General features: G+C 37.3%; 54 protein-coding genes, 3 rRNA genes, 1 other RNA gene, 1 pseudogene and 1 riboswitch (2 of these 60 running past the window's edge). Of the genes and pseudogenes, 46 read left to right on the top strand and 13 right to left on the bottom strand.

The window, feature by feature from the left end; all coding sequences use genetic code 11:
• The 6 genes from CJ229_RS06025 to CJ229_RS06000 form a co-directional block, all read left to right on the top strand.
• Nucleotides 1–156: the 3' end of a 5-oxoprolinase subunit C family protein gene (locus CJ229_RS06025; protein ID WP_257993669.1), read on the top strand. 837 nt of this gene lie to the left of the window's left edge; 156 of the gene's 993 nt are visible here — the last part of the coding sequence; its start codon lies beyond the left edge, outside the window; its stop codon occupies nucleotides 154–156.
• Nucleotides 156–599 carry an acetyl-CoA carboxylase biotin carboxyl carrier protein gene (locus CJ229_RS06020; protein ID WP_102167038.1) on the top strand — a complete coding sequence of 148 codons (444 nt, stop codon included), beginning with the start codon at nucleotides 156–158 and terminating at the stop codon, nucleotides 597–599. Before CJ229_RS06025 ends, CJ229_RS06020 begins: the two co-directional genes overlap by 1 nt.
• Before the next feature lies 1 nt (nucleotide 600).
• Nucleotides 601–1953: an acetyl-CoA carboxylase biotin carboxylase subunit gene (locus tag CJ229_RS06015; RefSeq protein ID WP_102167037.1), complete on the top strand. Its 1353-nt coding sequence runs from the start codon at nucleotides 601–603 to the stop codon at nucleotides 1951–1953.
• A 5-nt stretch (nucleotides 1954–1958) separates the two neighbouring features.
• Nucleotides 1959–2717 (top strand): LamB/YcsF family protein, encoded by a 759-nt coding sequence (locus CJ229_RS06010; RefSeq protein ID WP_102167036.1) that lies wholly within the window; start codon nucleotides 1959–1961, stop codon nucleotides 2715–2717.
• Between the two features lie 21 nt (nucleotides 2718–2738).
• Nucleotides 2739–3953: an NRAMP family divalent metal transporter gene (locus tag CJ229_RS06005; RefSeq protein WP_102167035.1), complete on the top strand. Its 1215-nt coding sequence runs from the start codon at nucleotides 2739–2741 to the stop codon at nucleotides 3951–3953.
• Between the two features lie 424 nt (nucleotides 3954–4377).
• Nucleotides 4378–5670: an MFS transporter gene (locus CJ229_RS06000; RefSeq protein WP_327084871.1), complete on the top strand. Its 1293-nt coding sequence runs from the start codon at nucleotides 4378–4380 to the stop codon at nucleotides 5668–5670.
• 161 nt (nucleotides 5671–5831) lie between these two features.
• Here the strand turns inward: CJ229_RS06000 and CJ229_RS05995 are convergent, their stop codons facing one another.
• The gene (locus CJ229_RS05995) at nucleotides 5832–6404 is read right to left on the bottom strand and encodes a thymidine kinase (protein ID WP_102167034.1); all 573 of its coding nucleotides are present in this window, start codon (nucleotides 6402–6404) and stop codon (nucleotides 5832–5834) included.
• A gap of 119 nt (nucleotides 6405–6523) precedes the next feature.
• Here CJ229_RS05995 and CJ229_RS05990 point away from each other — a divergent pair, with 119 nt between their 5' ends.
• On the top strand, nucleotides 6524–7573 hold the full coding sequence (locus CJ229_RS05990; RefSeq protein ID WP_102167033.1) for a nitric oxide synthase oxygenase: 1050 nt from the start codon (nucleotides 6524–6526) through the stop codon (nucleotides 7571–7573).
• Between the two features lie 68 nt (nucleotides 7574–7641).
• Here CJ229_RS05990 and CJ229_RS05985 read toward each other — a convergent pair whose 3' ends face one another.
• From CJ229_RS05985 to CJ229_RS05970, 4 genes are all read right to left on the bottom strand, one after another.
• Nucleotides 7642–9993, bottom strand: coding sequence for a hypothetical protein (locus CJ229_RS05985; RefSeq protein ID WP_102167032.1), 2352 nt, complete (start codon nucleotides 9991–9993; stop codon nucleotides 7642–7644).
• Nucleotides 9994–10130: 137 nt separating this feature from the next.
• Entirely contained in the window at nucleotides 10131–11627 is a 1497-nt protein-coding gene (locus tag CJ229_RS05980) for a peptide MFS transporter (RefSeq protein WP_070457211.1), read from the bottom strand.
• Nucleotides 11628–11744: 117 nt separating this feature from the next.
• Nucleotides 11745–12686, bottom strand: a complete 942-nt coding sequence (locus CJ229_RS05975; RefSeq protein WP_102167031.1) for an ornithine cyclodeaminase family protein — start codon at nucleotides 12684–12686, stop codon at nucleotides 11745–11747.
• Nucleotides 12687–12822: 136 nt separating this feature from the next.
• The gene (locus tag CJ229_RS05970; RefSeq protein ID WP_419181883.1) at nucleotides 12823–14298 is read right to left on the bottom strand and encodes a DASS family sodium-coupled anion symporter; all 1476 of its coding nucleotides are present in this window, start codon (nucleotides 14296–14298) and stop codon (nucleotides 12823–12825) included.
• Nucleotides 14299–14592: 294 nt separating this feature from the next.
• Between CJ229_RS05970 and CJ229_RS05965 the strand changes: the two genes are divergently transcribed.
• Nucleotides 14593–15057, top strand: a complete 465-nt coding sequence (locus CJ229_RS05965) for a hypothetical protein (RefSeq protein ID WP_070457214.1) — start codon at nucleotides 14593–14595, stop codon at nucleotides 15055–15057.
• 15 nt (nucleotides 15058–15072) lie between these two features.
• Here the strand turns inward: CJ229_RS05965 and CJ229_RS05960 are convergent, their stop codons facing one another.
• Nucleotides 15073–15633 carry a hypothetical protein gene (locus tag CJ229_RS05960; protein WP_102167029.1) on the bottom strand — a complete coding sequence of 187 codons (561 nt, stop codon included), beginning with the start codon at nucleotides 15631–15633 and terminating at the stop codon, nucleotides 15073–15075.
• A 130-nt stretch (nucleotides 15634–15763) separates the two neighbouring features.
• Here CJ229_RS05960 and CJ229_RS05955 point away from each other — a divergent pair, with 130 nt between their 5' ends.
• The 10 genes from CJ229_RS05955 to CJ229_RS05910 all read left to right on the top strand — a co-directional run bounded on the left by CJ229_RS05955 (nucleotide 15764) and on the right by CJ229_RS05910 (nucleotide 25031).
• Nucleotides 15764–17170 (top strand): YfcC family protein, encoded by a 1407-nt coding sequence (locus CJ229_RS05955; protein WP_210391805.1) that lies wholly within the window; start codon nucleotides 15764–15766, stop codon nucleotides 17168–17170.
• A 67-nt stretch (nucleotides 17171–17237) separates the two neighbouring features.
• Nucleotides 17238–17798: a DUF1307 domain-containing protein gene (locus CJ229_RS05950; protein WP_068130964.1), complete on the top strand. Its 561-nt coding sequence runs from the start codon at nucleotides 17238–17240 to the stop codon at nucleotides 17796–17798.
• A 72-nt stretch (nucleotides 17799–17870) separates the two neighbouring features.
• On the top strand, nucleotides 17871–18302 hold the full coding sequence (locus CJ229_RS05945; protein WP_068130961.1) for a MarR family winged helix-turn-helix transcriptional regulator: 432 nt from the start codon (nucleotides 17871–17873) through the stop codon (nucleotides 18300–18302).
• A gap of 57 nt (nucleotides 18303–18359) precedes the next feature.
• The gene (locus tag CJ229_RS05940; RefSeq protein WP_102167028.1) at nucleotides 18360–19316 is read left to right on the top strand and encodes a ring-cleaving dioxygenase; all 957 of its coding nucleotides are present in this window, start codon (nucleotides 18360–18362) and stop codon (nucleotides 19314–19316) included.
• Between the two features lie 9 nt (nucleotides 19317–19325).
• Nucleotides 19326–19925, top strand: a complete 600-nt coding sequence (locus tag CJ229_RS05935; protein ID WP_102167027.1) for an alpha/beta hydrolase — start codon at nucleotides 19326–19328, stop codon at nucleotides 19923–19925.
• 24 nt (nucleotides 19926–19949) lie between these two features.
• A complete protein-coding gene (locus tag CJ229_RS05930; RefSeq protein WP_102167026.1) occupies nucleotides 19950–20465 on the top strand; it encodes a YceI family protein in 516 nt (171 codons plus the stop codon).
• 73 nt (nucleotides 20466–20538) lie between these two features.
• Nucleotides 20539–20641, top strand: a riboswitch (SAM riboswitch).
• 73 nt (nucleotides 20642–20714) lie between these two features.
• Nucleotides 20715–21749: a methionine ABC transporter ATP-binding protein gene (locus CJ229_RS05925; protein ID WP_102167025.1), complete on the top strand. Its 1035-nt coding sequence runs from the start codon at nucleotides 20715–20717 to the stop codon at nucleotides 21747–21749.
• A complete protein-coding gene (locus CJ229_RS05920) occupies nucleotides 21733–22383 on the top strand; it encodes a methionine ABC transporter permease (protein WP_068130950.1) in 651 nt (216 codons plus the stop codon). Before CJ229_RS05925 ends, CJ229_RS05920 begins: the two co-directional genes overlap by 17 nt.
• 23 nt (nucleotides 22384–22406) lie before the next feature.
• A complete protein-coding gene (locus CJ229_RS05915; protein ID WP_102167024.1) occupies nucleotides 22407–23219 on the top strand; it encodes a MetQ/NlpA family ABC transporter substrate-binding protein in 813 nt (270 codons plus the stop codon).
• A gap of 531 nt (nucleotides 23220–23750) precedes the next feature.
• Nucleotides 23751–25031, top strand: coding sequence for an MFS transporter (locus CJ229_RS05910; RefSeq protein ID WP_102167023.1), 1281 nt, complete (start codon nucleotides 23751–23753; stop codon nucleotides 25029–25031).
• A gap of 136 nt (nucleotides 25032–25167) precedes the next feature.
• Here the strand turns inward: CJ229_RS05910 and CJ229_RS05905 are convergent, their stop codons facing one another.
• Both CJ229_RS05905 and CJ229_RS05900 read right to left on the bottom strand, forming a co-directional pair.
• Nucleotides 25168–26541 (bottom strand): sodium/glutamate symporter, encoded by a 1374-nt coding sequence (locus CJ229_RS05905; RefSeq protein ID WP_102167022.1) that lies wholly within the window; start codon nucleotides 26539–26541, stop codon nucleotides 25168–25170.
• A gap of 89 nt (nucleotides 26542–26630) precedes the next feature.
• Complete coding sequence (locus tag CJ229_RS05900; RefSeq protein WP_084778916.1) at nucleotides 26631–27398, bottom strand: 2OG-Fe dioxygenase family protein; 768 nt, start codon at nucleotides 27396–27398, stop codon at nucleotides 26631–26633.
• A 158-nt stretch (nucleotides 27399–27556) separates the two neighbouring features.
• On the opposite strand from CJ229_RS05900, the gene CJ229_RS05895 reads away from it, so the two are divergent.
• From CJ229_RS05895 to CJ229_RS05780, 24 genes are all read left to right on the top strand, one after another.
• A complete protein-coding gene (locus tag CJ229_RS05895) occupies nucleotides 27557–28288 on the top strand; it encodes a carboxypeptidase-like regulatory domain-containing protein (RefSeq protein ID WP_102167021.1) in 732 nt (243 codons plus the stop codon).
• Between the two features lie 40 nt (nucleotides 28289–28328).
• Nucleotides 28329–28594, top strand: an RNA gene (gene ffs, locus CJ229_RS05890) — signal recognition particle sRNA large type.
• Nucleotides 28595–28728: 134 nt separating this feature from the next.
• Complete coding sequence (gene dnaX, locus CJ229_RS05885; RefSeq protein WP_102167020.1) at nucleotides 28729–30357, top strand: DNA polymerase III subunit gamma/tau; 1629 nt, start codon at nucleotides 28729–28731, stop codon at nucleotides 30355–30357.
• A gap of 37 nt (nucleotides 30358–30394) precedes the next feature.
• Nucleotides 30395–30718: a YbaB/EbfC family nucleoid-associated protein gene (locus tag CJ229_RS05880; RefSeq protein ID WP_068131140.1), complete on the top strand. Its 324-nt coding sequence runs from the start codon at nucleotides 30395–30397 to the stop codon at nucleotides 30716–30718.
• A gap of 1 nt (nucleotide 30719) precedes the next feature.
• Nucleotides 30720–31316, top strand: a complete 597-nt coding sequence (recR, locus tag CJ229_RS05875; protein ID WP_102167019.1) for a recombination mediator RecR — start codon at nucleotides 30720–30722, stop codon at nucleotides 31314–31316.
• 342 nt (nucleotides 31317–31658) lie between these two features.
• A 16S ribosomal RNA gene (locus tag CJ229_RS05870) occupies nucleotides 31659–33219 on the top strand.
• A 194-nt stretch (nucleotides 33220–33413) separates the two neighbouring features.
• Nucleotides 33414–36284, top strand: a 23S ribosomal RNA gene (locus CJ229_RS05865).
• Between the two features lie 52 nt (nucleotides 36285–36336).
• Nucleotides 36337–36450, top strand: a 5S ribosomal RNA gene (rrf, locus tag CJ229_RS05860).
• Together the 16S, 23S and 5S rRNA genes form the textbook arrangement of a ribosomal RNA operon.
• Before the next feature lie 379 nt (nucleotides 36451–36829).
• Nucleotides 36830–37921 carry a betaine/proline/choline family ABC transporter ATP-binding protein gene (locus tag CJ229_RS05855; RefSeq protein ID WP_102167869.1) on the top strand — a complete coding sequence of 364 codons (1092 nt, stop codon included), beginning with the start codon at nucleotides 36830–36832 and terminating at the stop codon, nucleotides 37919–37921.
• A complete protein-coding gene (locus CJ229_RS05850; RefSeq protein WP_317846529.1) occupies nucleotides 37911–39458 on the top strand; it encodes a glycine betaine ABC transporter substrate-binding protein in 1548 nt (515 codons plus the stop codon). Before CJ229_RS05855 ends, CJ229_RS05850 begins: the two co-directional genes overlap by 11 nt.
• A 10-nt stretch (nucleotides 39459–39468) precedes the next feature.
• A complete protein-coding gene (locus CJ229_RS05845) occupies nucleotides 39469–40671 on the top strand; it encodes an Orn/Lys/Arg family decarboxylase (RefSeq protein ID WP_102167871.1) in 1203 nt (400 codons plus the stop codon).
• A gap of 1 nt (nucleotide 40672) precedes the next feature.
• Entirely contained in the window at nucleotides 40673–41299 is a 627-nt protein-coding gene (gene tmk / locus CJ229_RS05840; RefSeq protein ID WP_068128679.1) for a dTMP kinase, read from the top strand.
• Between the two features lie 2 nt (nucleotides 41300–41301).
• On the top strand, nucleotides 41302–41631 hold the full coding sequence (locus tag CJ229_RS05835) for a cyclic-di-AMP receptor (protein WP_040928162.1): 330 nt from the start codon (nucleotides 41302–41304) through the stop codon (nucleotides 41629–41631).
• 2 nt (nucleotides 41632–41633) lie between these two features.
• The gene (locus CJ229_RS05830; protein ID WP_068128675.1) at nucleotides 41634–42527 is read left to right on the top strand and encodes a hypothetical protein; all 894 of its coding nucleotides are present in this window, start codon (nucleotides 41634–41636) and stop codon (nucleotides 42525–42527) included.
• Between the two features lie 7 nt (nucleotides 42528–42534).
• A complete protein-coding gene (locus tag CJ229_RS05825) occupies nucleotides 42535–43341 on the top strand; it encodes a PSP1 domain-containing protein (protein WP_070623053.1) in 807 nt (268 codons plus the stop codon).
• A 2-nt stretch (nucleotides 43342–43343) separates the two neighbouring features.
• Nucleotides 43344–43664 (top strand): initiation-control protein YabA, encoded by a 321-nt coding sequence (locus tag CJ229_RS05820; protein WP_040928164.1) that lies wholly within the window; start codon nucleotides 43344–43346, stop codon nucleotides 43662–43664.
• A 43-nt stretch (nucleotides 43665–43707) separates the two neighbouring features.
• Entirely contained in the window at nucleotides 43708–44436 is a 729-nt protein-coding gene (locus CJ229_RS05815; RefSeq protein ID WP_070623056.1) for a tRNA1(Val) (adenine(37)-N6)-methyltransferase, read from the top strand.
• Nucleotides 44429–44683 (top strand): GIY-YIG nuclease family protein, encoded by a 255-nt coding sequence (locus tag CJ229_RS05810; RefSeq protein WP_068128670.1) that lies wholly within the window; start codon nucleotides 44429–44431, stop codon nucleotides 44681–44683. Before CJ229_RS05815 ends, CJ229_RS05810 begins: the two co-directional genes overlap by 8 nt.
• Nucleotides 44680–45501, top strand: coding sequence for a 16S rRNA (cytidine(1402)-2'-O)-methyltransferase (gene rsmI, locus CJ229_RS05805; RefSeq protein ID WP_070458289.1), 822 nt, complete (start codon nucleotides 44680–44682; stop codon nucleotides 45499–45501). The genes CJ229_RS05810 and rsmI overlap by 4 nt, the downstream gene beginning before the upstream one ends.
• 24 nt (nucleotides 45502–45525) lie before the next feature.
• Complete coding sequence (gene metG / locus CJ229_RS05800; protein ID WP_317846528.1) at nucleotides 45526–47496, top strand: methionine--tRNA ligase; 1971 nt, start codon at nucleotides 45526–45528, stop codon at nucleotides 47494–47496.
• Nucleotides 47497–47511: 15 nt separating this feature from the next.
• A complete protein-coding gene (locus CJ229_RS05795) occupies nucleotides 47512–48279 on the top strand; it encodes a TatD family hydrolase (RefSeq protein WP_070458283.1) in 768 nt (255 codons plus the stop codon).
• A gap of 45 nt (nucleotides 48280–48324) precedes the next feature.
• Complete coding sequence (rnmV, locus tag CJ229_RS05790) at nucleotides 48325–48873, top strand: ribonuclease M5 (protein WP_257993714.1); 549 nt, start codon at nucleotides 48325–48327, stop codon at nucleotides 48871–48873.
• The gene (gene rsmA, locus CJ229_RS05785) at nucleotides 48873–49760 is read left to right on the top strand and encodes a 16S rRNA (adenine(1518)-N(6)/adenine(1519)-N(6))-dimethyltransferase RsmA (RefSeq protein WP_257993716.1); all 888 of its coding nucleotides are present in this window, start codon (nucleotides 48873–48875) and stop codon (nucleotides 49758–49760) included. Before rnmV ends, rsmA begins: the two co-directional genes overlap by 1 nt.
• Nucleotides 49761–49869: 109 nt before the next feature.
• The gene (locus CJ229_RS05780) at nucleotides 49870–50157 is read left to right on the top strand and encodes a Veg family protein (protein WP_040928170.1); all 288 of its coding nucleotides are present in this window, start codon (nucleotides 49870–49872) and stop codon (nucleotides 50155–50157) included.
• Between the two features lie 42 nt (nucleotides 50158–50199).
• Here CJ229_RS05780 and CJ229_RS05775 read toward each other — a convergent pair whose 3' ends face one another.
• Nucleotides 50200–50382, bottom strand: coding sequence for a hypothetical protein (locus CJ229_RS05775; RefSeq protein WP_102167873.1), 183 nt, complete (start codon nucleotides 50380–50382; stop codon nucleotides 50200–50202).
• Nucleotides 50383–50586: 204 nt separating this feature from the next.
• Between CJ229_RS05775 and rbsK the strand changes: the two genes are divergently transcribed.
• Nucleotides 50587–51486 carry a ribokinase gene (gene rbsK, locus CJ229_RS05770; protein ID WP_308409560.1) on the top strand — a complete coding sequence of 300 codons (900 nt, stop codon included), beginning with the start codon at nucleotides 50587–50589 and terminating at the stop codon, nucleotides 51484–51486.
• A gap of 92 nt (nucleotides 51487–51578) precedes the next feature.
• On the opposite strand, the gene CJ229_RS05765 is transcribed toward rbsK, so the two are convergent.
• The 3 genes from CJ229_RS05765 to CJ229_RS05755 form a co-directional block, all read right to left on the bottom strand.
• A complete protein-coding gene (locus CJ229_RS05765) occupies nucleotides 51579–52349 on the bottom strand; it encodes a putative hydro-lyase (protein ID WP_102167874.1) in 771 nt (256 codons plus the stop codon).
• Between the two features lie 1116 nt (nucleotides 52350–53465).
• Complete coding sequence (locus CJ229_RS05760; RefSeq protein ID WP_070709244.1) at nucleotides 53466–53765, bottom strand: hypothetical protein; 300 nt, start codon at nucleotides 53763–53765, stop codon at nucleotides 53466–53468.
• A gap of 162 nt (nucleotides 53766–53927) precedes the next feature.
• Nucleotides 53928–54140 (bottom strand): hypothetical protein, encoded by a 213-nt coding sequence (locus CJ229_RS05755; protein WP_070709242.1) that lies wholly within the window; start codon nucleotides 54138–54140, stop codon nucleotides 53928–53930.
• Nucleotides 54141–54402: 262 nt separating this feature from the next.
• On the opposite strand from CJ229_RS05755, the gene CJ229_RS05750 reads away from it, so the two are divergent.
• Nucleotides 54403–54939, top strand: a complete 537-nt coding sequence (locus CJ229_RS05750; RefSeq protein ID WP_317846527.1) for a helix-turn-helix domain-containing protein — start codon at nucleotides 54403–54405, stop codon at nucleotides 54937–54939.
• 47 nt (nucleotides 54940–54986) lie between these two features.
• Here the strand turns inward: CJ229_RS05750 and CJ229_RS05745 are convergent, their stop codons facing one another.
• Complete coding sequence (locus CJ229_RS05745) at nucleotides 54987–55301, bottom strand: ArsR/SmtB family transcription factor (protein ID WP_068130419.1); 315 nt, start codon at nucleotides 55299–55301, stop codon at nucleotides 54987–54989.
• A gap of 405 nt (nucleotides 55302–55706) precedes the next feature.
• On the opposite strand from CJ229_RS05745, the pseudogene CJ229_RS05740 reads away from it, so the two are divergent.
• Nucleotides 55707–56521 (top strand): annotated as a pseudogene (locus tag CJ229_RS05740) (ZIP family metal transporter).
• 66 nt (nucleotides 56522–56587) lie between these two features.
• A protein-coding gene (locus CJ229_RS05735) for a heavy metal translocating P-type ATPase (RefSeq protein ID WP_317846526.1) crosses the window boundary here: on the top strand, nucleotides 56588–57671 show its 5' portion. Its footprint extends 842 nt past the window's final position; the window shows 1084 of its 1926 coding nt (coding positions 1–1084); its start codon is at nucleotides 56588–56590; its stop codon lies off the right edge, out of view.

Genomic DNA, 57671 nt, shown 5'->3' with positions numbered 1-57671 from the left:
TTTAAACTCATCACGATAGAAGAAGCGACTGAGCTGTATAAAGAACAGTTACGCGCGATTCATAATAAAGAGTTTATCGGAACGACAAAAGAGTTTAATAACGTAAGACGCCCAGTTTCACAGCGTATTCATACATTAATTGGAGGTAAAGCGTGATGGATATCAATACAGTAAAAGAACTGATTAAACTATTGAACGATGAGAATTTATCGGTTTTAAAAATAGAAAGTGATGATATTAAAGTACACCTTGAACGTGATACGAATGTGTCAAAAGAAAGTAGTCAGAAAGTTGTAACGAACACGCCTGTCGAACGTAAAGAAACAAACACACCAGCAGACCCTTCGAAATATGTAGAAATTACAGCACCTCAGATCGGTACATTCTATACAAAGAAAGATGAGCACAGCAGTGAAAACTTCATAGAGGTTGGCGACCGAATTGAAGTGGGTGACCAAATTGGTTACATTGAAGCGATGAAAATGTTTAACGATTTAAAATCAGACGTCTCTGGAATTGTTAGAGAAATCGTCGTACACAATGGAGAAGATGTAGAGTACGGAGATGTACTCGTCCGAGTAGAACCGGAGGGTAATTAGTATGAGAAAAGTATTAATTGCAAACCGCGGAGAGATTGCGGTACGTATCATTCGTACGTTAAAAGAAATGAACATGACGAGTGTTGCGGTATATTCTACAGCTGACAAAAACTCGCTCCACGTGGCGATTGCGAACGAAGCATATGCAATTGGTGGACCAAAAAGTATCGATAGTTATTTAAACATCGATGCGATTTTAACTGCAGCTGAATTATCTGGAGCCGACGCGATACATCCAGGTTATGGATTTTTATCAGAATCAGCGGAGTTTGCGAGACGCGTCGAAGAAGCGGGACTGATTTTTATTGGACCAACTGCAGATATGATGGAAAAAATGGGTAACAAATCGATGGCGCGTGAAACGATGGCGAGTGTTGGAGTACCTGTAATCCCAGGAAGTGACGGGATCATCGACTCTGCTGACGACGTAAAAGAGATTGCGAAAGTCCATAACTACCCACTCGTCATAAAAGCTGTGTCAGGTGGCGGCGGTAAAGGGATGCGTTTTGCGTATAGTGACAAAGACGTAGACAAACTATATTATGACGCTAAAAACGAAGCGAAAAATGCGTTTAATGATGACAGACTATACGTAGAAAAGTTTATCGAGAAAGCACGACATATCGAAGTTCAAGTCATTGGTGATGGTAAAGGTGATGCGGTTCACTTATATGAGAGGGACTGTTCAATTCAGCGTAACAACCAAAAGCTGTTAGAAGAAGCACCCGCTGCTATTTTATCTGACGAAGAACGTAAATACATTATAGAAACGACACGTGACGCGATGAAACAGTTAAAATATCGCGGTGCTGGAACGGTCGAGTACTTATATGTTGAAGAAGAAAAGAAATTTTACTTTATTGAAATGAATACACGTGTGCAAGTCGAACATACAATTACAGAAGAAGTGACAGGTAAAGACATTATTAAAGCACAAATCATGGTCGCTTATGACGGTGAAATAGGTTTTACTCAAGACGACGTGAGTTTAAATGGTCACGCAATTGAAGCACGTATTAACGCTGAAGATCCGATGCACCAATTTAGACCGTCTCCTGGTAAAATCGAAGAGCTGCACTTCGGGCTTGGGCGTAATGTGCGAATTGACTCACATTTATACACGGGGTATACGATACCTCCGTATTACGACTCGATGGTCGCAAAACTCATCGTAAAAGATGATGACCGTGACTCTGCACTTACAAAACTCAAACTTGTCATCGGAGAAACAGTCATTGAGCCGATTAAAACGAACTTAGACTTTCAATTTTTCTTACTGTCACATCACAAAGTAATTGCGAATGATTATGATATCAAATTTATTTACGAAGAAAATATTATCGATACGGAGTGATAACGATGACACTAACAATTGATTTAAATGCAGACTTAGGCGAAAGTTTCGGGAACTATACAATCGGAAATGATGACAAAATTATTCCTCTTATTTCGTCAGCAAACGTCGCATGTGGTTTTCACGCGAGCGACCCTAAAGTAATGTTAGAAACAGTTAAACTCATTAAAGAATCAGGCGCAGGGCTCGGAGCTCATCCAGGATTCCCAGACAAAGAAGGATTCGGACGTAGGTATATGGACTGTACAGATGAAGAAATTTATAGTATGGTATTGTATCAACTTTCTGCGCTAGACGGTATTGCGAGAACAGTCGGAGTTGAAATGAATCACGTCAAACCACACGGTGCATTATATAACGCAACGTTTACAGATAAAAACCTCGCCCGCGTAATCGCACAAGCAGTCAAAGACTTTAATCCAAATTTAAAGTTAATGGGGCTATCGGAAAACAACCTCGTAAAAGCTGGAGAAGAAATAGGTTTACAAGTGGTACATGAAGTGTTTTTAGATCGTGCGTATGAAAACGACGGTACACTTGTCTCTAGACGTAAAGAGGGTGCGATGATTACAGATAGTAAACTAGCAGTTGAACGCGGGATTAGAATGCTTACTGAAGGTAAAGTAGAAGCAATAGACGGCACAGACATAGACATTAAAGCAGATAGTATTTGTGTACACGGTGATGGTGAAAAAGCACTACAATTTTTAAGAGAAATTAAATCTGCACTTGAAGCAAAAGGAATTGAAATACAAACGATGTAATCAAGATGAAGGAGTGAACTTATGCAAGGTGAAAAACAAAAATTAACAGCGTCACAACGTAGGCTACTATTTGGCGCAGTATTCTTGATGGCTACGTCATCAATTGGTCCAGCATTTTTAACACAGACGACAGTATTTACTGAACAGTTTTTAGCGAGTTTTGGATTTGCGATTTTAATATCAATTATCATTGATATCGGCGCACAATCAAATGTATGGCGTGTGTTATCAGTTAGCGGGAAACGTGGACAAGATGTTGCGAATGAGGTATTTCCTGGTTTAGGATCATTTATCGCAATTTTAATCGTGATCGGAGGATTTGCGTTTAACATCGGTAACGTTGCAGGCGCAGGGCTCGGTTTCAATGCGATATTTGGTTGGGATGTGCGAATTGGTGCAGCAATTACAGGAATATTTGCGATTATCATTTTCCTCATTAAAAATGGAAGAGCCGTAATGGACATCGTCACGCAAGGGCTCGGTATACTAATGATTTTAATCGTGTTATACGTTGCGATTGAATCAAAACCAGATATCGGTGAAGCAGCATTTAGAACGATTGTGCCTGAAGATCCACTATCAATGTTACTTCCAATTGTTACTATTGTAGGTGGGACAGTTGGAGGATATATCACGTTTGCCGGAGCACACCGTTTAATTGAAGCGGGTGTGACAGGTAAAGAGAATTTACATTTCGTATCTAAAGCAGCAAACTATGGGATTATTACAACAGGTGTCATGCGTACGTTACTATTCTTAGCAGTACTTGGTGTACTTGCTCAAGGTGCAGTGCTAGATCCAGATAACCCACCAGCGTCAGTATTCCAATTTGCGCTTGGAGACATCGGAGTAAAAGTATTCGGTGTCGTATTACTCGCTGCAGCACTATCTTCAGTCATCGGTGCGGCATATACGAGTGCGAGTTTCTTACGCGGATTTGGAAAAGTGTTTGATAAGCACAACAACCTCATCATCATAGCTTTCATTTTAGCATCGACGATTGTTTTCGTATTCATCGGTAGACCTGTAACACTACTCATACTTGCAGGTGCATTCAACGGACTCATTCTACCAGTCACACTCGCTGCGATACTACTCGCATCGAGAAAGAAAAGTATCGTTGGAGATTACCAACATCCAACAGCATGGTTAATATTTGGAGTGATAGCAGTTATCGTTACTGCAGTAGCAGGGGTACTATCGTTAGAAGGACTTGCACAACTTTGGAATGGATAAAGTAATAGAAGTTCGCGTATAATCGAACTATATGACAAAACAAATTTATGATTATAGTATGGATTTAAATTTTATATAAAAAGCACCCTGAAGTTGGATCAAAGCCTAACTTCAGGGTTATTTATTATGAGATGATCTTCTATAATAAGTTAAAGGAATAAGGAAGAATCAGGTAATTTTTTTATTTCTTCCAATACTTGATTAGGAGATTTTTCCTCGATATGCCAAGTTCTGTACGTCGTTTTTTTTATAAATTCATTTAACAATATCTCCACTTCTTTTATGCAAATTTGCATATATAAAATTTTGTCAAATTGTTGTATGATTAAGTTAATACGCATATATGAATGAGGTATAAATCCAATCATAGGTGAAATATAAACAAGAGTATTACTATACATACATAAACTTATATTAATAAGTAATGGAACCAGCTAGTATTTGTAAGAGGTGTTATATTATGAGAAATATATTCATTTATTTTGCAAGTGTCTTAGTTCTAACGACAGGTGGTCTCATATATAATTTTGCGATAAGTTATTATATATTAGACGTTACAAAGTCTCCCTTATTATTTTCAATTAATACTGTAATAATGAGTGTTGGAACAATCATCTCACTCCCGATAATGGGTACTTTTATAGATAAGTATAACAGGAAATCTATAATAATATTTTTGGAAGGGCTTTCTTGTTTAAGTCTTATTTTGCTTCTAACATATATTTATATTTATGGTTTTAATATTTATTTTCTATTTTTTATTACAGCGATTAGATCGTTCATCGTGCCGGTTGTTTCTAATGCTTTTGATGCTTCACTCACTCAATTATTTAACGAAGATAAAATTCAAAATATTTTAGGGCAGGTTGGAACGATAAGAACAACAGTGTTTTTATTAGGACCATTAATAGCAGGAGTTATCTATGGCTTTGTTACCTTAGAAACTATGATATTAATATTTTTAATTTTACAATTTATTTCTTTACTTTTAAATTTCTTTTTAGTGTTTGATGAATATGAGACTAATCCGATAAAAGAACATGAAGACAAAGAAAACATTATAAAATATGTGGTGAGAAAGAATAAAGAAGCCTTTAAATATATTGAAAAAAATGATGTCTTATGGCGGATTATTCTTTTAGCAATGATTATTAATAGTGTTGGTGCAGCAAGTTTCAGTGTTTTACCAGATACAATAATGATTAAAGAATTATCATTCAATCCATATTATGTCGGAATAGCTAGTTCCATAATGGGCTTAGGATCCTTATTAGCTACATTAGTTCTTTCGAGGTTGAAACTAAACAATCCGTTAAAAGCAATGAAAATGGCATTTTTAGTACTAGCTATAGTAATGACTACCTTTACATTACCTGTATACGTTAATATGAACAATATTTATAGCTTGGTATATCTATCGCTGATAGGATTGACTATGGCTTTTACATTTCAATTTGTATCCATACCAATGATGAGTTATATGCAAAAGAGTATCGATAACCAATTCAAAGGAAGAGTTTTTTCTCTGTTAAATACTTTAGGAAATGTTTTGTTGCCTATTGGAACTTTAATATTTGGAGCTCTTTATGAAATGAAAATATATTTTTCAGCTAACTTATTTTCTTCAATCATAGTTATTATTGTTGCTTCCTTATTATTAAATAATAGTGTGATTAGGAAGAGCAAAACAATATATAATAACAAAATCCAACTATAGAAGGAGGGATGAAAATAGTACTAAAATTACAAGAGTTAAATCCATTTTCATCCTTAATACCAATCTATTATGGATTTTATTCTGCATGCCAAAACACACCTAAAGTTGGAATTTAGTATTCAACTTTAGGTGTTTAGTTCAAAATCTCTCTTTTACCTTTTCTATACTAAATCCAATCGCTCTTTATAGCACTTACGACATACAGGGACGTATTCTTCGTCACCGATTTGAATCGATTCACCTACATTTGTCGGAATATTATTATGTAATCTCATGTTTAATGTCGCTTTTTTATTGCAGAACTGACAAACCGTTTTTAATTCGTCAATAGCATCAGCGAGTTCCAGTAGTGTACGACTGCCTTCAAACAATTCATTTCTAAAATCTGTTTTTAAACCGAAAGCAATGACAGGAATATCGAGTAAGTCTGGAATATCGCTTAAATTATGAATGTCTTTTTTCGATAAAAATTGAGCTTCATCGATTAAAACTGCAAATACTTTTTCTTTCTCATTCTCTTTGTTAACTTTTTCAAAAATGTCATCCGTTATATACTCTGCTTCCAGTTCTAAGCCGACTCTAGATTTTATTTTTTTATACCCACTTCTTGAATCAATCGGTGTCGTATACGCCAAGCATCTCTTACTTTGAGTCGTATATTGATGATGCGTCGTGATAATTTGATTACTTTTGTTACTTTGCATTGTCCCGTAACGAAAATAAAGTTTCGCCATAATAATCCCAACCTTTATATAATCAGCAACAATTTTATCATGAATTTCAGTTTTATGTATTATAAAAGTCTATTCTCGTGTAACATATTAATAGAATAGATAATGTTAGGAACGATTGTATGGGGCTATTTAAACAAGCAACAGAGTTTATTGAAATGATGTACGACGAGTTAAAATTAGGTGATCCAGCGAATAGGTTAAGCGAGATTAAAAAAGAGATTGATGAGACGAACCATTACACACATACGTCTAAAGAGTTAGAATACGGAGCACGTGTGGCTTGGCGTAACTCTAACCGTTGTATTGGTAGATTGTACTGGAAGAGTCTCGTCGTTAGAGATGAAAGACATATCGATAATGAAGCAGATTTTGTTGAATCGATTGAAACGCATATTAATGATGCGACTAATGGTGGTAAAATTGTACCGATGGTCTCAATCTATAGTAATGACGTTACGCTCTACAATGAACAACTTATACGTTACGCAGGATATGATAATGTCGGAGATCCGAGGTCAAGAGCAGCGACTAAACAAGCAGAAAAGGTCGGTTGGAAGAGTGAACCAGGTGACTTTAATGTGTTGCCTCTTTTATATAAAGTAGGTGATGGAGAGATTCATTATCATGAATACCGTGAAGGCCTTATTAAAGAAGTAGACATCGAACATCATCATTATCCAAAGTTAAAAGATTTAGGTCTTAAATGGTACGCGGTACCGATTATTAGTTGTATGGATTTAGAAATAGGTGGAATTTATTACCATACAACACCGTTTAATGGCTGGTATATGGAAACAGAAATCGCGGTTAGAAATTTTACCGATGATTATCGATATAACAAATTAGAAAGTATCGCTAAAGCACTAGAATTAGACATGTCAAAGACGACGACATATTGGAGAGACCGTGCACTCGTTGAAATTAGTTACGCAGTGTACCATTCGTTTAGAGATAGTAAAGTAACGATGGTCGATCATATTACAGCATCTAAACAATTTAAAACATTTGAACGATTAGAACAAGAAGCGGGACGTACAGTTACAGGAAAATGGAGCTGGCTCGCACCCCCGTTATCACCGTCACTCACGCATAACTATCACTACGGATTTGATAACACAATGAGGTCACCAAATTTCTTATATCGAGAAAACAAATGCCCCATGCATTAAAAATATTTCTTAGGAAATAATGAGACTGTAGATAACTCTTAAGAGGTCTACAGTCTTTTTTGTTATCTTTATTTATTTACTAACGCTCCTGTTGAGGAGAGTCTATATTTTAATTCGACTTTTGAGATAGTTAAGCTATATGTTTTCTCTAAGTATTTAACCATTTTATTTAATGACATTGGATTCTTTGTATAGATATCTTTTAACACGTCACTTTTTGACTGAACGTTAAGATCGTTAGTGTAAATGATTGGTGAACTGAAGCTTTGAGGGTATATGTTTTGTCTCGTTGCTAAAATTCTCTCTAACGTATAATCATTTAAGTAATCGAACAACTCGTGTTTAAATCCATGTTTTTTTAAGAAGGGTAGTGTAAAGTATTTATGTTTCTTCGTAAATTGTTTCACTTCATAGATGAAACTATCCACCATCGGTTTGGAAATTCCAAGATTTATTAAGTAAGTATAGTGGATAAGTTCATTTGGGCTAAGTCTAAAGATAATTAAATCTCTTTCGAGTTTGTATGTCTCAGAGTACCATTGTTGTGCTTTAAAAATTTCACGCGTATCAGTTTCAAATACTTCTTTAGAGACAATCCACGCTTTAATTGCTTCATGTGCATTGTTAAACGTGTCTTTGTAAATAATGGCGCTACCTTTTGTCGTATAGCCAAGATTATGGAATAATTGCTTACTCGGAATGAGTTCTTTATTTGCAATTTCAGATAAATCAGCCATGACCTCAGAGACTAAATAAATCGGTTCAGTGAGACGTTTTTTCGCTTCTTTATAAAACGACTCACATTTAGGAATCGTATTATGGCAACGAATGATTCCGTCAAATATATAGTCGACGTGTTGATTAGAAATATACGTAAACATCGTATCTCTGTGTAACCCGTAGTCATTTTGTAAATGATCGAGGAGTTCATTTAACGAGTGACCGGTGAACTGACATACTTTATCTTCTATAAAATTTTGGTGGCTGCACCCGACTTGAATCGTACTAATTCTAATGATGGAAATGACGTCGTTAAATTTTGATAGACCGACTTTATTCATAAGGCTACCGAGTTCATATCCATTTATAAGACCGATCTTCGATAGCGTTTCTATATGATTATCGTAGACGAATTGTAAGCCGTAGCTCCCTTTTAACGTCGATAATATATCGTTAATGATTTGAATCGTGTCTTGTGTGATGTTCGTATCATAGTATCTAAACTGATGTTTAATACTCTTTACGACAGAATATGAGTTGTCGATAATCGATTCAAACCGACGTATATCTGTTGGTTTAATATTTAGCACTGGATTTGTTGTTAACTCGTTCATATATAATTCGTAAAATGATTCGAGTGCAAACGATTGGTCTTTATATCGATATACTAAATCTTCAAAGAGATTCGTGCTCGATTGTGTCACGACGTTACCTTCACTGTTTATAAACATCTTTTCAAAGTAGAGTAGGCGTGACAATTCCTCTTTTGTTAATATGTGGTCTTTAACGATTGCTTCGACGTCAGTTGAGAAATCATTAGTTTCAAATTTATTATATAAGTACGATATTACGTCATCATCTAATTGAAACACATACTGAAACGTATCACGAGGCATATTGTACGTTGTGATGTATTTACTATAATCGTTCTCTTTTAAGTAATGCGGAATAAAATTCGCATTAATACGAGACACATAAGTCAGTACAGTCGTTCTTGACACGCCAGTACTCTTACCGATTTCACGAACACTGACACCGTCTAGGCGCATTAAATACGTGTCTTTATTTGGAAATTCAAAGGCGAGAACGTCTTTTAAAGACCAACGTTTGACGTAGTATTTATCTTTAACTTTTACAATAATTTCGTCATCTGTTAAAGCTGCTAGAGTCTCATAAACTTTTTCTTTAGCATTCGAATAAAATTTGCTAGATGACTGAACTAATCGCTCGACATCTACGGACTGATCAATATCGTGTTCGACGAGTAATACGTATGAAATCACATCAATATATTTTTCCGAAAAAACGCTTTCAAATTCTTTTATAGCGACTTGAGCTTTCTTATATATGGACCCCGCACCACGTTTTAAGTGGTAGTCATATTGTTCTTTAGAGAGCTGTTTTAATTGCTGAATAGTTTCAAAACCAGCATTTTTTAATGAGCGATGGACAGATGGTGTCATTCCGAAGCCTTTCAGTAAATCGATGTGCATTAAATCATCGACAGAAAGCGTGGCATTCTCTTCATATAACACGCTACAAATTCTTCGGATTTGAATATCTAATTCGCTATAGTTTGATAACACACGTTTATTACTATATACGAAGTCGATCAATCTATACTCATCTTTAACGAGTGGTTTTACTGCGTTGAGTAGCTTTTTGTTATGTACGGATAACACAAATAATGAAATCGACACAAGAACTCCCTCCTTCATTATTTAAATAATTATGATTATTATATCACTTCATTTTAATAATGAAAGCGTTATTTTGTATAAAAGTAAAATAAAAAACTGTAATCTAGTGAGTGAATCACTAAATTACAGTTTTATGTTTATAAGTTACCCATTACTTTACGAATTTTAGGTCCTAAAATAATTAATATAACAGCAACGATAATTGCAAATGAACCTAAGTACATGAAGTACGCTTTCGTATCAATGAGGTCATATAATTTAACCATTTGTGCGTTCAGGCCTTGTGCCATTGCATTGGATAAGAACCAAACAGACATCATTTGTGATTGGAACGCTACAGGTGCAAGTCGTGTAGTAGTTGAAAGTCCGATTGGTGATACGAATAACTCACCAATTGTAACAAGGAAGAAGCTTAACACGAGCCATAATGGATGTATTAACCCTTCTGTACTTAAAGGAACAATCATAATTAAGTACGCTGCTCCGGCAAGTAATACGCCGACTGTAAACTTTGTAACAGTTGACGGGTTACGATCTCCAAGTTTCACCCATAGTCTAGAAATAATCGGTGCAAAAAATACGATGAATAACGGGTTTAATGACTGGAACCAAGCAGCTGGTATATTGAAATCAATTAAACCATTTGTAATATTTGCTACGCTTAATTCTGTTTTAGTATCTGCAAATGCTGCAAGGACTGTCGCTCCTTGTTCTTGAATCATCCAGAATACAACAGATGCTAAAAAGAGCGGAATGTAAGCAAATAAATGCGAGCGCTCCTTCTTGGATACTTTTTTCGATAGGATCATTTTCGTAATTAAAACAGTCGGTAAAATGACACCTAAAAATGTAATGAAGTTAGCGAATGCACCAATTGTTAATGTATTCGTCATTAAAGTAATTGTTATAAATAGCACTATCGCAATGATTGTGACTGCTGCGATAATACCGAATTTTTTCTTTTCTTCAGCTTTTAATGGATCGGATGGTTTTAAACCGAGATCGCCAAGGTTTTTCTTGTTTGTGATTACATAAGTTAATAACCCAAAGAACATTCCGACAGCTGCAAGAGCAAATCCTGCATGGAAGCCGTATTTAACTTGTAATGTTCCAACGAGTAACGGTGAAATTAAACTTCCTAAGTTAATGGACATATAAAATAATGTAAATCCACTGTCGACCCTCGGGTCGTCTTTTTCGTATAACATACCAACATTTGTAGATATATTTGGTTTTAATAATCCGGTACCAATAATGAGTAGAAGTAATGCAATCATTAAAACAGTAAAGTTATTTGGCAGTGCGAGTAAGATGTGACCAAGCATGATGAGTATTCCACCATAAAAAATCGAATGGCGAATACCAAATACTCTATCTGCGAGCCATCCTCCGATAATACCACTCATGTAAATTAAAGCACCGTAAATCGATACGATTTGTAACGCAGTAGACTGTTCAAGTCCGAATCCGCCTTTTGTTACTGAGTAGTATAAGTAGTAGGCTAGAATCGCTTTCATACCATAGTAACTAAAACGTTCCCAAAATTCAGTAAAGAATAATGTAGATAACCCTCTCGGTTGACCAAAGAATCCTTTATCTGGAATTGACTGCTTGCTTGAATTATTGTCAGTCATATAAAATCCCCTTTGATTAAATTATAAAATGAACATAAGCTAGTGTAACACAATTTTAAATATTTCGTAGAAATAAAAACGAGAAGCTTAAATAAAGCTTCTCTTTAAAAGTAAAAATTAAACTAATTTTTTATATGCGCCAATTGCTGCTGACATATCGTAGTATGATGCACCGACTGATTTGAAGATTGTAATGTCTTTTTCATCTCTTTCAAATTCTTGATCTAATGCATCGTTTAAACCAATTGCCTTTTCCCATTTAAAGTCTCCAACTTTAACCGCGTGAATGAACTCTCCTGCTTCTTCAATTACACCGTCGACATCATCGAAGATAACGTGGCGTGCACGTTTAATTGAACCCGGATGAATTTCACGCATCTCAGGCATATATGATCCGAGGCCATTAATGTGCGCACCGTCTTTTACATGTTTGTCATCAAATACTGATTCAGTAGAGTTTGTTGCAGTATTGATAATATCAGAGTAGCGAGTCAGTTCGTTGACGTCTTCACAAATTTTGATATCTGCTTTGACACCAAAGTTTTCAAGACGTGTTTTAAAATCATCACATTTACTTAACGTACGGTTATATAGACGAATCGTTTTAATATCACGTACTTCAAGTACACCGAGTGCTTGCTCAAACGCCATACCGCCAGTTCCAATGACACCTAATTCTTTTGCATCTTTTTTAGCGAGTAAGTCTGTAGCGATACCCGTCATCGCACCGGTACGTAATCGTGTTAAATAACTCGCACTGAGTACTGCGACGTTTTCACCGTGCTCGAGTTCTGTCAGTACAGTAACTGCTTGAGTTGCAGGATAACCGTCTGCTGCATTCTCTGGGTAAATTGAGATAATTTTCACTGCTGAAAATTTCTCTTTGTTATCAACACATGGCATGTAAAGCATGACTTTATCACCTTCAACAGGAATCACTGTACGTTGTTCCATTTTAATAAGACCTTCATTTAAAGTGTTTAATGTGTTGTAAGTATCTTTAATTGCTTCGTCCATTTTATAGACTTGTTCGATTTCTTGATCGTTAAAAGTCTTCACTTAAAACCCTCCGTAAATTAAACTTCTTCTGTAGTAATCTTGCTTTCTTCAACTTGTGGCTTATGTTTAATTTGTAACACACTGACTTAAATTAATAAAGCGTGCTGAACGTTTTGTTCAACACGCTTTTAGTATTTTAGATTAAACCAATCCATTTCCAGTATGTTGCACTGAATAGGAATATTAAGAGTAACCCGATAATTGTTAGTGGGACACCTGCTTTAAAGTATTGTTTAACAGTAAATGTTTCTGTACCGTATGCGAGCATTCCTTGTGGTGAACTGATTGGTAGTAGGAATCCAAAGCTGATTACAAATTGTTGAATTAATACGAAACCAATTGCTTGGTCACCTAAGTCTAATGTCGCTGTAAGTGATATAAATACCGGAATTAACGCCGCTGCTAAACTTGTCGCACTCGCAAATCCTAAGTGGATGAGTACGTTAAAGATTGATACGATGATGATCGTTGCAAGAATCGGCATTGAGTCTAATCCAAGTGATCCGAATGTTTTATCACTTAACCACTGCGCGCCACCTGTGTTTAGTAGTAAACTACCGAGTGAGATACCCGCACCGAACACGATTACTGTACCCCATGGGATATATTTGACAGCGTCTTCCCATTTGATGACGCCAATTTTAGGCATTAACATAATTGCAATCGCAATTAAAGTTAACGATGAAGAATCGATCGGGTGGAGTACTTTTTCAGTTGCCCATCCGAGAAGTAGTAATACTGAGATGATGATTAAACGCCACTCACGTCCAGAAATTTTCCCCATGTCATCGAGCTGTTGTTTAATCATTTCAGAACCACCAGGTACTTCATCGTACTCTGGTTTCATGACTTTCATCATGACAAAGTATAGAACTATAGACATTAAGATCGACCACGGAGCTGCGTATAAGAACCATTCACCCCATGAAATGTCAACGCCCATCGTGTCGCTAATAAAGTTGACTGCAACTAAGTTTTGCGCTGCTGCAGTTTTAATACCGATGTTCCAAATAGATACAGCTTGCACTGCAGTAATGACGAGTAAACCTGCGAGTTTACTATCTTTTGAAATGTTAAACGCTGTAATCATACCGATTAAAATCGGGATAACTGCTCCAGCACGTGCTGTTGCAGATGGAACGAAGAACGCTAAAATAATCGCAACGATAATACTACCGATGACGATACGTGACGTCTTATTACCAACGAGCGATAAGACGACGAGTGCTAAACGTTTGTGTAAATTTGTCGCTTGCATCGCTGCAGCTAAAAATAGTGCTGCTGCTACAAGGACGAGTGCAGATGACGAGTACCCACTAAACGCCAGTGATAATGAGTTTTTCGTACCGACTAAGTCACTACCTGACGCTGCTCCTTTTGTTAAGTAATCCCCTAATTCACCTGCTGGGCTAAACCCGATGAGTAATATAATCAGTGCGAGAATCATTACTGAAGATGTCGGATAAGATACCGCTTCAGTCACCCACATAATGACAGCAAATGCTAAAATCGCAAGCGCCATATGTGCAACGACTGGTAAACCGTCTGGTGTCGGCATAAGTAATATAGCAAATAATACGACGAATGCTACAACCGTCCAGACGATGTTCATAGAACGTTTTTTATTTTGTGTTTGATCGTTTTCACGACTCATCAAACCATCCCTTTCTATACTATTAAATCAAATAATAGTCTCACTCTTATTATAATGGCTATCTATGTGAAAATAAATACAAACTGTGACGATATTGTTATAGTTTTAATCGTCATTACATATATAGACGTTTTTCATCGATATTAATCTAAAAAAGCTAGATTTATAGCACTTTCTAAAAGAAATCGAGTGGACAAATAATCGTTTAAATTGCACAATTAAAGTAATCATATGTGAAACGGAGATAATAACATGAAACGACCTGTATTTATAGGGCTTGCGATATTATTTGTAGCATTTATCGTGGTTGCAGGTTTTAAGATCGCAAACCACCAAAAGTATGCAAATGTGTACGCAGAAATATATTCGATTTCGAAAACGAAGTACGCATCTTCATCGACTGTGTTCGATAAAGAAAAAGACGCGATTGAAACAAAGTATGAAAATGTTAAAGAAATCGATGAAATGCGCGTGAAATATAATTTTTCAGATGTAGACGGTGGATTTGTCGTCGAATTGTTTGATGGGGCTAGTGTGTATACCGTGCGTTATAATGCTTCAGATAAAGTGCTGTACGAATCATTTTCTGGTGATGAAAGTAAAGAAGCGGAGCTAAAGGAAGTATTTAAACGTGAGTTTTTAGAAGACTGGTTTAATACACGTGCGAGTCGATTTAGTATGGATAATTTAGGAGACGTTGAAGTCATAAACGAATAAAAAACGGGTAATGAGTCATTTTCCATGTTTCTCATACCCGCTTCTCGTTAATTTTTTTCGTATATCTCTTTTGTTAAATGGGAAAGTTAAACCGATTAATGTTTCGCTTTCTGTATCGCTATTAAGTGCTTGCTTCATATACGATTTACCGACTAAATATTCCCCGTCTCTATAATAATTTGAATTAAAACCTTCAACTGTATCAAAACTCTTTACGCCATCGAGCAGCTCTTTTCGAAGGCGTTTTTTTCTGTTACTAAGTTCTGAAGTTTTAATATGTCCTTCTTTAGTCGTAAAGATTTTAGTTTTCTCGATCGATATTGGTTGATTATCTTTGTATGTAATTTTGACGATAGATGACGTATTGTGGACGTTATCGATATTTTTATAAATCTCTTCGTTATCGTCTAGAGTTGTTAAACTCTCTTCTATGAGTAGATACGCTTTTGTATCACGATGAGATTTTTTAAAACGATTGTCAAACCAAATGGAAATAAAAACAATAAATACCAAAAGTAATACGATAAATATCCAACCACTAAGCGTAGTAGGCATCGATAGCTGATTGTAAAGCATAAGTCACCTTCTTCTCTGTAGTCGTTAATACTTTACACACATTTACTAAAAAAGAAACATAAAAAATCACTTTACTTTTTGTAATCGCTTACTTATATTTAAAGTATCTTTACTTTAAGGAGGTTGTATTGTGAAGGAGAAAAAAGAAAAGTGGTATAAACGTCTGGAAATGCCAGATGCATTCGTCATTATATTTAGTATCGTACTACTCGCGGCTGTTTTATCTTACTTAATACCAGCTGGGACATTTGTACGTGAAGAGGTTGACGGAGTAACGCGTGTCATTCCAGGAAGTTATACGTATGTAGAATCTAACCCTGCGAATGTATTGGATTTATTTGTTTCGATACAAAAAGGGATGATCGACACAGCGAATATTATATTTTTAATTTTGATAGTCGGTGGAATCGTTAAGATTATTGAATATACTGGTGCGATTGATGCCGGAATAAACGTCCTAATTCAAAAGACAAAGGGCCGTTATATGGTTTTAATTACTCTCGTTGCCTTAACGTTTGGTATTTTAGCATCTATGGGACTCGTAGCGAACGCGGTAATCGCATTTGTACCGATTGGTATTGCGTTAGCTAGAAACTTGAAACTCGACGCGATCATTGGAGTATCGATGATTTACCTCGGCTATTATGCCGGTATGGTTGCAGGTATTTTTGACCCAGTTGTATTAGTGTTCGCACAAACGATAGCAGAACTTCCACTATTTTCTGGTATGACATTACGTGTATTTATATTTATCGGTATGATTTTATCGGTCATTATATTTACAAATCGTTACGCGAAAAAAGTAAAAAATGATCCGTCAAAATCTATATTAGGTAATCGACCATTTAATGACGATGAAGGAATCACAAATATTGAACCTCCGAAATTTACTGTATTACACGGAATTAACTTACTCATTTTCGTCGGATATCTCGGGTTTTTCATCTGGGGAGCATTTACGAGAAGTTGGGGAATTAATGAGTTAGTTGGTGTATTTTTAATGATGGGCTTTACAGTTGGATTTGTGTCGCGCATTTCGCCTAACAAATTCGTTAAAATATTTATTGAAGGTGCGCGTGGTATTACATACGGTGCTTTAGTCGTTGGTCTCGCGCGTGCGGTCGTTATTATATTAGAAAACAGTCAAATTCTTGATACGATTGTAAATGCAACGCTCGTACCGTTACAAGCGATGCCGACATATATTGGCGGACTTATGTTATTTGTGTTTAACTTACTATTTAACTTCCTCGTAACGTCTGGTACTGGGCAAGCGGCCATCGTTATGCCATTAATGGTTCCGATTACGGATGTCATAGGAATTACAAGACAAACAGGTGTATTAGCATTTATACTCGGTGACGGTATTACAAATATCGTGGCACCGACGTCTGGTGTACTTATGGCGGTTCTTGCGGTTGGTGGAGTGAAGTGGACGGACTGGCTGAAATTCGTTTGGCCGATATTACTTTCATGGATTGTAATTGGAACACTTGCGCTTCTATATGCGCTCGTTACAGGATACGGCCCATACTAATATCGGTTGCTTAAGGATAAAAATAACTTTACACTTATGACACAAAACAATTTAAGGTGGTTTTGAAATGAAAAAGTTATTCTCTATATTTTTATCTTTAGCAGTTTTAGTCACACTTGCTGCTTGTAGTAATGATGATAACAGTGAGGAAGTAAAAAGCGCAAAACAACAAGAACCAGTTGAAAATAAAGAAGAGACTAGCGAACCTAAAGAAGAGGAAAGTGAAACTAAAGAAGAGACTGTCACATACGAGAAAGAAGAGCAGGGTATTTTAGTGACGGTTGATTTAATTCATAAAGGTGAGGAACTAATCCGACAAGTTACGACAACAAAAGCAGATTACGAAGCCATTAACGTTTCTAATAAAGATGAGGCAAAGCAAAGATTTGAAGACATCGATGCTTTTGAAGCGTATGAAGGTGAAGAAGGTTTAAATTACGATGTAGAATTTAAAGACGATCATTTCATAGAAACGATCGAGGTCGAGTATTCAAAAATAAGTCCAGAAAAGTTAAATGAATTAGTACGTCCAGCAGAAGATAACAAGACTGGTGAAATACAAAAAATAAGCCTTGATTTAACGATTAAGGAACTCGAACAAGCAGGATTTAAACTTAAGGAAAAATAAATTTGTTGACAAGATTTATATAACATCATACAATTAGTTCGAATTCGAAATAATTATAAGGAGTGACATTTTATGACGAGACAAAGCGATGCTTTAAAAACATTCGTTGCACTTAAACGTACGACAGATAATTTTTTTAAGCGCGTTAAAGCAGATATAAAATGTCACGGCCTGACTGTGAATGAATTTGCGGTACTTGAAGTGTTATATAACAAAGGGCCACAACCCATTCAACAAATAAAAGAAAAAATTCTCATCGCGAGTAGTTCAACGACGTATGTGATCGATAGTTTAGAAAAACGTAATTATGTCGTTCGTACACAAGATCCATCGGATAAGCGTACGTATTATGCGAGTTTGACTGAAAAGGGATATCAGTTGATTGATTCGGTGTTTCCAAGTCATGCTCAAATGATTGAATCATGCTTTCAAGATTTAGATGATGCGTCGTTAACTCAGCTTAGAGAATCATTAAAAACAGTTTCAACTCGAGTATCTAAATGATACCGAGTTTGTTTTTAAGTTATATTTCGAATTCGAAATAATGTAGGAGGTAAAACTATGGAAAACAAACTTCTAGGACTCCACCACGTAACGGCAATGACAAAAGATGCGATAGAAAATTATAAGTTTTTCACTGAAATTTTAGGCATGCGACTCGTGAAAAAGACAGTCAATCAAGATGATATTTATACGTACCATACATTTTTTGCAGATGATGTTGGGAATGCAGGTACGGATATGACATTTTTTGATTTCCCAAATCAAGTTAAAGGTAAAAAAGGCACAAACTCTCTCTATAGAACGTCATTTCGCGTACCAAGTGACGCGGCAATTGAATATTACAAAAAACGTTTTGAAACATTTAATGTCACACACGAAGAAATCACTGAATTTAATGGGCATAAAGTTTTACGCTTTGAAGATGATGATGAGCAATACTATCAACTTATATCTGACGAAGATAACAGAGGTGTTCAAGCAGGAATTCCGTGGGAAAATGGACCTGTGCCAAAAGAATACGCGATATACGGTCTAGGTCCAATGGTAATTAAAGTCAGTTATTATGATGCGTTTATTGACATGTTACAAAATGTGTACGACATGGAAGTTGTATCTAAGAATGACACGTATACTATTTTAACGATGGGTGAAGGCGGTAATGGAGCTGAATTGCACGTGTTCCACGATGAAGAGAGTGAAGACTCTAAACAAGGTTATGGAGAAATTCACCATGTGGCATTTCGCGTAAAAGATGATGAAGCATTGAATAACTGGGTTCAGCGCTATAAAGAACACCGTGTGCCTAACTCAGGAATCATCGATCGATTTTATTTTAAAGCGTTATACGCAAGAATTGGTCATATTCTCTTTGAAATCTCAACAGATGGACCAGGATTTATGACCGATGAACCATACGAAACACTCGGTGAATCATTAGCATTGCCGCCAGCTTTAGAACATAGACGTGAAGATATCGAAACGAGAATTCGTCCGTTTGACACTTCTAGGAAGTAGGTGAATGTTATGCACTATATATTTAACAAAGGCCAAAAAGGTAAACCGATATTCTTACTTCTACACGGAACAGGATCAGACGAAAGAGGATTACTGCCACTCGCAAACATGTTAGATGATTCATATGGCGTGTTATCAGTTAGAGGTAATGTTCAAGAAAATGGCATGAACCGATATTTTAAACGACTTAGTTTCGGTCAGTATGACTTAGAAGATTTAAATTATAGAGGGCAAGAATTGCTCGATTTTCTACAAGAAATATCAAAATCTGAAGGGTTCGACCTAAAGGATCTAATTCCAGTTGGATTTTCAAATGGCGCAAATATCACAATTCACTTACTACTACGTGAGGACGTTAATATTAAGCGCTCGATATTATTCGCACCACTTTATCCATTAGATCTAACTGATAACAGTAAAGATATGTCGAACCTAAAAGTGTTTTTATCAGTCGGGGATAACGATCCAATGGTGACACTAGAAGATAACGAATATGTAGAACAACTTTTTACTTCACGTGGAGCAAAAGTAACAACAGTTCATGTAAATGGACATGAAATTACAACTGATGCAGTTGAGAAAGCAAAAACATGGTTATTAAATCATTAAATTTATAAGGAAGAAGGAATTAAAATGACAACATTTAAATTAGACAAATCACACAGCTCAGTAGAATTTTCTGTAAAACATATGATGGTATCTACAGTGAAAGGTAGATTCACAGAATTTGATGGAGAAATTTCAGGTGATCTTGAAGACTTAAGCACATTACAAGTTAAAGGAATTGCGTATGTAGATTCAATCGAAACTAAAAATGCAGATCGTGACAATCATTTAAGATCCGCAGACTTTTTCGATGTAGAAAAATTCCCTGAAATAGAATTCGTCTCAAAATCAGTGACGGACAATACGATTACAGGTGATTTAAAAATAAAAGATGAAGTTCATGAAGAAACTTTTGAATTTGAACATAACGGCGTGCACAAAAATCCATTTACAGATTCTTACGTGACGGGAGTTATTTTAAGAGGTACGATCAACCGCGAAAAATATGGACTTACTTGGAACCAAGCGTTAGAAGCTGGAGGCGTCATGGTAGGTAAAGACGTCAAATTTGAAATCGGTGCAGAATTCGAAATCGCAGAATAATTTGTATAATTTTCAGAAAACATGTTGACATTCGTTTTTGAATGAATTACAGTTATATCCAACAATTTAATTTATCTTATCCAGAGAGGTGGAGGGACTGGCCCTTTGAAGCCTCGGCAGCGAGCATTTTATATGTGTTGTGCCAATTCCAGTAGCGTTTAGCTAGTAGATAAGAATAGTGCGACCCTATTTTTATCTATATAAAAATAGGGTTTTTTATTTTGTAATTTGCGTTGGAAGGTGAATTTTGTGATTCAAATTGAAAATGTCTCAAAGACATTTAATCGTAAAGGTGTAACAACCGAAGCACTAAAAAACGTTTCACTGGATATTAAAGAAGGTGAAATATACGGTATTGTCGGCTTTAGTGGCGCTGGGAAAAGTACGTTACTCCGTACGATCAACCACTTAACGACGCCGACAAGTGGCGAAGTCATCGTAGATGGTAAACATCTAAGCAAAGCGAATAGTAAAGAAATTCGTGAGATTAAAAAAGATATCGGTATGATATTCCAACATTTTAACTTGCTGAATTCAAAAACAGTATTTAAAAACGTGGCAATGCCGCTAATTTTATCTGGTACACCGAAAGAAGAAGTTGAAAAAAGAGTAAACGAACTCCTTGATTTCGTCGGTTTAAAGGATAAAGCACAGAATTACCCAGATGAGTTGTCAGGTGGTCAAAAACAACGTATCGGAATCGCAAGAGCGCTCGCAACACAACCAAAAATTTTACTCTGTGACGAAGCGACGAGTGCTTTAGACCCTGAAACGACAGCATCGATTTTATCTTTACTTAAGAGAGTAAATGAAGAATATAACATTACGATTTTACTCATCACACACGAAATGAGCGTCGTGAGAGAAATCTGCGACAAAGTTGCGATTATGGAAAACGGTGAAGTGATAGAGTCTGGCAGCGTGTTTGATATATTCTCAAATCCAAGCACGAGAACGGGTGTTAAATTCGTAAACACAGTCATGCATAGCGAAGTTCCGGACTTCGTACTTAGACTATTAAGTGATGAGAAAAAACGTCATATTTACCGACTCAATTTCATCGCAGATAGTGCAGGCAAACCCATACTTAGTCAATTGTCAAAACGCTATGACGTTGAAGCGAGCGTGTTGTTTGGAAACATTACAGAGCTTCAACGTACACCGTTTGGTAATCTAATTGTCGAATTTATCGGTGAAGCGGATGAAATCGAGAAAGTTAAAGCATTTTTAACAGAACAAGAGGTCTTATATAGTGAGGTGACAAGAAATGCTAGTGAGTACTGATCGAATTTTAAGTGCACTCGTTGAAACACTTCAAATGGTGACGATATCGTTTGTCTTTAGTATTTTACTTGGGATTCCACTTGGGGTGCTATTATACGTCACAAGGAATGGTGGAATTTTAGAAGAAAAAATAACATTCACTATACTTAGTTTCGTTATTAACATTTTAAGATCAATACCATTTATCATCTTACTCGTTGCAATTATACCGTTTACGAGACTCATCGTCGGAAGCTCAATTGGAACAGCTGCTGCGATTGTACCGATGGTCGTCTATGCAGGACCATATGTTGCGAGACTCGTAGAATCATCGCTACTAGAAGTAGATGACGGTGTGCTTGAAGCGGCAGATGCGATGGGCGCAACGCCTCTACAAACCATCTTTAGATTCGTTATCCCGGAAGCGTTAGGTTCACTCATCTTAAACTTCACAATCGCTACGATCGGTTTAGTCGGAGCATCAGCGATGGCTGGAACTGTTGGTGGTGGAGGAATTGGAGACTTAGCCATTACTTACGGTTATCAAAGATTTGATGGTATGACGATGTTAGTCACAGTAGTTATCCTCGTCGTTTTAGTTCAAGGATTACAGTCACTTGGAAATGGATTATCAAGAATAGTTAGAAGAAAGTAAAAATTAAAAGGGGAAATTTTATAATGAATAAATTACATGTATTATTTTTAGCACTTATATCTATCGTTGTCCTTAGCGCATGTGGTAATAACGAAAAAGTGAAAATTGGAGTTAGTGGTACAGACACGACAGTTTGGGATTTTGTCGCTGAAAAAGCGAAAAAAGAAGGTATTGATATTGAAATCGTATCGTTTAATGACTACGTTCAACCAAACACTGCACTTGCTGACGGTGATATCGATGCGAACGCATTCCAAACAGTCGCTTACTTCGATGAGTTTATTAAAGAAAGAGATTTAGACTTAGTACCGATCGCAACGACTAACTTAGCACCAATGGGAATTTACTCTAACAAAATCAAAGATTTAAGTGAGTTAAAAGAAGGAGACACAATCGCATTACCAAACGACGTTTCAAACCAAGGTCGTGCGTTAATGCTTTTAGAAGAAGCGGGAGTTATTAAATTAGTCGATAACTATAACGGTTTAGATTCAATCGAAGATGCGATTGTTGAAAACAAGAAAAACATCGTATTTAAAGAAGTTGCGCCAGCTCAAATTCCAAGAACATTAGATGACGTTACAGCTGGAGCGATCAACAACGGAATCGCAAGTGACGCAGGTTTTGATATTCAAAACGATTCTATCTTCTTAGAAGATGACACAGCGACGCCTTACGTTAACATTATCGCAGTCCGTGCTGAAGATAAAGATAACGAAACACTGAATAGAATTGCTGAACTTTTCCAAGAAGATGATACGAAACAACTAATCTTAGATACTTATGGCGGTTCGTTAATTCCGACGTTCATTCCACTTGAAGATATCGGTTGGTAATAGTAAACCCACGTTTTATAATGATGTGTTAACCAATATGTACTATTTGGAATTATGCTGGTTTTAAGGTATGTCTCTTGAAGAATTCAGGAGGCATACTTTTAATTTGAGCTGAATAGTATAGTTTTTATAATAATCGATATATTAATTGCTATTTCTAATTCTTCATATGTTATAAACACCTCATTATAAACAATTTTTAATTTAATTCATCGAAAAATTTTTTCTTTAGTGAGTTGAAATAATAACTATATGAATGATGAACATGCCAATAGGTAAGGTAATAGAAAAACGGACTTTAATATTCCAAAACTTAAAATATTCGCTCAATTAAAGTTGAAACCGCTCTCTATATTGTGTATTATTTAGAACAAGAGAAAGAAAAGAGTGGGTAATTCCATATAAAATTATGGTAATAGTAATGCAGATCTAGGGGTTCAGGTTTAATTGAATTAATGAATAGATTTAATAATAATGATTGTAATTACTATGTATTTATAGACAGTTATTTTGATTAAAGGGAGTGAAATAATGACTAAAGAAGGTTTTTGGAATAAAAACTTAATTTTATATTTACTCAGTCGCGCATTTCTTGCTTTTGGTAGTAACACTTATACATTTGCAGTATCGTTTTACATTATGTATTACACTGGTTCCGCTATATATTCGTCTATTAACTTAATAATTTTTACTCTTATATCACTATTATTCTTACCAGTAGCAGGTGTGATATCAGATTCTAGAAACAAGAAAAGTATAATTATCCTGGGTGAAGCACTTGATCCTCTTATATTAATAGGATTATTAGTCTATACATACTATTTTGGATTTAATTTAGTCGCTTTGTATATTACTACGGCACTACTGACGATTACAGGATCTTTTGTTGGGAATGCTTTTCAGTCAGCGATTACTGCATTATTTAATGTTGATAAAGTTCAAAAAGTATATGGATACTCGTCTATACTAACAGAATCTGCATCACTTTTAGGACCCATTATAGCAGGTGCTTTAATTGGAATTTTTTCATTTGAAATAATGATTATGATTTTTATTGTATTTAATATCATCGCATTAAGTTTTGACTTTAATTTAAAATTTAAACAACAGAATCAGATTGAGGAAAAAAACGAAGAAATTTCGAGTATAAAACAATTCTTCAAAGATGTTTCGGGTGGAATTCAATATATTAAAGAGAGTAGCATCCTTAAAATGATTATAGTCTATTTATTCTTTATAAACTTTGTTACGACAACAATTAGTATATTGCCTGCTAAGATGCTAATCAATATTTTAGAACTTAATTCAACTTTAGTAGGATTTTGTTATGCGGCATTATCATCTGTAGGTACTATTTTAGGTGGCATGATTATTAGTACGGTGAAAGTTTTTGAAAAGCCTTTGTCGATTGCTAAAATATTTAGCATATTATTTGCGATTATTATTGCTCTGTTACCTTTACCAATATATTTAGAGTTAAGTGATATAGGAAATACTATTTTGATTTCATTATTATTTATATTAATTACTTTAACTGTTCAATTTGTTAATACACCTATCATGAGTTACTATCAAACAACTATTGATGATTCTATGAAAGGGAGAGTATTTTCTTTAATTTCTGTCTTCTCTATGATGACAATGCCAATAGGCTTTTTCATATTTGGTTTGCTCTATGACTTGGAGTTATATTTTGTAGTCAATATATTTGCTGGGGTTTTAACATTAATTGTAACTATTTTTTTACTTAAAACTAATATTATTAATGAAGCGAACGATGATTATCAATTAGAGATACAAAAAGAAAAGTAGAAACTTAGCTTAATTTATTAAAAATATAATGTTGGATCTTAGTGTCCAACTTTAGGTGAGTAGTTCATTCCACTTGACGATATTGGTTGGTAATAGAAAAATCCACGTTTATCATTTGATAGACGTGGATGTTTTGTTATTTCATTTGATTTTTTAATACGTTTCGTTCGCTATCTGGTACGTTAAAGACCCATGTGCCTGTAACTTTTGTTGCGATAACACTTCCGATAAGAATTACAAATGGAATTGCTGCTGCAATGAGCCACTGCCCACTAATTAGTAGTGCTGGGAACAGTGACCACACGACAATTTCGGCAATGTTCGTGGCTGGTGTCATCGCTGTATCTTCAATTGTTTCAGAGATGTTGTCAGGATCGACAATTCTGTATAATACAAATCCGATTGCGAATACTCCTGTTAAATAACCGTATACGAAAATTGAGCGTTCGAACCAATCATTTTTACTGTATGCCTTACCGAGTGGCCAAATGATAATGAACACAAGTAACCAACCGACGATAAGTGATAAAATAATCGGTCCAGCATAAGACATAACGACATCTAGTTTAACTGAAGCTATACCGAAAACAACGAGGTAATCTGTTGCGGAACCAGAAATTCTCGTATTCACATCTTTGTCGATGTAATCATATACTGGTGTATTTCTCATTAGTAAGAAGAATATAAGCGCTAAGATGAATCCGAGCGTAAAGTCAGGAATTCCAGCTAATACATGCTCTGCAAGCCATCTGTTAAGTACGATTGTCATCCCTGTTAATGCGATGATAAATGCACCGTGATATGTTAGTGTATCTAACGAAACAGATGAGATTGTTTGCTGACCGAATGGACGTCTGTTTTGGAATGAAATCAGTCCAGTTTTCATATCTCCATCTATGAACTTAAAGTCTTTCATATAAGCTGTCTGACCTTTACGTGCTGCGATGTTGATTAAAAAAATTCCTCCGAATATACCTGTTAAAATACCGAACGTCGCGAATGTGATCGCAATATCTTGTGCATCTTCAAACCCTAAATCTGCAAACGTTGAACCGACAGCTGCCGCTGTTCCGTGTCCACCGTAAAATCCAGAGTGAAGTAACATTCCAAAGCCATCGTTTAGCCCTGGCCAAATTTTCTTTAGAACGAAAATTGTAAATACGAGTGGTACGAAAATTTGTAGTGCCCACACGATAATTTTAAATATTTGATATCCGAGAATACGTTTAAGTTGTGATTCTTCACCGGACCCGCGTTTAAATTCAAAACCGTTAACTCCAACGACTACGAATACTAAAATGATTAAAAGTCCAGCATAACCACCCATTGCCTCAGAAAATGGTATCCAACCAAGCCCGTTTGGACCAAATATTAGCCCTAAAAATCCAGCGAGTACACTCGCAGGTATGAAGAACTTTTGGAATACTTTTAAGTTAGATCTGAGGAACTGTCCAATTAAGACGAGGATAGATGCAAATGCAAAGTCAATTACAAAATCTTGAATCGTCATAGACCTATCTCCTTTATCTGTTTTTAATTATTATATCATGGAAACGTTTTATATGCGTAAAACTTAATATTTATTAAAAAGAAGTATATTTATTCTTCCATTTCAGCGACAACTGTCAGTTGATAATCGATAAGAAGGACCGATCTTAGACCCTCTTCATCCTTCTCACCACGCGTGATTGGACTAACGTAATGGCTGACCATGTGGTCTGCGACCCCATATGATTCTAACGGCTCTGTAATTTCAAATACTTCGTGTAGTTCACCGTCTGTTGTTTCTTCTGGAAGTTTATGACGCACTTCCGGGATTCCGATCGCATTCGTTCCACCTTCAACGTTTCTTCTTTCAATCAGGTGTGCAAATGTAAAAGGCTCACCGTCTTGATGTAACGAGTTTGGTGATGAAACCGCGACGTCGTCTTCATGTTCAACGCGAAGTTTTACAAAATGTACACCGACGTGGATTGGCATGATAAGATCTTCTTCATTCCAAAACGTCTCATTATAATCTGCCATAATGATTTTTTGAAGCAGTGTATTGTTTAAAATATGATCATCAATTGCTGCGAATTCACGGTAATCACCCGGGTGTTCTGGGTTAAATTTACCTTGGAAGTAAGCTGCATATTCTTTACCGTCTTTTTGAATGTTTGGTAGCCATTCGATTTGTTGACTCGTTGGTAATACGAGTGCACGTGAATAACGTCTATAACGGTTTAATCCTTTCGCATAGTCATCTTCAGGTAAGTCGTTACGGAAATAGTCACGAAGAATTTCAAAGTCTTTTTCAATGCCTTCATAATATAGTTCTTTCATATAATCGTAGCGCTTATAGCCTTTCGTTTTAAGTTCGCTCATATATTTCATCCTTTATTGTTTATTCATTATTTATATTATTCAACATTAAAGAGACAATCAAGAGCAGGATAAATGAAATAACCATCGGACAAACGCTTATTCATGTTATAATGTTGTTAATAAACGAATACGAAAAGAAGTGTTGAAGGAGAATTACAATGAAAAAATCGATTGCGATACTTCTAGGTGGGTTACTCATTTCAACACCTGCCTATGCAGATGAAAATGACGGAAACTTAAACAATCAAAATCCGGGAGATTACAATGAAAATAATCACCCGGGAAATTATGATGAGAACAATAATCCAGGAAATAATCCAGGGAATTATGACGGAAACAATAATCCAGGAGACTCGTTTCAAACACCTGGAACTGATGGGAATCAAAATCCGAATGATGGACAAAATCAACAACCACAACAAGAGGTTACTCCGCCAGTAGAGACGCCTGTTCAACAAGGGGCGTCTAGGGAATCGGTTGTCGTCGCTGTCAATCAAGAGAGCTATTCGATTAGCGGACGAGTGACACTAAATGACAAACCTGTTCAGGCGAAAGTTGAAGTGGGTAACAGAGTGATTGAAACGGATCCTAATGGGCGCTATGTCGCTCAAGAACTTCAACCAGGGACGCATACTGTAAAAGTTGTAGAAGTGAATGGAAAAGCGGTAAATGAGTCTGTCGATGTTGAAATTGAAAATAAAAACAAAGTAAATATTGATATCGATATTAAAGATGACAGCGCAGACGAGAGTGAAGTTGTAGAGGAAGAAATTCAAAAGAATGATCCTCAAATTAAAGAGGCTTCAAAGGCACTTATCTTTGCGGTTGTAGGTGTTGTGTTATTAACGCTCGCAGGCTTAGTGGCGCTTTTCCTTCGTAAAAAGAAATAACGGTTGTCAATGATATTATTTTTTGCTAATATTAATTTTACCGTGCTAAGTGGGGAATTAGCGGTGCCCTGTACTTGCAATCCGCTCTAGCAAGACCGAATCCCACTTTCGAGGAATCAGATGTGAGGTCTGCCTCACGTACGTCGATGTTGAGACTTCGGTCCTATGCAATAGAACGTCATGAACCATGTCAGGTCCGGAAGGAAGCAGCATTAAGTGGCCCATTCTATGTGCCGTAGGGCAGCCGAGGTTGAGTCGAATGCGTGAGTAACGCTTGTGTTTGATATTCGACAAAGTGGTGCACGGTTTTTTATTATAAGAAAGCAGAACTGAGGGAATTCCTTGAGTTCTGCTTTTTTGTTGTTCTTAATCAGTAAAAATTCTGAGTCGACGTATGGTATAATTAGAGTAATATTTGTTAAAGAAGTAGGTGCGGAAATTTGGGATATCAAGCACTATATCGTGCGTTTAGACCGCAAAGTTTTGGCGATGTAGTCGGTCAAAAGCACATAACGCAAACGTTAAAAAATGCGATCGAACGTAACAAAGAATCTCATGCGTATCTTTTTAATGGTCCACGTGGGACGGGTAAAACGTCGATTGCTAAAATTTTTGCTAAGGCAGTGAATTGTCCGAACAATCACGGTGGAGAACCGTGTAATGATTGTGCGATTTGTAAAAGTATTACAGAAGGTAGCTCGAACGACGTCATTGAAATCGACGCAGCATCTAATAATGGTGTAGACGAGATTCGTAATATTCGTGAGAAGGTAAAATATGCACCGAACGAAGCGAAATACAAAGTGTATATTATAGATGAAGTTCATATGTTAACGACAGGTGCTTTTAACGCGCTTTTAAAGACGCTCGAAGAGCCACCGAATCATGCGATTTTTATCCTTGCAACGACTGAACCGCATAAAATCCCAGCGACGATTATTTCTAGAACGCAACGTTTTGATTTTAAAGCGATAGAAACTGAAGAGATTATTGAACGGTTAAAGTATGTCTCTGATGCTGAAAATGTAGAGTACGAAGAAGATGCTCTCGCTTATATCGCTCGTTCAGCTGAAGGTGGAATGCGAGATTCGTTATCGATTCTCGACCAAGTGATTGCATATAGTGGTAATAAAGTTACATTAGATGACGCAGTAATGATTACTGGTGGTATTAAATTTGATGAGTTAAATGAATTTATGCAACTCATTTTAAATCTCGAAACTAGAGAAGCGTTTATGAAATATCATCAATTTATAGATGAGGGTAAAGATCCGATTCGTCTTGTCCATGAACTCGTCTATTATTTAAGAGATACGATACTATATGATGATGACAAATACGCACTAAACACAGTGGATGATTCGAAACTTTATCAAATGATTGATATTTTAAATGATGCGATGGTCATGATGCGTTTTAGTGTCAATGTGTCTGTTCATCTTGAAGTGGTCATTGTTAAAATGATCGAAGTTCTGAAGAAAGATAATGGAGTAAACAACCAATCTCATTCATCTAATAATGGAGAAATTGAAGCGTTAAAAAGAAAAGTGAATGCACTTGAAGCGGCACTTCAAAATGGTGCCCCAGTGAGACAGATTCCAGAGAGAAAAATTCCACGAAACAAACCATATTCTTTCGAAAAAATTAAAGAAGTACTCGATAAAGCTAATCATGAAGATACAAATAAAATTAAAAGAGAATGGGCAAATATTATACAGAACGTTGAAGCACAGGGGCAAAACTCACTGCGTGCACTCATTAAAGACTCAGAACCTCTTACTGCCAGTGAAACGAAAGTGCTCATTCAGTTCGAAAATGAGGTGCATTCTGAACTCATAAACAACGATAGTAATAAAACTGAAGAATTAGAGCGACTTATCCATCCTATTATAGGAAAGAAAGTAAAAGTAGTCGGAGTACCAAAGGACGATTGGAAAGACGTTCGACTGAAATATGTTAATAATTTTAAAGAATCTAGAAAAGAAGCTATGAAGGAAGACAAGTCTTCTGACAAAGCAAAAGAACTGTTCGATAGCAGTATCGTTGAAATAAAAGGTCAGTCCGATTAAAATAAGTACAGTAAATATATTATTGGAGGTTTTATAAATGCGTGGCGGAATGGGTAACATGCAAAATATGATGAAACAAATGCAGAAAATGCAAAAGAAAATGGAAGAAGAACAACAAAAGTTAAAAGAAGAAAAAATCGAAGGTAGCGCTGGCGGTGGAATGGTAAAAGTAACAGTGTCAGGTCATAAAGAAATTTTAGATGTAGTGATTGACGAGGAAGTTGTCGATCCAGAAGATATCGAAATGCTACAAGATTTAATTACAGCTGCGACAAACGACGCATTAAATAAAGCGGATGAACTCGTTTCTGAGAAACTTGGTCAACATACTAAAGGACTAAACATCCCAGGACTGATGTAATATGTATTATCCAGAACCAATATCAAAACTTATTGATAGTTTTATGAAATTGCCAGGTATCGGTCCAAAAACAGCACAACGTCTCGCGTTCTATGTTCTAAACATGAAAGAGACAGACGTTGTGGATTTCTCTAAAAGTTTGATGGACGTCAAACGAGAACTTCAATATTGTACAGTATGTGGTCATATTACGGACGAAGATCCATGCTATATATGCTCGGATAAAAACCGTGATCGCTCGATGATATGTGTCGTTCAAGATACAAAAGATGTCATTGCAATGGAGAAAATGCGTGAATATAACGGACTATACCACGTGCTACACGGTGCTATTTCACCGATGGATGGTATTGGTCCAGAGGATATTAATGTTCCGAGTTTAATCGAACGATTAAAAGACGAAAACGTTAAAGAGTTAATACTCGCAACGAATCCAAATATTGAAGGCGAAACGACCGCGATGTACATTACACGTCTTGTTAAACCGATCGGTATAAAAACGACGCGCCTCGCACAAGGGTTATCTATCGGTGGAGATTTAGAATATGCCGATGAAGTCACTCTTTCGAGAGCGATAGAATATAGAACAGAAATCTAAATATAGTTGAGTAGAAATCGTTCTACTCAACTTTTTAAATTATTTTTTAAAAAACACTTGCATTTAAAATATAGACGATGTATAGTACTATCTTGTGAGCAATCACAACAAAGAAATTCAAATCGAAAACAAAAAGTTATAAATTTGAATTTAATAGTTGCGTTTTAAAAACGAACGTGCTATAGTAGATATTGCTCTTTTCAAAAGCGCGACAAATGAACATTGAAAACTGAATGACAATATGTCAACGTTAATTCCGATAAAAGAAGTTACTATATAAAGGTAACGAAACTAGAGCGACTAGTATAAAACGCAATTTAAAAGAGCTAGAAAACTCTAACTATTATGGAGAGTTTGATCCTGGCTCAGGATGAACGCTGGCGGCGTGCCTAATACATGCAAGTCGAGCGCGACTTCTTATACCGAACCTTCGGGTTCACTTTAAGAGTCGAGCGGCGGACGGGTGAGTAACACGTGGGCAACCTGCCCTTAAGACTGGGATAACTACGGGAAACCGTAGCTAATACCGGATAACACTTTTAAACATAAGTTTAGGAGTTAAAAGGTGGATTTATCTATCACTTAAGGATGGGCCTGCGGCGCATTAGCTAGTTGGTGAGGTAACGGCTTACCAAGGCGACGATGCGTAGCCGACCTGAGAGGGTGATCGGCCACACTGGAACTGAGACACGGTCCAGACTCCTACGGGAGGCAGCAGTAGGGAATCTTCCGCAATGGGCGAAAGCCTGACGGAGCAACGCCGCGTGTGCGAAGAAGGTCTTCGGATCGTAAAGCACTGTTGTTAAGGAAGAACGACAGTAAGAGTCACTGCTTACTGTGTGACGGTACTTAACCAGAAAGCCACGGCTAACTACGTGCCAGCAGCCGCGGTAATACGTAGGTGGCAAGCGTTATCCGGAATTATTGGGCGTAAAGCGCGCGTAGGCGGCGAAATAAGTCTGATGTGAAAGCCCTCGGCTCAACCGGGGAAGGTCATTGGAAACTGTATCGCTTGAGTGCAGAAGAGGAGAGTGGAATTCCATGTGTAGCGGTGAAATGCGCAGAGATATGGAGGAACACCAGTGGCGAAGGCGGCTCTCTGGTCTGTAACTGACGCTGATGTGCGAAAGCGTGGGGATCAAACAGGATTAGATACCCTGGTAGTCCACGCCGTAAACGATGAGTGCTAAGTGTTAGGGGGTTTCCGCCCCTTAGTGCTGCAGCAAACGCATTAAGCACTCCGCCTGGGGAGTACGGCCGCAAGGCTGAAACTCAAAGGAATTGACGGGGACCCGCACAAGCGGTGGAGCATGTGGTTTAATTCGAAGCAACGCGAAGAACCTTACCAAATCTTGACATCCTCTGACCGTCATGGAGACATGATTTTCCCTTTGGGACAGAGAGACAGGTGGTGCATGGTTGTCGTCAGCTCGTGTCGTGAGATGTTGGGTTAAGTCCCGCAACGAGCGCAACCCTTAACTTTAGTTGCCATCATTGAGTTGGGCACTTTAGAGTGACTGCCGGTGACAAACCGGAGGAAGGTGGGGATGACGTCAAATCATCATGCCCCTTATGATTTGGGCTACACACGTGCTACAATGGGCAGGAACAAAGGGCAGCGAAACCGTGAGGTCAAGCGAATCCCATAAAACTGTTCTCAGTTCGGATTGGAGTCTGCAACTCGACTCCATGAAGCTGGAATCGCTAGTAATCGTGGATCAGAATGCCACGGTGAATACGTTCCCGGGTCTTGTACACACCGCCCGTCACACCACGAAAGTTGGTAACACCTGAAGCCGGTGGCCTAACCATTAGGAGGGAGCCGTCGAAGGTGGGACTGATGATTGGGGTGAAGTCGTAACAAGGTAGCCGTATCGGAAGGTGCGGCTGGATCACCTCCTTTCTAAGGAAATGGAACGGAAAGATGACATATTGTATTCAGTTTTGAGTGTAATCACTCTAAAGACGTACATTGAAAACCAAATAGAAGCAACAGATTATATATTAATATATGATTTCAAGCGTAGAAACCGAGAACGAAAAAGTTCAAAAATACACGCGCGATAGAGTAGAGATACTCTCTCACAAATTCATTACGATTAAGTAGTGAAGGGCGCACGGTGGATGCCTTGGCACCAAGAGCCGAAGAAGGACGGAACAAACACCGATATGCTTTGGGGAGCTGTAAGTAAGCTGTGATCCGAAGATTTCCGAATGGGGGAACCCGGCATTTTTAATGTCACTCCATTACGAATTAAGTAGTGATGGTAGAGGTAGACCTGGGGAACTGAAACATCTTAGTACCCAGAGGAAGAGAAAGTAAACACGATTCCCGTAGTAGCGGCGAGCGAAGTGGGAAGAGCCCAAACCAGTTTAAACTGGGGTTGTAGGACTTCGAGATGCGAGAAGCAAGTTTAGTGGAAGATTATGGAAAGAATGACCATAGAGGGTAACAGTCCCGTACACGACAAGCGAGCGGACGCTAGAAGTATCCTGAGTACGGCGGAACACGAGGAATTCCGTCGGAATCTGGGAGGACCATCTCCTAAGGCTAAATACTCCTTGGTGACCGATAGTGAACCAGTACCGTGAGGGAAAGGTGAAAAGCACCCCGGGAGGGGAGTGAAATAGAACCTGAAACCGTGTGCCTACAAGTAGTCAGAGCCCTATAAGGGTGATGGCGTGCCTTTTGTATAATGAACCGGCGAGTTACGCATACATGCAAGGTTAAGCAGCGAATGTGGAGCCGAAGCGAAAGCGAGTCTGAAATGGGCGAGTAGTATGTGTGTGTAGACCCGAAACCAGGTGATCTACCCATGACCAGGTTGAAGTCCAGGTAACACTGGATGGAGGACCGAACCGACTTATGTTAAAAAATGACCGGATGAGTTGTGGGTAGGGGTGAAATTCCAATCGAACCTGGAGATAGCTGGTTCTCTCCGAAATATATTTAGGTATAGCCTCATATTATCATCGTGGAGGTAGAGCACTGTTTGGATAAGGGGCCCATCCCGGGTTACCGAGTTCAGACAAACTCCGAATGCCATAGATGAGATGTATGGGAGTCAGACAGTGGGTGATAAGGTCCATTGTCGAAAGGGAAACAGCCCAGACCACCAGTTAAGGTCCCCAAATATATGTTAAGTGGAAAAGGATGTGGCGTTGCACAGACAACTAGGATGTTGGCTTAGAAGCAGCCATCATTTAAAGAGTGCGTAATAGCTCACTAGTCGAGTGACGCTGCGCCGAAAATGTACCGGGGCTAAACATATTACCGAAACTGTGGATCCGCAAGGATGGTAGGAGAGCGTTCTATATGCAGCGAAGCCAAACCGAGAGGGAAAGTGGAGCGTATAGAAGTGAGAATGCCGGTGTGAGTAGCGCAAGACGGGTGAGAATCCCGTCCACCGAACGACTAAGGTTTCCAGAGGAAGGCTCGTCCGCTCTGGGTAAGTCGGGACCTAAGCCGAGGCAAACAGCGTAGGCGATGGACAACAGGTAGAAATTCCTGTACCGGTGTAACATGAATGAGTGAAGTGGTGACGCAGGAGGAGAATCGAATCGCACGACTGGAAGAGTGCGTGCAAGTGACAAGCTGTCATACCAGGCAAATCCGGTATGAGTGTAAGGTAAGTCATGATGCGGAGGGCGAAGCCCGAAGATCGATATTCACACTGCCAAGAAAACCCGCTAGCGAGTGTTATACTGCCCGTACCGCAAACCGACACAGGTAGTTGGGAAGAGAATTCTAAGGTGAGCGAGCGAACTCTCGTTAAGGAACTCGGCAAAATGACCCCGTAACTTCGGGAGAAGGGGTGCTCATGAAAATGAGCCGCAGTGAATAGGCCCAAGCGACTGTTTATCAAAAACATAGGTCTCTGCCAAACCGAAAGGTGACGTATAGGGGCTGACGCCTGCCCGGTGCTGGAAGGTTAAGAGGCGTGCTTAGCGTAAGCGAAGGTACAAATCGAAGCCCCAGTAAACGGCGGCCGTAACTATAACGGTCCTAAGGTAGCGAAATTCCTTGTCAGGTAAGTTCTGACCCGCACGAAAGGCGTAACGATTTGGGCACTGTCTCAACGAGAGGCTCGGTGAAATCATAGTTCCAGTGAAGATGCTGGATACCCGCGACAGGACGGAAAGACCCCGTGGAGCTTTACTGTAGCTTGATATTGAATCTCGAGTACACCTGTACAGGATAGGTGGGAGTTTAAGAAGCATGCACGTCAGTGTATGTGGAGACGCTGGTGGGATACCACCCTGGTGTACTTGCGGTTCTAACCCGGTACCGTGATCCGGTACGGAGACAGTGTCAGGTGGACAGTTTGACTGGGGCGGTCGCCTCCTAAAATGTAACGGAGGCGCTCAAAGGTTCCCTCAGAATGGTTGGAAATCATTCAAAGAGTGTAAAGGTATAAGGGAGCTTGACTGTGAGACCAACAAGTCGAGCAGGGTCGAAAGACGGACTTAGTGATCCGGTGGTTCCGCATGGAAGGGCCATCGCTCAACGGATAAAAGCTACCCCGGGGATAACAGGCTTATCTCCCCCAAGAGTTCACATCGACGGGGAGGTTTGGCACCTCGATGTCGGCTCATCGCATCCTGGAGCTGTAGTCGGTTCCAAGGGTTGGGCTGTTCGCCCATTAAAGCGGTACGCGAGCTGGGTTCAGAACGTCGTGAGACAGTTCGGTCCCTATCCGTCGTGGGCGTAGGAAATTTGAGAGGCGCTGTCCTTAGTACGAGAGGACCGGGATGGACATACCACTGGTGTACCAGTTGTCGTGCCAACGGCATAGCTGGGTAGCTACGTATGGACGGGATAAATACTGAAAGCATCTAAGTATGAAGCCCCCCTCAAGATGAGATTTCCCTATAGATGCCAGAGAGACGATCTGGTTGATAGGTTTGGCGTGTAAGTATGGTGACATACTCAGCGGACAAATACTAATTCATCGATGACTTATTCAATATGATTCAAGCGTGTAACTACGAATTGCTTCTATTTGGTTTTGAGTGTATGTCTAGTGACGATGGCGGAGAGGCCACACCTGTTCCCATGCCGAACACAGAAGTTAAGCTCTCCAGCGCCGATGGTAGTTCGGTTGACCCGTGCTAGAGTAGGACGTCGCTAGGCACTCATTGGAGACCCTATAGGGTCTCCTTTTTTGTGTTCTTTTATATTTTATAAAATATAAGTTATATACAGTGGTCGATTATCTTCAGCTTTTAGTTATTTGACGATAAATCGATTTGCGTTAAATAGTACTTCGTTATGTTAACAATTACTGCATTTGTGTCAACGTATTGCTTTCCCTTTTTACGCAAGCTCTGTTTTTATTAAAATAATAGAAGCTTGTTTATACAAAATGTCTTTGCGTTAATATCTTTTTATTTATTTGACAATTAATTTATTTCTTCATTCTTTATCACTACTAGCCCCTTCTTTTGAATTTGCCTTATAGAATATCTATAATGAACCGTATACCTTTAGAAAAAAGCCACAGGAGGTTACTATGATCTCATTTAGAAATGTAACAAAAGCATATTGCGATTTTTTAGCCGTTGATCATATAAATTTTGATATAGAGTCAAATGAGTTATTTGTTATCATTGGTCCATCTGGTAGCGGAAAGACGACAACGATGGAAATGATTAACCGTTTAACAGAAATGACAGAAGGCGACATATATATAGATGATAAAAACATCAAAGACATCAATAAAGTCGAATTGAGACGTTCAATTGGTTATGTTATTCAAGACGTTGGACTGATGCCTCATATGACAATTAGTGAAAACATTAGTCTTGTCAATCGTTTAAAAGGTGAAAAGAAAGATGAAAATCGTATTGATGAGTTATTAAGATTAGTGAATATGGATGAGAGTTTTAAAGAGCGTTATCCTGAAGAGTTATCCGGGGGTCAGCAACAACGTATCGGCGTTATTCGTGCGTTATATTCAGACCCTAACATTATATTAATGGATGAGGCGTTCTCTGCTTTAGATCCTGTCACAAGAAGTGAATTACAGGACGAATTAATTCACTTACAAGAGACAATTAAGAAAACAATTGTATTCGTTACTCACGATATGGATGAGGCGTTAAAAATAGCAGACCGTATCGCTGTAATGAATGATGGTAAAATTGAGCAAATTGGTACACCTGAACAATTAATTTTTAATCCGAATAATACATTTATACAAAAATTCATTGGCGAAGAGCGTCAACGAAAATATATAATGGAGCATTTTAAAGTAAAAGATTTTACTAATAAAAGCTATCCAAAAGCTTTAGATGAATCTAAAGATAAATTAATTTCGATCATGAAACAACAACGCATAAGTAAAATTCCAGTCAAAATTGAAGGTAACTATTATGCGTATGATCTTTTCCGATTACTAGAAGATGATTTCGAATTGGAAGATGTAGTTGTGCTTAATGAAAATACAGACTTTAATACGGCAATGAATATAATCAGTGCAACTAAAGGGAAGCTACATATTGTTGTAGATGAAATGAATAACTATACCGGTGTCTTGGATATACAAAAGTTATTTAGTATGTTAAGCACTGACAGTAAGCGTGGTGAAGCGTATGTGGAGTGAATTTTACAATGTTTTAACGACGAGATTGTCTGAGCTTTTAAATTTAATTCAGCAACATATTGAAATATCGATGCTCTCTCTATTAATAGCGATTGTGATTGCAGTGCCAACTGGCATATTACTCACACGTACGCCAAAACTTGCGGGTCCAATTATTGGGGTTGCATCGATATTTCAAACGATTCCGAGTCTTGCGTTACTCGTATTCATGGTGCCGATTATGGGTACTGGGAAATGGCCAGCGATTGTTGCTTTAACAATTTATGGGCTATTACCGATTCTTAGAAATACGTATATCGGCATCGAAAACGTGAATCAATCCACAATCCGTGCAGGTGTTGGTATGGGTATGACGAATATGCAGCAGCTCTTTATCGTCGAGATTCCACTTGCGACACGTGTCATTATGGGTGGTATTCGAACAGCAACTGTACTCGTCGTCGGCGTTGCGACTTTAGCAGGTTTAATAGGTGCAGGTGGTCTTGGTGATTTTATATTTAGAGGACTTTCAACAAATAACACAGGGCTTATTTTAGCGGGAGCGATCCCAGCAGCAGTCATTGCGTTATTATTTGATCTGTTACTAAAATATGTTGAGAATTATTCAGCACCAGGTAGAAAAAAGGGAAGTATATTCAGTAAAGTTGCGTTCTTTAGTATCATCGGTGTTTTATTAGTTATTATGAGTTTTGGAGTTGTAAAAACAATATTCTCTTCTGACGATATGGTCATTAGTGGTAAAGCCGATACCGAACAAGAAATTTTAGTCTATGCATATAAAGAACTGATTGAAAGAAATACAGATATAAAGGTTCGTAAAGAGTCATACATTACCGGGACTTCAAACTTAGTCGAAGGTATGAATAACGGACAATACGATATGTACGTTGAATATACAGGGACAGCACTTGTTGACATTTTAAAAGAAGACGACTTTGAATACGAGACGCCTGAAGAAGTGTACGAACACGTTAAACAGCGCTATGAAGAAGATATGAATTCTGAGTGGCTCGATATAATTGGGTTCAACAATACGTATGCGGTCGCAATGCGAAAAGATGATGTAGAAAAAAACGGTATTGAAACACTGTCTGATTTACGTAAAGTCTCTAGAGGCTTAAGATTTGGTGGATCGGCAGAGTTTCAAGAACGTAGTGACGGGTTCATTGGTCTACAAGAACTTTATAGTTTAGAATTTAAACAAGTTGAAACGTTAGATTCAGGAATCGTTTATGAGTCTCTTCGTACGAATAACATCGATGTTGCAGACGTATACGCAACAGACGCGCGAATCGAGGCGTTTGATTTAAAGGTAATAGAAGACGATAAAAATCTATTCCCACCATATTACGCGGCACCTGTCGTAAACAAAGAACTTCTTAAAAAACATCCAGAGCTTAGAGATATTTTAAATTCATTTGCAGGAAAGATCGATGACGACAGAATGCGTGAATTAAATAAACGTGTCGACATCGACGGTAAAACTGAAAAAGAAGTTGCGATGGAGTTATTAAGAGAAGAAGGCTTAATTGATTAGAGGTAATTAAATGAAATTACAAGATGCATTAAAAAAAGTAAGCAGCGGTATTTCAATGCACGTTCCTGGCCATAAAAATAATACGATTGGTTTTTTATCTGACATTAAAATCGATTATGATTTAACGGAAGTTCCAGGATTAGATAATTTACATGAACCTGAAGACGTACTAAAAGAATTAAACGATACACTAGGTAGTCCGTATAATAGATACGCACAACTCGTTGTAAATGGTTCTACGACAGGGATGTTAGCATCGATACACGCATTAAATCATCAAAATAATAATTTTTTCTATATTGATGACGCTCATAAATCTTTATATAATGGGCTTTCGTTGCTCGATAAAACACCTCTAGAATTTCGTTTGAGTCACATTAAAAAAGGAGACGTCGTCGTTATTACGTCTCCGACTTATTATGGTGACGTGTTAGATGTTAAAGATACGATTACTGATGTTAAACAGCGTGGAGGTTACGTTATTGTCGATGAAGCGCACGGTGCACATTTTAGTATGACAGAAAACTTTCCATCTTCACTTATCGATAGTGACGCCGATGTCGTGATTCAGTCGTATCATAAAATGTTGCCGAGTTTAACTGGCGCTTCAGTCACGTTTGTTAAAGATAAATCAATTCATGATCGTATGATGCACTATATTAATATAATTGAAACGTCATCGCCGAACTATCTAGTGATGGCGTCAATAGAGAGTGCGCTTCATTTTTATAATAGTTATAATGATGAAATATTTTTTGAAAAACGTGCTGAACTCATCGAACATTTAAAACAAAATAATATTGTGGTTGAAACTGTCGACGACCCAGCCAAACTTGTACTCAGTATAGAAGGGTTTTCACCGTACGATTTAGAAAAAAGTTTAAGAGACGTTCACATCTATAGCGAAATGGTGAGTGAGCGCGGGGTGCTTTGGTGCTTACCGTTATGGCATGATAACGACCGATATCCGTTTGAACAATTATTAGAAGCGCTTAGGAATTTAACAGTTAAGGAGTTAGATGAAATAACAATCGATATTTCTGAACTCCACGGTAAACGTGCAGTTGAAACAATCACGCCGTATCCGCCAGGCGTTCCGTTAATATTAGCAGGTGAAGTGATTGATATTAATCGATTGGATGAATTTGTTAAGAAAAATGTTAAAATAGAAGGACTAAGGAAAAACTTAGAGTATTATAATATAGAGGTATAACATGGGTATCTTCATTACGTTTGAAGGGCCAGAAGGGTCCGGAAAATCAACGATAATACAAGGTGTGAACGATTATCTTTTAAAACATCATGAAACGCTTGTCACGCGTGAACCAGGGGGTATTCCGTTAAGCGAGTCGATACGAGACTTATTGTTAGAAGAAACGTATCATATGGATGGACATACAGAAGCACTACTATTTGCAGCGAGTAGACGTGTTCATTTAGTTGAAAAGATACTTCCTGCATTAAATCATGGTAAAATTGTATTATGCGATCGATTTATAGATAGTAGTTTGGCATATCAAGGTTACGCAAGAGGGTTAGGATTTGATCCGATATTTCAAATTAACAAATTTGCGATCGATACACATATGCCAGATTTAACGATTTACTTAAAACTCGATCCAAAAATTGGGTTGTTACGTAAAAAAGATAATGACGTTGAACATAACCGTCTAGACAACGAAGAGATAGACTTTCATGAACGTGTAGTTATGGGATATAATAAGTTATCAGAACAGTATCCGGAGCGCATTAAAACGATTGATGCGAATCAAGACATAGACGCTGTATTACACGATACGATTGATGCAATCACACAATTTATAAAATCTAGAGGTGAATAGTCATGAAAATGGTAATTGCGATCGTTCAAGATCACGATAGTCAAAGACTTTCAGATAAATTAACGAAAAATAATTTTAGAAACACGAAACTCGCTTCAACAGGGGGCTTTTTACGTTCAGGTAACACGACATTCCTTTGTGGTGTTCAAGATGAGCGCGTCGATGAGTTATTAAACGTTATCGATGACACATGCGGAAACCGCGAACAAACAGTTGCACCAGTAACTCCGATGGGTGGCAACGCGGATTCATATATTCCGTATCCAGTAGAAGTAGAAGTAGGCGGAGCGACAGTATTCGTCCTACCGATTGAACAATTTGAAAGATTTTAAGTATGGTCGATATTTCTCATACGTTAAATAAAATCATCGAAAATAATAAGCTCAGTCATACGTACTTATTTGAAAGTGATTCTTTAGAGACGTTAAAATCTGTATCTATGGAATTCGCAACGAAAATTCTTTCAGATGATACGCGCAGCAAAACAATGGTTGAATCGCTGAATCATCCAGATTTTTATTATCTACAAACAGATAGAGCGACAATTAAAAAAGAAGACGTTCAAGACGTCATGTACCAAATGAGTCAAAAGCCGGTTCAATCAAACTTTAAAGTTTATATTATTGAATCGTTTGAAAAGCTAACAGTTCAAGCAGAAAATAGTCTGTTAAAGTTTTTAGAAGAACCACCAAAAAATACAATTGCGATATTGCTTACAACAGATAAGAGTAATATTTTACCGACGACACTATCAAGAAGTCAGTATATGTATATACCGAGAAGACAAGATGAAACAATCGAAGAGTTATCTCATCTTTCTCATGGGCTACAGCAAATCGTCAGTCAGTATGGACTTGATTATCATCACATCATTGAACTTGAAGATCGATTTTCAAAAATTGTAACGGAATCAAAGAAAGTAGCTGAACTGTGGCTGAAAAAAGACGCACGCGCGTTAATCCGTTTGACGTCTCTCGTAGAACTATGTAAAGAACGTAAAGATTATTTCTTAGTGTTAACGTTATTAGATGGTATGATGCGTGAAGCAATGTATGACGTATTACAAATTGAGCAGTCGAAACTATTTAACATTGAACTAACAAACTTAGTCAATGTGATTCAATTGACAAGAAACTTAGAAAAGATAGAAGAAGCAAATAAAATGCTGAACTTCAATGTAAACAATATGCTCGTTTTGGAGAGCATGATTATTAGCTCGAAAGGTTGAGCGTGTTATGCTGACAGTAGTAAAAGCAACACTTTTAAAATATAACGAAATAGTATTTATTGAAGTAAAAAACGGGGAACAACTAAAATATGATGACATCATCGTCGCAGAGACGAGACACGGTAAGTTTTTACACAAAGTCCTTCAAGAAAATATAAACGTCACAGAGGAAAACATCGTCGAGCCAGACGGTCGTTTTATCCGTCTAGCGACAGACGAAGACTTTGAAAATGATGCACTAAATGATAGAGATGCAGAAGCGGCATTACAGTTTTGTAGAGACGCTGTTAAAGATGAAAAACTTGGTATGCATTTAATTACGTCGAAGTATTCATTAGATAAAGAAAAACTTATATTTTTCTTTACGGCGGATGAACGTGTCGATTTTAGATCGCTCGTACGTATTCTTGCTCAAGAATTTAAAACGCGTATCGAGTTAAGACAAGTCGGTCTACGAGAAAAAGCGCGTTATCTTGGTGGCGTAGGCCCATGTGGCTATAGTCACTGTTGTTCGACTTATTTAGGTAGCTTTGAACCGGTGTCAATACAAATGGCGAAAAACCAAGACTTATCACTCACGCCAGTTAAAATATCTGGAGCGTGTGGTCGTTTAATGTGCTGTTTAAGTTACGAGAATGATCATTACGAATCTGCGCGTAAAAGGTTGCCAGATGTCGGTGAGTTTATCTACACACCGAAAGGTAAAGTTGAGGTTATCGGTTTAAATATATTAGAACTACAAATCCGCACGAAAAATAAAGATAACTATATTTACGAATTTAGTTTAGACGAATTAGAAGCAAATGAGGTGTAGTAATGCGAGATGAGCTATTTGATCATATTCTCAAAATGGAAAAACACCTTGAAACGATGAATGCTGAATTCGATGAGTTAAAGACACGAACAGTAAAGCTGTTAGAAGAAAATGTTCGTTTAGAAATGGAAAATAACAACTTTAAACAATTGTTAATAGAGACAACGGCGGATAAAGAGAAGCCAGAACGCGAATCATTTAAAAGCAATACGTTACAAAGTATGTACGATGAAGGTTTTCACGTCTGTAACGTATCGTTTGGGACACATCGTCACGGTGAAAAATGTCTCTTCTGCCAAGAAATTTTAACTCGAGACTTATAAAAGCAGCGTTTAGCTGCTTTTATTTTATGGGGAGATATGATTTATGTTAAAAGAAAACGAACGTTTAGATGAGTTATATCGTGAGAATATGCAAATCATTCAAAGTGAAGAAACGTTTAGCTTTTCTATTGATGCGTTATTACTTGCAAACTTTGTCCACGTTACAAAGCGTGTTAAAACAATCGCAGATTTTTGTACAGGAAATGGGATTATTCCGTTGCTTTTATCTTATAAAACGAAAAAGCCAATTACCGGAATCGAAGTCCAGGAAAGACTTGTCGATATGGCTAAGCGTTCAATAGCATTAAACGATAAAAGCACACAGATAGAGATTGAGCACCTCGATTTAAATGATGTAAAATTAAAGTACAACCACTCAGTGTTTGATTTAATTACAGTAAATCCACCGTACTTTAAAAACAATCAACCGACGCATAGTTTGACGCATCACGAAATCGCACGCAGTGAAGTTTTAATTGATTTAAAAGGGATTATTAAAGCAGCACGTTACCTCATTAACAATAAAGGTAAATTTTATATGGTACACCGTGCAGAACGTGTGCATGAAATTATCTCATTATTACATGAACATAATTTTACAGTATCAAAACTACAATTTGTTTATAGTAAACGAACGAATGAGACCGCACACTTTGTGCTCGTTGAATCGATATTTAATAGTACCGCGCTCGTAAAAGTGTTACCGCCACTTTATATTTACGATGAAAATGGCACATACACAAAAGAAGTGGAAGAGATATATTATGGGTAAACATCATATCTATATCGCACAATGTAGTGACGGCACGTATTACACGGGATATGCAATCGACGTCGATGCACGTATCGACGTACATAATAGTGGTAAAGGTGCGAAATACACACGCGCAAGACGTCCAGTCACTTTAAAATATACAGAGTGTTTTAACACGAAAAGTGAAGCGTTAAAACGAGAATATGAGATTAAACAATTCACGCGTGTACAAAAAGAAGCTTTAATGTCTGAGGTGAAACGATGAATTTATACATTGTAGGGACACCGATTGGTAACTTAGAAGATGCGAGTTTTAGACAAATTGATACTCTAAAAAACGTCGATGTTATTTTAGCGGAAGATACGCGAATGACGATCAAATTATTAAATCATTTTGATATCGATACACCATTAAAAAGTTATCACGATTTTAACAAAGAGACAGCGACAAAAGATATAATAGAAAAGATGAAAGACGGCACGGTGTTCGCACTTGTGAGTGATGCTGGGATGCCAATTATATCTGATCCAGGATATGAACTTGTTAAAAGTATGCAACAGGAAGATTTAAAATATACAGTGATTCCAGCAGCGAGTGCATTTCAGCAAGCAATTGTATTATCTGGTATCGAATCATTTGAATTCACATACTTCGGATTTTTACCAAAATCTAATAAGAAACGGAAAGAAAAGTTAGAAGAAATTCTAACTCACGATAAAACATCCGTCTTATATGAGTCGCCATATCGTGTAAAACAACTCATCGACGATATTTATAAATTCGATGAAAATAGAGTCGTTTCAATCTCTCGAGAAATCACGAAAAAATTCGAACAAACGGTGACAGACTCAGCTAAAAACGTTAAAGAAATGCTCGCGTCAGACATCCCTTTAAAGGGCGAATTTGTTATAGTAATAGAAGGATATATTGACGATTCAGTTGAAGAATTTGATATGGATATAAACACACATGTCGATATACTAATTGAAAGAGGATTAAAACCAAAAGCCGCCATTAAAGAAGTGGCAAAATTACGTAAATTAAAAACACAAGACGTATATGATACGTATCATAGAATTTAATAAATGAAGACAGAGGAGATTTCCATGACGAAAGAAACATTTTATATTACGACGCCAATTTACTATCCGAGTGGTCAACTGCACATCGGTAACTCGTATACAACAATCGCAACAGATGTTCTTGCACGCTATAAGCGCCTACAAGGATACGACGTGCACTACTTAACAGGTACAGATGAGCATGGTCAAAAAATTGAAACGAAAGCAAAAAGCTTAAATGAATCACCAAAACAGTATCTCGATGGTATGGTAAAAGATATTAAAGAGCTGTGGGAATTACTAGACATTACAAATGATCAGTTTATCCGTACGACAGATGAGTACCATAAAAAAGCAGTTCAAGATATTTTTGAGCAACTGTTAGAGCAAGGTGATATTTACCTTGGAGAGTATGAAGGTTGGTATTCAGTTTCAGACGAAGAATACTTTACAGAAACACAACTCGCTGAAGTATATAAAGATGAAGACGGCAATGTAATTGGTGGTAAAGCGCCGAGCGGTCACGAAGTTGAGCGTGTAAAAGAAGAAAGTTATTTCTTTAAGATGAGTAAGTATGCGGATCAGCTATTAGAATATTATGATAAAAACCCAGAGTTCATTTTACCATTATCAAGAAAGCATGAAATGATCAATAACTTTATTAAGCCAGGACTCGAAGACTTAGCTGTAACGCGTACGTCATTTAGTTGGGGAATCCCAGTGCGTTCAAACCCGAAACACGTCATTTACGTATGGATTGACGCACTTGCAAACTACATTACAGCACTTGGGTATAAAAGTGATGACCCGTCTAACTTTGAAAAATATTGGCCAGCAAACGTTCAAATGATCGGTAAAGAAATCGTACGTTTCCATGCGATTTATTGGCCGATTATGTTACTTGCTCTAGATCTTCCATTACCTAAACGTATCTTTGGTCACGGCTGGTTACTGATGAAAGACGGTAAAATGTCTAAGTCTAAAGGGAACGTCGTGTATCCAGGTATGCTCGTTGAGCGCTTTGGACTCGATGCAGTACGTTACTACTTAATGCGTGAAGTACCATTTGGTTCTGACGGAGTATTTACACCTGAAGCATTCGTTGACCGTATGAACTACGATTTAGCGAACGATTTAGGAAACTTAGTGAACCGTACAGTATCGATGATTAACAAATACTTCGGTGGAGAAGTTCCGGAGTATAACGGAGCACAAAACGACTTTGACGCTGACTTAGAACGCACAGTAAAAGAAAGCATTGAAAAGTATGAACATTCAATGGACGATTTACAGTTTAACCGCGCACTTGAAGCGGTATGGACAATTGTAAGCCGTACGAACAAATATATCGATGAAACAACACCATGGATTTTAGCTCGTGAAGAAAAAACAGAAGCACTTGGTAACGTGATGGTTCATCTCGCTGAAAATATCCGTATTATCGGTATTTTAACGCAACCATTCTTAACGAGAGGTTCTAAAAAGATTTTTGAACAACTCGGATTGACTGAAGAAATTCAAACAGAGTACAACACAATTTACACATATGGACAAGTTGCATTTAGCTCACCAGTATCAAAGAAAGCAACGCCAATTTATCCAAGACTTGAAGTCGAAGAAGAAGTTCAGTTTATTAAAGAAGAGATGGCCAAGACTGCTCCAGCAGCACCTAAAGAAGACGCTGAAGAAGTAGAAGAAATTTCGATTGATGACTTTGATAAAGTCGAAATTAAAGTCGCAACAATCGTAAACGCATCAGAACATCCAAAAGCAGATAAATTACTAAAGATTCAAGTCAATCTAGGAAATGAAGAGCGTCAAATCGTGTCAGGTATTCGCGAGCATTATGAAGCGGATGAAATAATCGGTAAAAAAGTACTCGTCGTGACGAACTTAAAACCTGTGAAACTTCGCGGAGAGCTTTCTCAAGGAATGATTCTAACAGCAGAAAAAGATGCACGATTAACGCTCGTATCTGTACCAAACGGTATAGAAAACGGAAGCATTGTAAAGTAATTAAGGAGTGATTCGATGCTAATTGATACACACGTTCACTTAAACGCAGATCAATATGAAGGTGAAGTTGATGCGGTAATAGAACGCGCAAAAGAAAACGGCGTAGAAAAATTCGTCGTTATCGGGTTTGACCGTAAAACAATTGAGCGTACGATGGAATTAATCGAATCGTATGACGAAGTGTACGGCGTTATCGGATGGCATCCAGTCGACGCAATTGATTGTACGGATGAGGATTTAGAGTGGATTGAGTCATTATCCAGTCACGAAAAAATCGTCGCTATCGGCGAAATCGGACTCGACTATCACTGGGATAAGTCACCAAAAGACATTCAAAAAGAAGTGTTTATTAAACAAATTGAACTCGCAAAGCGTGTGAATTTACCGATTGTCATCCACAATAGAGATGCAGATGAAGACACGATAGACATATTAGAATCGCACGATGCAAAATCAGTCGGTGGTATTATGCATTCATTCCATAACGGTACTGATGAACAAATCGACCGTGTGTTAAATATGGGCTTTTACGTATCACTTGCTGGTGTTATTACATTTAAAAACGTGAAGCGTCCGAAAGAAGTGGCGCAATATGTGCCGCTCGACAGATTACTCGTCGAAACAGACGCACCATATTTAACACCCCATCCATTTAGAGGCAAACGTAACGAGCCAAAACTCGTTCGACTCGTCGCTGAAGAAATCGCACAACTGCGTGGAATTTCTGTAGAAGAAGTCGAAAAGGCAACGACAGAAAATGCAAAGAGAATATATAATATTTAAATAGGGGCTATAATGCCCCTGTTTTTCTTAAAAGGAAGAATTATAGTGAAACCATACATACGAGAGGTCATTATCGTTGAAGGCCGAGACGACACACGTCGTTTAAATGAGGTGTTTGATTGTGAGACTATTGAAACGAACGGCTCAGCAATAAACAAACGAACACTCGATGAAATCGAAGTCGCATTAAATACACGTGGTGCAATTATATTTACAGATCCAGATTACCCCGGACAAAAGATTCGAAATACGATACTTGAACGATTTCCAAATATTAAAGAGGCGTTCATCAGTCGTAACAAAGCCAAAAACAAACGAGGGAAAATCGGCGTTGAAAATGCATCGCCCGAAGATTTAAAAGATGCGCTAAAAAGAGTCGTGACGAGTGCTAAAACTGAAGTCGAAACGATAACAAAAAGTGACATGATCGACTTACAGTTATCCGGGCAACCAGATTCTAAAAAAAGACGCCATCACGTGGCAGAGAAGCTAAACATAGGATACGCGAATGCAAATAGTATGCATCAAAAATTTAACCGATATAACATTCAAAAAGAGTTGATTTTAGACGCTTTAAAAGATTATAAGGAATGATAGAGATGAAAGACATCGCAACAATTGGTCGTACAAAAGAAATCGTTGAAAAGTATAACTTTAGCACGAAAAAAAGTTTAGGACAGAATTTTTTAATCGACAGAAATATTATACAAGAAGTGTTAAAAAAAGCGAGAATTAACGACGACATCGGTGTTATTGAAGTAGGTCCAGGGATTGGGTCACTGACTGAACAGCTTGCAAAAGTGGCTAAAAAAGTCGTCGCATTTGAAATCGACGACCGCCTGATTCCAGTGCTTAACGACACGTTAAGTCCATATGACAACATTAAAATTATCCATGAAGACGTCTTACAAGCAGATATTGAAAAAGTAATTAAAGAAGAATTCACTGACGTAAAAGAAGTTATCGTCGTCGCAAACTTACCGTATTATATTACGACACCGATTCTTATGAACTTTTTAATGTATCATAAAGAGATTTCACGCTTTTACACGATGATGCAAAAAGAAGTCGGTGAACGTCTAAGTGCGTCACCGAGCAGCAAGAATTATGGTTCTTTATCGATTGCGATTCAGTACTATACAGAAGCTAAAATCATTCAAAACGTACCCAAAACAGTGTTTATGCCACCACCAAACGTTGACTCGATCGTCGTAGAACTCGTGAGACACGAAAATCCTCCTGTCAAAGTAGACGATGAAGAAACATTCTTTAAACTGACGCGTGGTGCGTTCGTCATGAGAAGAAAGACGATATACAATAACTATCAAAGCTTATTTAAAGACGGTAAAAAGAAAAAAGAAGACATATTTGCGATGTTAGAAGCCGCTGAAATCGATCCGAAAAGACGCGGTGAAAGCTTGTCAATACAAGAATACGCACGTATTTATGAAAGTTTCAAAAATAGTAATCTTAAATTTTAACAAATATGAATCTCAATGTATAGTCTAAACCCGTATCTTTTTAAAATAAATTGACTAAATTGTGAAAAAATGGTACAATAAGATAAGTAAAGATAAGGGTGGATGAACTATGGCAAAGACATTGAGAGATATAAGAGGAATCTTAGAAGACGAAGTAGGAAATCCAGTATTACTTGAAGCACAAGGCGGTAGACGAACAATCGTAAGACGAAAAGGTGTGTTAAGAGAAACACATCCAGCAATCTTCATCGTCGAGCTCGATCCAGAAAAACATAATTTTGAATGTGTATCATATTCATACTCAGACATCTTGACTAAACATGTAGAAGTCACAGTTTTCAATGAGGACAAGACAGAGAAGCTTGTATTGATTGAAGACGAAGAAGTGGCAAACTAAATACTTACATTATAGAACTGCACATCAATGATGTGCAGTTTTTTATTTGAACTTGTTGCTCATGAGGATGCTGCTCCAGATACCATGTCCAATCAGCAGTGCACCGCAAAGTGCAACAGAATAAGCAAGCTTTCCCTCAGAAAGATAGAAGCCGTAAACTGATAAATAAATTCCAAGACCGACAAGTAAAAATAAGTTATAGAAAGGGAATATTTTCCATTCCATATAAAGACCTCCTTTTTAATTTAATTTATATTATTATAACTTTATTTTATATAATACGAAATAAATAACTGAGATCAATATGAATTTCTATTAATGATATTATTTCTATTATGTCTCATATAACTATCGACTTTTAATTGTTTGTTTTATACTGTTAGAATCATATAAACGAATAAAATTTGTAAAAGCTAAGGATGATAATCAATGACAATTCCAAAGATTATGGTCGTTGGGAGTTTGAATATGGATCTCGTCGTTACGACAGATATCGTTCCGAAAACAGGAGAGACGGTTATTGGTAATGATTTTGTGACGACGTGTGGTGGTAAAGGAGCGAACCAAGCAGTAGCAGCGAGAGAACTCGGAAGTGACGTGACGTTTATCGGTAGAATTGGATACGACGTTTACGGTAAAGAGATTCTAGAAAACTTTAAGTCGCGCGGAATTACCTTTGTTGATGAAACACCCGTTAAAAACGTACCGACAGGGCTTGCGTGTATTACACTCGCAGACAAAGACAACTCGATTATTATCGTGCCTGGTGCGAACGCACACGTAACTCCTGAATTTTTAGAAGTACATAAAGATAAAGTAATCGATAGTGATTACGTGTTAACACAGCTAGAAATTCCAATCGAAACAGTCGATTATCTCGCGACAATTTGTAAAGAAAACGATGTGCCGTTAATAGTGAATCCAGCGCCAGCATCGGCACTCACGGACAACATTTTAGACGCATGTACATACATCACACCGAACAAAATCGAGCTGGATCAGTTAAAGTCCTACCACTCAAATTTAATGGATGATTATATCGACAAAATTATCGTGACGAACGGTTCGAATGGTTGTTTTTATTATGAAGATAAAAAAGAAGTAAGTATCGGAAGTTTTAAAGCAGAAGTTGTCGATACGACAGGAGCAGGAGACACTTTTAACGGTGCACTTGTAAGTGAACTCGCACGCGGAAAAGGTTTGAAAGAAAGTTTACGATTTGCGAACGCATCAGGTGCACTGAGTGTTACGAAATTCGGCGCGCAAAGTGGAATGCCGACGCGCGAAGAAGTTTTAGCAATATTAGAAGAAGTAGAGCATAATAACTAAATGCATTATAAAAAGTACGAGTCCTATTTGAACTCTCGAATGGTTGGTTTTGATAGCCAAACGGATAGAAGTTTCAAAATAGGACTCATTTTTTATTCTTCTTTAAACGCCTCGTTATTAATGTCAGTAATAAACATATGCCCTGGTTTATGGCTAATCATAATCGAAGGTTTCGCTTGTAAAATTGCGTTTTGTGGAGTGACTCCACATCCCCAAAATACTGGTACTTCATCGTCTGCAATATCGATCGAATCACCATAATCAGGTTTTGTGATATCTTCGATCCCAATTGCACGTGGATCTCCGACATGAACCGGACCTCCATGCATATCTTTAAACTGAGATGTAATCTCGATTGCTTTATCAACTAGATTCTTTTTAATCGGGCGCATTGAAACGACCATATTACCATGAAAAATACCTGCACGCTCTGTTGGGATGTTCGTTTTATACATCGCGACGTTTTTATTTTGTTCAATATGCTTAAGCGAGATATCGCCTTTCATTAGCGCGTCTTCGAAAGTAAAGCTACATCCGATTAAAAATGAAACAAAATCATCTTGCCAAATGTCTTTTACGTCTTCGACGGTGTCGACGAGCGTTCCGTTTTTATAAATGTTATAAAATGGAATATCAGTACGAATATCCGAATCCTTTGCGAAGCGGCTGTTACACTTACCATCTTCGAGCACTTCAATAATCGGAATGGGTGTTGGATTGCGAAGTGCATACAGTAAAAAATCAAATGCGTACGCTTTAGGTAGCACAACAAGATTCGCCTGCACGTTATCATTTGCTAAACCAGACGTCGTATTCTTATGTCGGCCATTTCGAATCTCTTGACGAATTTCATAAGCATCCATAATATCTCTCCTCGATAAAAATGTTACTTATAGTTTACAGGAGTTTTGTGGAGATAGGGGTTTTTTGGGGCGTTTGGGTGTTTTATCTTTAAAAGAGTAATTAGGAAATTTTGGAAAATTATATTTAACAAAATTTTAGTGATTCTGTTAGATATCCGGATATATTTAACATATTTCGTCTAAGGCGATCACTTTTTGTTAAATATAATTTTTTATCTAACAAGAAGAGCGCATAATTCCGATTTTTTGTTAATTATCCGGATATATTTAACAAATTTCAGCATCCAAGGGACAAATTTGTAAATAAGAGTGATGAAAAGCATGGTGTCCTGCAGTTAACGGGGCAAATAAGAGTGTTTTATCTTGTAAAGAGTAATTAGACAACATCGTAAAATTATATTTAACAAAAAAATCGTGATTCTGTTAGATATCCGGATATATTTAACATATTTCGTCCGAGCCGATCGATTTTTGTTAAATATAATTTTTTATCTAACAAAAAGAGGTCAGAATTCCGATTTTTTGTTAATTATCCGGATATATCTAACAAATTTCAGTATTCCCAGATCATTTTTGTAAATAAGAGGGATGAACAGCGTGGTGTCCTGATCTTAATCAGTGAAATAAGGTTTTTAATCATCTAAAGGATAAATTTCCTTAAAAATCATAAAATTGAGTGTATAAGACCTAATATGGGCCTTTTGTCATGAATGTCTATAAAATCGAAATAAATATGGAGAGGCAACATGCAAATGTTGTAAAGATTTAAGGATGCTATCATTATGAGAAAGTTTTTCTAGAATATCGAACATAAACATACTAAAAATTCAAATGACTTGAGGTCGTTTGTTCTCAAGTCATTCTACAGCTTTTTTATCTTGCTTCGCTGTTGGTCACACCAGGTGTAAACAGGAATAAAAATTAATCAAATATTTTTAAAATTATAGTTACTCCTAGTGCACCTACAATCATGATAGTAGAGAAACTAAATAATATTTCTAACCAATTAGAATCAGGTAAAAACGAGAATAGTATTACATCAATAAATATTACTAATATTATCCATGAAACTACTTTTAAATGATTTTTTCTTTTGTTCATAAAGTAATGCTCACCTTAACTAAAGACTTTACAAGCAGCTTGTTTGCCACCGAATTTTTCGACTGCTGTTTGGAAAAGGTATCTGCAAGCCCATCCTCCGAGGGCTCCGGTAACAGTTCCTACGGGACCAGAAATTAGTGTTCCAGCTGCTCCGACAGCTAGTGATGTTCCTATACATCCCATGTAGCTTGAGAATATACAAGCCCATTCTAAAGCGAAGACTTGTTTGTCTGTTAATGCATATGTACTAACTTCATTTTCTGATATTAAATAATTGGTAGTAATTTCTTTATCTTTAGAGATAGACTCACTCATTATTAATGTATTATCTACAGCATCGTAAAGCTCAAATGTTGCTGAATTTTGTGTTTTATCATCATACTTTTGAATGCTGTAAGAAAATAATTCTTCATTTGCAAAGTATATATTTATGAAATCTCCATTGCCATTAATTTGGACATTTAGAATATAATGAGCTTAATCATTATCTTGGATTTGGTAGGCGCTTTCTACATTTTTAGAATTTAAGTCATGTTCTTTAAAGAAGTTTTGTAGTTCTTTGTTACTCATATAATTATTCCAAATGCTAATTTTTTCGTTTGTTTCAGTCACGGCTGAGACACTTTTTCCATACACCAAATGAGGCACTAGTAGTAATAAAGATAAAAATATCAATAATTTCTTATTCAATTTGAATTCCTCCGTTTACTGAATGTATCCTTATTTTCTCATAGAAATAAATTTTGTCAATAAGTAAAATATTACCCTATAAAATAAGTATATGTTTTAGTTTTTAATTAAAAATAACTTTAATTTATATTATTTTTTTAGTTTATAGAATATTTAAAGTTTTGGAAGATTTTATAATCAACCTAGCCACTTAAAATAAAAAAAGCCATGTGAATTTCATGTTATATTGAATGTACCACCAACCAATATAAGGAGAATTCACATGACCCATGTAGATAATAACACAGAATCACGCAAATCTAAACACCTTACATACGGTGAAATGAAGAAAATTGAAGCGTATAAAGCACTTGATTTATCCAATCGAAAGATTGCGTCTTTGCTTGGACGTAGTCCACAAACCATCAATAATGCCATCAATACAGCGTCTGTCACGCAGAAAAGCCAACAGAAACAGAATGGCAAGACGTATACCTACTATAAAAAGGTCTACTCCGCAGAGCTGCATCATGACATTTATCTGCGAAATCGTGCGAACTGTGGCCGCCGTCCCAAATGGGTGGAAACGGAGCGATTCACTGAATGGGCGGATCGAAAAATGCTTGAAGACAAATGGTCTCCAGATACAGTGGTTAATAAAGCCATGGACCTGTTTGATCCGGCGATCATTCCAAGTACTTCAACCCTCTACAATTGGATCGACAGTGGCATCATGCGCACCAAGAATATCGACTTACTCGAAAAGGTTGGACGGAAACCGCGGTCTACCAAAGGTCGAGTGCTTTTCTTGTTTCTCTGATTTTGAAATTTTAAAAACCTCCATTTAGTTTTATATATTATTTGCTCTTATTGTTCTAGTTCGTTGATATGAGTTAAGACTTGTTCGAGAATACTGAAAACATGAAGATCATCAAGACTGTAAACCATGCTTTTCCCTTCTCTCCTTGCCTTCACTAAACGCGAATCTTTCAATATTTTTAGTTGGTGTGAAATCGCGGACTGTTCCATATCCAATGCAAGCACAATGTTTCCAACACTGAGTTCTTTTTTCTGTAAAAGAAAGAGAATCGACAAGCGTGTAGGGTCACTAATCACTTTGAATAATTTGCTTATTGATTGAATCTTCTCTTTATTGATTGGCGAAGATGTTGATGTATGCATATGCTCTTATTCCTCTCATATGATTTTCCGTTCATATATATAATACCACATGAGTAAAACGATGCGAGTTTTTAGTTTATAGACTAAATTAAGACTTTTGTATTCATAATAGTAGTCCATTTGAACAAGAAGCATCTTGTCTTGACAAAGCTCATACAGTGAGTTAATATGATTTCGTAAACATATGAACGAAACTTCATATGTGAATCATAATCATTCCGATTTACATATGAAAGGAGATGGATACTGGATAAGCCCAAAATATATGAATCCTTGCCTTACTTCGGCAAGCATGCGAGTTCAGAAGTTGCAAAACACAAAAAAGTCGGTGTATAGTTATACTATTTCTATTAGTCTAACTCAAGTTGAAAAATATTTTACGGCAGTTAAAGGATGTGTATTTTAATGGTTGATTGGTTTTTGAGTTTAAACCCAATCTGGCAAGCAACATTAGCGGGTGTATTTACTTGGCTAATGACCGTCCTAGGTTCGAGTTTAGTATTTTTATTTCATGAAGTGAATGATAAACTTCTTGCCATTATGAATGGTTTTGCTGCCGGGGTTATGTTTGCAGCAAGTTACTGGTCTTTGTTAGCGCCATCCATTGATTTTGCAGAGCAAAATGGTTATGGTATTTGGTCATTTGTGCCTGCTTTGGTTGGTTTTTTAGTAGGAGGCCTCTTTTTAAGAGTTGTGGATGGCGTGGTCCCTCATTTGCATAATAGAACAAGCGGTGTTGAGGAAACTGAGGGTGTTGCTTCATCTTTATCGTCTACAACCCTTTTGTTTCTAGCGGTAACCATTCATAATATACCAGAAGGGTTGGCAATTGGTGTGGCTTTTGGAGCTGCTGGACAAGGAGCTTCTGCTATTACAAGTGCATTGGTGCTTGCACTGGGTATTGGGCTGCAAAACTTTCCCGAAGGTGCTGCGCTTTCAATGCCTATTCGAGCAGAAGGCAGTACAAAGGGCATGCATTTAATATGGGGCAATCCAGTGCACTTTTTGAAATTATATCAGCAACTATTGGCGCTTGGCTGGTCACACAGATAACTGTTATCTTACCTTATGCATTAGCTTTTGCAGCAGGAGCCATGGTATTTGTCTGTGTTGAAGAATTGATTCCTAATTCTCAAACGAATGGACATAGCGAAGTAGCGACAATGGCATTTATGATTGGTTTTGCTATCATGATGACATTGGACGTTGCTCTTGGTTAAACAATAAACAAAGGACACAAAAAAAGTCTACAAAAATCAAATAAATTATATAGAAAGGTGATAAAAATGGAAAATATCCAAGAACAACAATCACAGGAAAAAGAGAAACATAACCATAACCACGACCACTATCACGGAAAGATGCCTATTGTTTTATACTTTATTGGTTTGGCATTGGCAATTGTTTCGCTGTTCTTAAGTGACGAATATCAAACCGTAAAAAACATCATGTTCTCACTCGCCACAATTAGTGCGGGCTATCATGTCATTATTCTGGAAGGTCTTGGAGAGACAATTGAGAATACAAAAACAAATAACAAGTTCACGCCTAATTCTCATATTTTAATGGGATTAGCAGCTATAGGAGCTTCAGCGATAGGGAATTTTTGGGAAGGAACGTTGTTGATTCTCATTTTTTCAGGCGCACATTTTCTGGAAGATTACGCTGAAGGAAGAAGTAAACGAGAAATAACGAAATTACTCGAAATGAATCCAACGACTGCTCGGTTAATTTTGCCTGATGGGAATACAAAAATTGTTGATGTCAGTGAATTAACAGTGGGAGACCAACTTCAGGTATTAAATGGTGACCAAGTACCCATTGATGGCGTCATTTTATCTGGCTCTACTTCCATTGATGAATCGTCTATTAATGGTGAAAGTATACCCAATGAAAAAACAAAAGGAGATACCGTTTTTGGGAGTACGATTAATGGGACAGGTACGTTTACAATGGAAGTCACCAAAGAAAACGAAGATACAGTCTTTTCAAAAATTTTACAATTAGTGAACCAGAACCAAGATAATCAAACAAAAGCTGCAAGTATTATCCAAAAATTTGAACCGAAATACGTTACAGTTGTTTTAATTGCTATTCCCCTGTTCGTGTTATTAGCTCCTGCTCTATTTGATTGGACATGGGCACAAAGTATTTATAGAGGATTAGTTCTTTTAGTTGCAGCTTCACCATGTGCTTTAGCAGCAGCTACCGTATCGGTAACCTTATCAACGACCTCTAATCTGGCCAAAAATGGAGTCCTTTCAAAAGGTAGTTCTTATCTGTCTCAATTAGCTGATACTCAAGCAATTGCGTTTGATAAGACCGGAACTTTGACCAAAGGAAAACCAGAAGTAACCAATTATCATTTTG

Source organism: Nosocomiicoccus massiliensis, from assembly GCF_002871345.2.
GTDB classification, from domain to species: Bacteria; Bacillota; Bacilli; order Staphylococcales; family Salinicoccaceae; genus Nosocomiicoccus; species Nosocomiicoccus ampullae_A.
The sequence above is the reverse complement of the archived record's forward strand: the minus strand, read 5'-3'. Positions and strand labels throughout refer to the sequence as shown.

What these genes read in the sequence shown, in the direction of transcription:
- CJ229_RS06020 (WP_102167038.1), top strand. Translation starts at nt 156, where the DNA reads ATGGATATCAATACAGTAAAAGAACTGATTAAACTATTGAACGATGAG.
- CJ229_RS06015 (WP_102167037.1), top strand. Translation starts at nt 601, where the DNA reads ATGAGAAAAGTATTAATTGCAAACCGCGGAGAGATTGCGGTACGTATC.
- CJ229_RS06010 (WP_102167036.1), top strand. Translation starts at nt 1,959, where the DNA reads ATGACACTAACAATTGATTTAAATGCAGACTTAGGCGAAAGTTTCGGG.
- CJ229_RS06005 (WP_102167035.1), top strand. Translation starts at nt 2,739, where the DNA reads ATGCAAGGTGAAAAACAAAAATTAACAGCGTCACAACGTAGGCTACTA.
- CJ229_RS06000 (WP_327084871.1), top strand. Translation starts at nt 4,378, where the DNA reads ATGGAACCAGCTAGTATTTGTAAGAGGTGTTATATTATGAGAAATATA.
- CJ229_RS05995 (WP_102167034.1), bottom strand. Translation starts at nt 6,404, where the DNA reads ATGGCGAAACTTTATTTTCGTTACGGGACAATGCAAAGTAACAAAAGT.
- CJ229_RS05990 (WP_102167033.1), top strand. Translation starts at nt 6,524, where the DNA reads ATGGGGCTATTTAAACAAGCAACAGAGTTTATTGAAATGATGTACGAC.
- CJ229_RS05980 (WP_070457211.1), bottom strand. Translation starts at nt 11,627, where the DNA reads ATGACTGACAATAATTCAAGCAAGCAGTCAATTCCAGATAAAGGATTC.
- CJ229_RS05970 (WP_419181883.1), bottom strand. Translation starts at nt 14,298, where the DNA reads ATGAACATCGTCTGGACGGTTGTAGCATTCGTCGTATTATTTGCTATA.
- CJ229_RS05965 (WP_070457214.1), top strand. Translation starts at nt 14,593, where the DNA reads ATGAAACGACCTGTATTTATAGGGCTTGCGATATTATTTGTAGCATTT.
- CJ229_RS05960 (WP_102167029.1), bottom strand. Translation starts at nt 15,633, where the DNA reads ATGCTTTACAATCAGCTATCGATGCCTACTACGCTTAGTGGTTGGATA.
- CJ229_RS05950 (WP_068130964.1), top strand. Translation starts at nt 17,238, where the DNA reads ATGAAAAAGTTATTCTCTATATTTTTATCTTTAGCAGTTTTAGTCACA.
- CJ229_RS05945 (WP_068130961.1), top strand. Translation starts at nt 17,871, where the DNA reads ATGACGAGACAAAGCGATGCTTTAAAAACATTCGTTGCACTTAAACGT.
- CJ229_RS05940 (WP_102167028.1), top strand. Translation starts at nt 18,360, where the DNA reads ATGGAAAACAAACTTCTAGGACTCCACCACGTAACGGCAATGACAAAA.
- CJ229_RS05935 (WP_102167027.1), top strand. Translation starts at nt 19,326, where the DNA reads ATGCACTATATATTTAACAAAGGCCAAAAAGGTAAACCGATATTCTTA.
- CJ229_RS05930 (WP_102167026.1), top strand. Translation starts at nt 19,950, where the DNA reads ATGACAACATTTAAATTAGACAAATCACACAGCTCAGTAGAATTTTCT.
- CJ229_RS05920 (WP_068130950.1), top strand. Translation starts at nt 21,733, where the DNA reads ATGCTAGTGAGTACTGATCGAATTTTAAGTGCACTCGTTGAAACACTT.
- CJ229_RS05915 (WP_102167024.1), top strand. Translation starts at nt 22,407, where the DNA reads ATGAATAAATTACATGTATTATTTTTAGCACTTATATCTATCGTTGTC.
- CJ229_RS05910 (WP_102167023.1), top strand. Translation starts at nt 23,751, where the DNA reads ATGACTAAAGAAGGTTTTTGGAATAAAAACTTAATTTTATATTTACTC.
- CJ229_RS05905 (WP_102167022.1), bottom strand. Translation starts at nt 26,541, where the DNA reads ATGACGATTCAAGATTTTGTAATTGACTTTGCATTTGCATCTATCCTC.
- CJ229_RS05900 (WP_084778916.1), bottom strand. Translation starts at nt 27,398, where the DNA reads ATGAGCGAACTTAAAACGAAAGGCTATAAGCGCTACGATTATATGAAA.
- CJ229_RS05895 (WP_102167021.1), top strand. Translation starts at nt 27,557, where the DNA reads ATGAAAAAATCGATTGCGATACTTCTAGGTGGGTTACTCATTTCAACA.
- CJ229_RS05880 (WP_068131140.1), top strand. Translation starts at nt 30,395, where the DNA reads ATGCGTGGCGGAATGGGTAACATGCAAAATATGATGAAACAAATGCAG.
- recR (WP_102167019.1), top strand. Translation starts at nt 30,720, where the DNA reads ATGTATTATCCAGAACCAATATCAAAACTTATTGATAGTTTTATGAAA.
- CJ229_RS05855 (WP_102167869.1), top strand. Translation starts at nt 36,830, where the DNA reads ATGATCTCATTTAGAAATGTAACAAAAGCATATTGCGATTTTTTAGCC.
- CJ229_RS05850 (WP_317846529.1), top strand. Translation starts at nt 37,911, where the DNA reads ATGTGGAGTGAATTTTACAATGTTTTAACGACGAGATTGTCTGAGCTT.
- CJ229_RS05845 (WP_102167871.1), top strand. Translation starts at nt 39,469, where the DNA reads ATGAAATTACAAGATGCATTAAAAAAAGTAAGCAGCGGTATTTCAATG.
- tmk (WP_068128679.1), top strand. Translation starts at nt 40,673, where the DNA reads ATGGGTATCTTCATTACGTTTGAAGGGCCAGAAGGGTCCGGAAAATCA.
- CJ229_RS05835 (WP_040928162.1), top strand. Translation starts at nt 41,302, where the DNA reads ATGAAAATGGTAATTGCGATCGTTCAAGATCACGATAGTCAAAGACTT.
- CJ229_RS05830 (WP_068128675.1), top strand. Translation starts at nt 41,634, where the DNA reads ATGGTCGATATTTCTCATACGTTAAATAAAATCATCGAAAATAATAAG.
- CJ229_RS05825 (WP_070623053.1), top strand. Translation starts at nt 42,535, where the DNA reads ATGCTGACAGTAGTAAAAGCAACACTTTTAAAATATAACGAAATAGTA.
- CJ229_RS05820 (WP_040928164.1), top strand. Translation starts at nt 43,344, where the DNA reads ATGCGAGATGAGCTATTTGATCATATTCTCAAAATGGAAAAACACCTT.
- CJ229_RS05815 (WP_070623056.1), top strand. Translation starts at nt 43,708, where the DNA reads ATGTTAAAAGAAAACGAACGTTTAGATGAGTTATATCGTGAGAATATG.
- CJ229_RS05810 (WP_068128670.1), top strand. Translation starts at nt 44,429, where the DNA reads ATGGGTAAACATCATATCTATATCGCACAATGTAGTGACGGCACGTAT.
- rsmI (WP_070458289.1), top strand. Translation starts at nt 44,680, where the DNA reads ATGAATTTATACATTGTAGGGACACCGATTGGTAACTTAGAAGATGCG.
- metG (WP_317846528.1), top strand. Translation starts at nt 45,526, where the DNA reads ATGACGAAAGAAACATTTTATATTACGACGCCAATTTACTATCCGAGT.
- CJ229_RS05795 (WP_070458283.1), top strand. Translation starts at nt 47,512, where the DNA reads ATGCTAATTGATACACACGTTCACTTAAACGCAGATCAATATGAAGGT.
- CJ229_RS05780 (WP_040928170.1), top strand. Translation starts at nt 49,870, where the DNA reads ATGGCAAAGACATTGAGAGATATAAGAGGAATCTTAGAAGACGAAGTA.
- CJ229_RS05775 (WP_102167873.1), bottom strand. Translation starts at nt 50,382, where the DNA reads ATGGAATGGAAAATATTCCCTTTCTATAACTTATTTTTACTTGTCGGT.
- rbsK (WP_308409560.1), top strand. Translation starts at nt 50,587, where the DNA reads ATGACAATTCCAAAGATTATGGTCGTTGGGAGTTTGAATATGGATCTC.
- CJ229_RS05765 (WP_102167874.1), bottom strand. Translation starts at nt 52,349, where the DNA reads ATGGATGCTTATGAAATTCGTCAAGAGATTCGAAATGGCCGACATAAG.
- CJ229_RS05760 (WP_070709244.1), bottom strand. Translation starts at nt 53,765, where the DNA reads ATGAGTGAGTCTATCTCTAAAGATAAAGAAATTACTACCAATTATTTA.
- CJ229_RS05750 (WP_317846527.1), top strand. Translation starts at nt 54,403, where the DNA reads ATGACCCATGTAGATAATAACACAGAATCACGCAAATCTAAACACCTT.
- CJ229_RS05745 (WP_068130419.1), bottom strand. Translation starts at nt 55,301, where the DNA reads ATGCATACATCAACATCTTCGCCAATCAATAAAGAGAAGATTCAATCA.